53 protein-coding genes and 2 tRNA genes (1 of these 55 running past the window's edge) are annotated in these 57,671 nt (G+C 44.3%); 22 read left to right on the forward strand and 33 right to left on the reverse strand.

Annotated features, from left to right (window positions below; all coding sequences use genetic code 11):
* The 6 genes from RT034_RS06700 to proB form a co-directional block, all read right to left on the reverse strand.
* The coding region (locus RT034_RS06700; RefSeq protein ID WP_313015347.1) for a Clp protease N-terminal domain-containing protein at positions 1 to 838 on the reverse strand (838 nt) is incomplete at its 3' end.
* A 390-nt stretch (positions 839 to 1,228) separates the two neighbouring features.
* Positions 1,229 to 1,699: an ATP-dependent Clp protease adaptor ClpS gene (locus RT034_RS06705; RefSeq protein ID WP_409566336.1), complete on the reverse strand. Its 471-nt coding sequence runs from the start codon at positions 1,697 to 1,699 to the stop codon at positions 1,229 to 1,231.
* A 45-nt stretch (positions 1,700 to 1,744) separates the two neighbouring features.
* The gene (locus RT034_RS06710; protein WP_313015353.1) at positions 1,745 to 2,605 is read right to left on the reverse strand and encodes a hypothetical protein; all 861 of its coding nucleotides are present in this window, start codon (positions 2,603 to 2,605) and stop codon (positions 1,745 to 1,747) included.
* Between the two features lie 290 nt (positions 2,606 to 2,895).
* A complete protein-coding gene (argC, locus tag RT034_RS06715; RefSeq protein ID WP_313015355.1) occupies positions 2,896 to 3,963 on the reverse strand; it encodes an N-acetyl-gamma-glutamyl-phosphate reductase in 1,068 nt (355 codons plus the stop codon).
* Between the two features lie 21 nt (positions 3,964 to 3,984).
* Positions 3,985 to 5,094: a uroporphyrinogen decarboxylase gene (hemE, locus tag RT034_RS06720; protein ID WP_309593759.1), complete on the reverse strand. Its 1,110-nt coding sequence runs from the start codon at positions 5,092 to 5,094 to the stop codon at positions 3,985 to 3,987.
* Positions 5,095 to 5,180: 86 nt separating this feature from the next.
* Entirely contained in the window at positions 5,181 to 6,329 is a 1,149-nt protein-coding gene (proB, locus tag RT034_RS06725; RefSeq protein WP_313015360.1) for a glutamate 5-kinase, read from the reverse strand.
* A 314-nt stretch (positions 6,330 to 6,643) separates the two neighbouring features.
* Between proB and RT034_RS06730 the strand changes: the two genes are divergently transcribed.
* Positions 6,644 to 7,525, forward strand: a complete 882-nt coding sequence (locus RT034_RS06730; protein WP_313015364.1) for a DegV family protein — start codon at positions 6,644 to 6,646, stop codon at positions 7,523 to 7,525.
* 74 nt (positions 7,526 to 7,599) lie between these two features.
* On the opposite strand, the gene obgE is transcribed toward RT034_RS06730, so the two are convergent.
* From obgE to RT034_RS06750, 4 genes are all read right to left on the reverse strand, one after another.
* Positions 7,600 to 8,820 (reverse strand): GTPase ObgE, encoded by a 1,221-nt coding sequence (gene obgE, locus RT034_RS06735; RefSeq protein WP_313015366.1) that lies wholly within the window; start codon positions 8,818 to 8,820, stop codon positions 7,600 to 7,602.
* 152 nt (positions 8,821 to 8,972) lie between these two features.
* Positions 8,973 to 10,325: a glyceraldehyde-3-phosphate dehydrogenase gene (locus RT034_RS06740; RefSeq protein WP_313015367.1), complete on the reverse strand. Its 1,353-nt coding sequence runs from the start codon at positions 10,323 to 10,325 to the stop codon at positions 8,973 to 8,975.
* A 125-nt stretch (positions 10,326 to 10,450) separates the two neighbouring features.
* Positions 10,451 to 11,056, reverse strand: coding sequence for a lipocalin family protein (locus RT034_RS06745; RefSeq protein WP_409566330.1), 606 nt, complete (start codon positions 11,054 to 11,056; stop codon positions 10,451 to 10,453).
* A 460-nt stretch (positions 11,057 to 11,516) separates the two neighbouring features.
* The gene (locus tag RT034_RS06750) at positions 11,517 to 12,578 is read right to left on the reverse strand and encodes an NUDIX domain-containing protein (RefSeq protein WP_313015369.1); all 1,062 of its coding nucleotides are present in this window, start codon (positions 12,576 to 12,578) and stop codon (positions 11,517 to 11,519) included.
* A gap of 122 nt (positions 12,579 to 12,700) precedes the next feature.
* On the opposite strand from RT034_RS06750, the gene hemP reads away from it, so the two are divergent.
* Complete coding sequence (hemP, locus tag RT034_RS06755) at positions 12,701 to 12,865, forward strand: hemin uptake protein HemP (protein WP_007114963.1); 165 nt, start codon at positions 12,701 to 12,703, stop codon at positions 12,863 to 12,865.
* A gap of 134 nt (positions 12,866 to 12,999) precedes the next feature.
* Here hemP and RT034_RS06760 read toward each other — a convergent pair whose 3' ends face one another.
* The 3 genes from RT034_RS06760 to orn form a co-directional block, all read right to left on the reverse strand.
* Positions 13,000 to 13,764, reverse strand: coding sequence for an SDR family NAD(P)-dependent oxidoreductase (locus tag RT034_RS06760; RefSeq protein WP_313015371.1), 765 nt, complete (start codon positions 13,762 to 13,764; stop codon positions 13,000 to 13,002).
* Positions 13,765 to 13,849: 85 nt separating this feature from the next.
* On the reverse strand, positions 13,850 to 15,559 hold the full coding sequence (locus tag RT034_RS06765) for an AMP-binding protein (protein WP_313015373.1): 1,710 nt from the start codon (positions 15,557 to 15,559) through the stop codon (positions 13,850 to 13,852).
* Positions 15,560 to 15,861: 302 nt separating this feature from the next.
* Complete coding sequence (gene orn, locus RT034_RS06770; RefSeq protein WP_065252875.1) at positions 15,862 to 16,413, reverse strand: oligoribonuclease; 552 nt, start codon at positions 16,411 to 16,413, stop codon at positions 15,862 to 15,864.
* A gap of 183 nt (positions 16,414 to 16,596) precedes the next feature.
* Here orn and rsgA point away from each other — a divergent pair, with 183 nt between their 5' ends.
* From rsgA to RT034_RS06795, 5 genes are all read left to right on the forward strand, one after another.
* Positions 16,597 to 17,667, forward strand: a complete 1,071-nt coding sequence (gene rsgA, locus RT034_RS06775; RefSeq protein ID WP_313015374.1) for a ribosome small subunit-dependent GTPase A — start codon at positions 16,597 to 16,599, stop codon at positions 17,665 to 17,667.
* Between the two features lie 119 nt (positions 17,668 to 17,786).
* Positions 17,787 to 18,215, forward strand: a complete 429-nt coding sequence (locus RT034_RS06780) for a rhodanese-like domain-containing protein (protein WP_007114958.1) — start codon at positions 17,787 to 17,789, stop codon at positions 18,213 to 18,215.
* A gap of 132 nt (positions 18,216 to 18,347) precedes the next feature.
* On the forward strand, positions 18,348 to 18,608 hold the full coding sequence (gene grxC / locus RT034_RS06785; protein WP_036589920.1) for a glutaredoxin 3: 261 nt from the start codon (positions 18,348 to 18,350) through the stop codon (positions 18,606 to 18,608).
* A 130-nt stretch (positions 18,609 to 18,738) separates the two neighbouring features.
* On the forward strand, positions 18,739 to 19,170 hold the full coding sequence (gene secB, locus RT034_RS06790; RefSeq protein ID WP_007114956.1) for a protein-export chaperone SecB: 432 nt from the start codon (positions 18,739 to 18,741) through the stop codon (positions 19,168 to 19,170).
* A gap of 330 nt (positions 19,171 to 19,500) precedes the next feature.
* Positions 19,501 to 20,304, forward strand: coding sequence for a pteridine reductase (locus RT034_RS06795; protein WP_313015375.1), 804 nt, complete (start codon positions 19,501 to 19,503; stop codon positions 20,302 to 20,304).
* Positions 20,305 to 20,390: 86 nt separating this feature from the next.
* Here the strand turns inward: RT034_RS06795 and RT034_RS06800 are convergent, their stop codons facing one another.
* The 6 genes from RT034_RS06800 to folD form a co-directional block, all read right to left on the reverse strand.
* Positions 20,391 to 21,743, reverse strand: a complete 1,353-nt coding sequence (locus tag RT034_RS06800; protein WP_313015376.1) for a S1C family serine protease — start codon at positions 21,741 to 21,743, stop codon at positions 20,391 to 20,393.
* 256 nt (positions 21,744 to 21,999) lie between these two features.
* Positions 22,000 to 23,547: a lysine--tRNA ligase gene (lysS, locus tag RT034_RS06805; protein WP_313015377.1), complete on the reverse strand. Its 1,548-nt coding sequence runs from the start codon at positions 23,545 to 23,547 to the stop codon at positions 22,000 to 22,002.
* Positions 23,548 to 23,643: 96 nt separating this feature from the next.
* On the reverse strand, positions 23,644 to 24,738 hold the full coding sequence (prfA, locus tag RT034_RS06810) for a peptide chain release factor 1 (RefSeq protein WP_060994394.1): 1,095 nt from the start codon (positions 24,736 to 24,738) through the stop codon (positions 23,644 to 23,646).
* Between the two features lie 145 nt (positions 24,739 to 24,883).
* Positions 24,884 to 26,029 (reverse strand): beta-ketoacyl-ACP synthase III, encoded by a 1,146-nt coding sequence (locus RT034_RS06815; RefSeq protein WP_313015380.1) that lies wholly within the window; start codon positions 26,027 to 26,029, stop codon positions 24,884 to 24,886.
* Positions 26,030 to 26,297: 268 nt separating this feature from the next.
* A complete protein-coding gene (locus RT034_RS06820; RefSeq protein WP_313015620.1) occupies positions 26,298 to 26,978 on the reverse strand; it encodes a class I SAM-dependent methyltransferase in 681 nt (226 codons plus the stop codon).
* A gap of 172 nt (positions 26,979 to 27,150) precedes the next feature.
* Positions 27,151 to 28,020: a bifunctional methylenetetrahydrofolate dehydrogenase/methenyltetrahydrofolate cyclohydrolase FolD gene (folD, locus tag RT034_RS06825; protein WP_036589930.1), complete on the reverse strand. Its 870-nt coding sequence runs from the start codon at positions 28,018 to 28,020 to the stop codon at positions 27,151 to 27,153.
* 223 nt (positions 28,021 to 28,243) lie between these two features.
* Between folD and RT034_RS06830 the strand changes: the two genes are divergently transcribed.
* Both RT034_RS06830 and RT034_RS06835 read left to right on the forward strand, forming a co-directional pair.
* A tRNA-Cys gene (locus RT034_RS06830) sits at positions 28,244 to 28,317 on the forward strand.
* Between the two features lie 162 nt (positions 28,318 to 28,479).
* Positions 28,480 to 28,566 (forward strand) — tRNA-Leu (locus RT034_RS06835).
* 91 nt (positions 28,567 to 28,657) lie between these two features.
* Here the strand turns inward: RT034_RS06835 and tfpB are convergent.
* From tfpB to RT034_RS06850, 3 genes are all read right to left on the reverse strand, one after another.
* Positions 28,658 to 30,430, reverse strand: coding sequence for a type IV pilus assembly ATPase TfpB (gene tfpB / locus RT034_RS06840; protein WP_313015382.1), 1,773 nt, complete (start codon positions 30,428 to 30,430; stop codon positions 28,658 to 28,660).
* A gap of 173 nt (positions 30,431 to 30,603) precedes the next feature.
* Positions 30,604 to 32,073 (reverse strand): DHA2 family efflux MFS transporter permease subunit, encoded by a 1,470-nt coding sequence (locus RT034_RS06845; protein WP_313015384.1) that lies wholly within the window; start codon positions 32,071 to 32,073, stop codon positions 30,604 to 30,606.
* Between the two features lie 216 nt (positions 32,074 to 32,289).
* A complete protein-coding gene (locus RT034_RS06850; protein WP_313015386.1) occupies positions 32,290 to 33,918 on the reverse strand; it encodes an ATP-binding cassette domain-containing protein in 1,629 nt (542 codons plus the stop codon).
* 141 nt (positions 33,919 to 34,059) lie between these two features.
* On the opposite strand from RT034_RS06850, the gene RT034_RS06855 reads away from it, so the two are divergent.
* The gene (locus tag RT034_RS06855; RefSeq protein WP_040403039.1) at positions 34,060 to 34,263 is read left to right on the forward strand and encodes a type II toxin-antitoxin system VapB family antitoxin; all 204 of its coding nucleotides are present in this window, start codon (positions 34,060 to 34,062) and stop codon (positions 34,261 to 34,263) included.
* Positions 34,260 to 34,670, forward strand: coding sequence for a type II toxin-antitoxin system VapC family toxin (vapC, locus tag RT034_RS06860; RefSeq protein WP_313015389.1), 411 nt, complete (start codon positions 34,260 to 34,262; stop codon positions 34,668 to 34,670). The genes RT034_RS06855 and vapC overlap by 4 nt, the downstream gene beginning before the upstream one ends.
* 1 nt (position 34,671) lies before the next feature.
* Here the strand turns inward: vapC and RT034_RS06865 are convergent, their stop codons facing one another.
* The 8 genes from RT034_RS06865 to prmB all read right to left on the reverse strand — a co-directional run bounded on the left by RT034_RS06865 (position 34,672) and on the right by prmB (position 44,083).
* Positions 34,672 to 35,694: an ABC transporter permease gene (locus tag RT034_RS06865; RefSeq protein ID WP_313015390.1), complete on the reverse strand. Its 1,023-nt coding sequence runs from the start codon at positions 35,692 to 35,694 to the stop codon at positions 34,672 to 34,674.
* Positions 35,694 to 36,743 carry a microcin C ABC transporter permease YejB gene (gene yejB / locus RT034_RS06870; RefSeq protein ID WP_313015394.1) on the reverse strand — a complete coding sequence of 350 codons (1,050 nt, stop codon included), beginning with the start codon at positions 36,741 to 36,743 and terminating at the stop codon, positions 35,694 to 35,696. The genes RT034_RS06865 and yejB overlap by 1 nt, the downstream gene beginning before the upstream one ends.
* A 47-nt stretch (positions 36,744 to 36,790) precedes the next feature.
* Complete coding sequence (gloB, locus tag RT034_RS06875) at positions 36,791 to 37,591, reverse strand: hydroxyacylglutathione hydrolase (protein WP_313015397.1); 801 nt, start codon at positions 37,589 to 37,591, stop codon at positions 36,791 to 36,793.
* Positions 37,592 to 37,605: 14 nt separating this feature from the next.
* Positions 37,606 to 39,477, reverse strand: a complete 1,872-nt coding sequence (locus RT034_RS06880; RefSeq protein WP_313015401.1) for an extracellular solute-binding protein — start codon at positions 39,475 to 39,477, stop codon at positions 37,606 to 37,608.
* Between the two features lie 166 nt (positions 39,478 to 39,643).
* On the reverse strand, positions 39,644 to 40,747 hold the full coding sequence (gene serC, locus RT034_RS06885; protein WP_144917863.1) for a 3-phosphoserine/phosphohydroxythreonine transaminase: 1,104 nt from the start codon (positions 40,745 to 40,747) through the stop codon (positions 39,644 to 39,646).
* A 121-nt stretch (positions 40,748 to 40,868) separates the two neighbouring features.
* Positions 40,869 to 41,690 carry a hypothetical protein gene (locus tag RT034_RS06890; protein ID WP_313015405.1) on the reverse strand — a complete coding sequence of 274 codons (822 nt, stop codon included), beginning with the start codon at positions 41,688 to 41,690 and terminating at the stop codon, positions 40,869 to 40,871.
* A gap of 75 nt (positions 41,691 to 41,765) precedes the next feature.
* Positions 41,766 to 42,869 carry a chorismate synthase gene (aroC, locus tag RT034_RS06895; protein ID WP_313015408.1) on the reverse strand — a complete coding sequence of 368 codons (1,104 nt, stop codon included), beginning with the start codon at positions 42,867 to 42,869 and terminating at the stop codon, positions 41,766 to 41,768.
* A 155-nt stretch (positions 42,870 to 43,024) separates the two neighbouring features.
* Positions 43,025 to 44,083, reverse strand: coding sequence for a 50S ribosomal protein L3 N(5)-glutamine methyltransferase (gene prmB / locus RT034_RS06900; RefSeq protein ID WP_313015623.1), 1,059 nt, complete (start codon positions 44,081 to 44,083; stop codon positions 43,025 to 43,027).
* A 636-nt stretch (positions 44,084 to 44,719) separates the two neighbouring features.
* Between prmB and RT034_RS06905 the strand changes: the two genes are divergently transcribed.
* The gene (locus tag RT034_RS06905; RefSeq protein WP_313015412.1) at positions 44,720 to 46,186 is read left to right on the forward strand and encodes a L,D-transpeptidase family protein; all 1,467 of its coding nucleotides are present in this window, start codon (positions 44,720 to 44,722) and stop codon (positions 46,184 to 46,186) included.
* 202 nt (positions 46,187 to 46,388) lie between these two features.
* On the opposite strand, the gene RT034_RS06910 is transcribed toward RT034_RS06905, so the two are convergent.
* Positions 46,389 to 46,601 carry a hypothetical protein gene (locus tag RT034_RS06910; RefSeq protein ID WP_313015415.1) on the reverse strand — a complete coding sequence of 71 codons (213 nt, stop codon included), beginning with the start codon at positions 46,599 to 46,601 and terminating at the stop codon, positions 46,389 to 46,391.
* Between the two features lie 411 nt (positions 46,602 to 47,012).
* Here RT034_RS06910 and RT034_RS06915 point away from each other — a divergent pair, with 411 nt between their 5' ends.
* The 8 genes from RT034_RS06915 to yaaA all read left to right on the forward strand — a co-directional run bounded on the left by RT034_RS06915 (position 47,013) and on the right by yaaA (position 53,536).
* Positions 47,013 to 47,480 (forward strand): hypothetical protein, encoded by a 468-nt coding sequence (locus RT034_RS06915; protein ID WP_313015418.1) that lies wholly within the window; start codon positions 47,013 to 47,015, stop codon positions 47,478 to 47,480.
* Between the two features lie 145 nt (positions 47,481 to 47,625).
* Positions 47,626 to 48,054 (forward strand): 30S ribosomal protein S6, encoded by a 429-nt coding sequence (rpsF, locus tag RT034_RS06920; RefSeq protein ID WP_007114929.1) that lies wholly within the window; start codon positions 47,626 to 47,628, stop codon positions 48,052 to 48,054.
* Between the two features lie 15 nt (positions 48,055 to 48,069).
* Positions 48,070 to 48,297, forward strand: a complete 228-nt coding sequence (rpsR, locus tag RT034_RS06925; RefSeq protein WP_007114928.1) for a 30S ribosomal protein S18 — start codon at positions 48,070 to 48,072, stop codon at positions 48,295 to 48,297.
* Between the two features lie 15 nt (positions 48,298 to 48,312).
* Entirely contained in the window at positions 48,313 to 48,771 is a 459-nt protein-coding gene (gene rplI, locus RT034_RS06930; protein WP_050325051.1) for a 50S ribosomal protein L9, read from the forward strand.
* 274 nt (positions 48,772 to 49,045) lie between these two features.
* A complete protein-coding gene (gene dnaB, locus RT034_RS06935) occupies positions 49,046 to 50,467 on the forward strand; it encodes a replicative DNA helicase (protein WP_313015423.1) in 1,422 nt (473 codons plus the stop codon).
* A gap of 27 nt (positions 50,468 to 50,494) precedes the next feature.
* Positions 50,495 to 51,580, forward strand: coding sequence for an alanine racemase (gene alr / locus RT034_RS06940; RefSeq protein WP_313015425.1), 1,086 nt, complete (start codon positions 50,495 to 50,497; stop codon positions 51,578 to 51,580).
* A 126-nt stretch (positions 51,581 to 51,706) separates the two neighbouring features.
* Positions 51,707 to 52,627 (forward strand): ornithine carbamoyltransferase, encoded by a 921-nt coding sequence (argF, locus tag RT034_RS06945; RefSeq protein WP_313015429.1) that lies wholly within the window; start codon positions 51,707 to 51,709, stop codon positions 52,625 to 52,627.
* A 102-nt stretch (positions 52,628 to 52,729) separates the two neighbouring features.
* Positions 52,730 to 53,536, forward strand: a complete 807-nt coding sequence (gene yaaA, locus RT034_RS06950) for a peroxide stress protein YaaA (protein WP_313015431.1) — start codon at positions 52,730 to 52,732, stop codon at positions 53,534 to 53,536.
* 236 nt (positions 53,537 to 53,772) lie between these two features.
* Here yaaA and groL read toward each other — a convergent pair whose 3' ends face one another.
* Both groL and RT034_RS06960 read right to left on the reverse strand, forming a co-directional pair.
* Complete coding sequence (gene groL, locus RT034_RS06955) at positions 53,773 to 55,398, reverse strand: chaperonin GroEL (protein WP_313015433.1); 1,626 nt, start codon at positions 55,396 to 55,398, stop codon at positions 53,773 to 53,775.
* A gap of 171 nt (positions 55,399 to 55,569) precedes the next feature.
* The gene (locus tag RT034_RS06960; RefSeq protein ID WP_198001374.1) at positions 55,570 to 55,863 is read right to left on the reverse strand and encodes a co-chaperone GroES; all 294 of its coding nucleotides are present in this window, start codon (positions 55,861 to 55,863) and stop codon (positions 55,570 to 55,572) included.
* A gap of 402 nt (positions 55,864 to 56,265) precedes the next feature.
* On the opposite strand from RT034_RS06960, the gene RT034_RS06965 reads away from it, so the two are divergent.
* Positions 56,266 to 56,961, forward strand: a complete 696-nt coding sequence (locus RT034_RS06965) for a DUF3108 domain-containing protein (protein ID WP_313015437.1) — start codon at positions 56,266 to 56,268, stop codon at positions 56,959 to 56,961.
* Between the two features lie 272 nt (positions 56,962 to 57,233).
* A protein-coding gene (locus RT034_RS06970; RefSeq protein WP_313015441.1) for an outer membrane protein transport protein crosses the window boundary here: on the forward strand, positions 57,234 to 57,671 show its 5' end (the start). It continues 909 nt past the right edge of the window; 438 of the gene's 1,347 nt are visible here — the first part of the coding sequence; the start codon lies at positions 57,234 to 57,236; its stop codon lies off the right edge, out of view.

Raw genomic sequence — 57,671 nt, forward strand, 5'->3', positions numbered from 1 at the left:
AAATCGCATTGGGCTTAGCTTTTAAGGCATCTAATAGCGCTTTCATACGTTTTTCAAAATCGCCGCGGTATTTTGTACCGGCAATCAGCGCACCAATATCTAAACTATATACCACACAACCTGATAATGGTTTTGGTGCTTTGTCATTAACAATCAGCCATGCCAAGCCTTCAGCAATCGACGTTTTACCCACCCCTGGGTCACCCACCAGTAGCGGATTGTTTTTGCGGCGACGGCATAAAATCTGCGCGGTACGCTCGATTTCTGCTTGGCGACCAATTAATGGATCGGTGCCGCCCGTAGAGGCTTTTTGATTGAGATTAATGGTAAATTCAGTCAATGGGTCTTTATTGGATTTTTCACCCGTTTCTTCAGTTTCCACACTGGTTAATTTGTCGCGCACTTTTTTGTCTTGACCATGCGATAGGTACTGGGTCAACTCAAGTCGCGTAACGCCTTGTTTTTTAAGCAAGTATACCGCATAGGTGTCATGCTCTGAGAACATAGACACTAGCAAATCTGAGCCTTCGACCAAACGGCTGCTGGCAACCGATTGCACATGAAAAATCGCACGCTGCAAGATACGGTCAAAACTGCGCGTTGGTTGTGGCGAGTAATCTTCGTTGATATCGACCGTTGGGGTGTGTTCATCAATATACTGGGTCAAATCTTTGCCAAGCTGATCCACATTGGCTGCACAAGCCACCAAGGCTTCTACCGCATTTTCATTTTCTAGCAGTGCCAATAGCAAATGCTCGACCGTTAAATATTCATGTGCACGTTGTTTTGCGAGTGTCACTACCAACCGCAACGTGCTTTGTAATTCTAAACTTAACATAAGATGTCCTTAATACTTGTCACCGACGGTTTTTGATTTTGCCCTACTTGAAAAAAACCATGCGCTTTAATTGGTTTGATGTGGTTATTGGTGTTGAGGGTTATGTGTATTGATGTTTTCTCAAGTTTCATTTGCCGTCACCTCAGCACCAAATATCCTGTTGATATCTGGCTAATAACGCTCAGTTCGGTTAAAAGGAAGTAAAAATGAAAGATGACAAAATGGGAAAAATCAAAATCATTACGTTTAATATAATGACATTGCTAATAAATTCAAGTGATAAAACGTAGTTAATGGCGGGTTTTAAAATGGCAAAAAATTCAATGATGAATAAAAAAATAGAAAGAAGGTGCTACCCAAAATAAAACGGGGTTAAATAGCAAACTACCCCTAACCTTGCGGCTCAATTTGACTCAATAACGGATAGCCTGCCTGACGCGCTTCACGGTTGACCGTTTGGGCTTTGGTTTCTGCGATGTCTTTAGGGTATATACCGGCAATCCCTTTGCCTTGTTGATGAATGGCAAGCATGATACTGATGGCCGAATCGAGCGAATGTTTAAAATGATTTTGTAAAACATCCACCACAAATTCCATCGGCGTATAGTCATCGTTATACATGACCACCGCATACATCTGTGGTTTTTTCAGTTCAGGGTCAGCCAATAGCACATCTTCGACGGGGTCGGTATTTGGCTCGCCATCTATATCAGTCAAACGGGCTGGCAATGAATTTGGTGATTGGCTAGGTGGCTGTTTAGGGGACTGTGTTGGCAACCATGTCGGTAGATGCCAATCCATATTCGTGGTGGTTGGCTGTGACACAACTGATTGACGAGAAAAATTAAGCGTTTGAAGCATCATTAATTGAACATTTACCCAATATTAGATTAAACATTGATTATACTACTTTGCAGCAGTCGTTGCGGCAGGTTTTTGCGTATTGGCTGTGCTTGCCACTGGGGTGCTATCGGTCGAACTCACAGGTCGTTTATCCGCTTCAGGCGTTTCTTCAAGCGTATATGGCATGTTATCAATCGGTTGACCAAGTTGCCAATCATACACTTGCTCAGTTTTTTGGTTGCCGGCGGTTAATTCAAGTTTCACTTGTTTAGGTACAAAGTTTTTAGGCATCAAAAACCGCCCGCGAATTCTTGCAATCCCATGAATCGAATAACTATTGGGTTGCAATGGGACTTCGACCATATTAACTTCATCGAGCAGGGTCAATTTTGGTATCAAATTTTTTGGCTGATTTGACGGATCGACCATACCGACATCAAAGCGGTATTCATAGGCATTTTCTGGCAACGGTGCAATTTTTGCCCCGATGACTTGTAAATTCATACCGCCTTTTTTGGCAAGCGACGCGGTTAAGTATTGCTGACCTTGTTCAAGCTGTAAGTTGGTCACTTTTAAATCTTGAATATCGGTACGCAATGTTGATAGGTTCGCCAAGCTGATATCACGCTCTTGCTGCGCGGTGGTTAATTGGCTTTGCAACGTATCAGATTTTAGCTTTAATGATTTGATGTTTTCTGCTGAGATTTCAAGACCTGCGGCGGTTTTTTTCGCTTCTTCAGCCGCAAAGCTTAAGCCACGATGATAACCAATGCGTTGACCTAACGCCAGTGCAATGATGGCAACTAACAACAAGCTCACCCCAAACGCAATCAACCACCCAGATATTTTGTTGGGTTGGGTAATATAATTGCGTTGTGCTTCTGGCAAAGTTTGAGAAGAGTTATGATCTTCGGGTAAATCCATAGAAATACTCAAATTGAAAAAACGGTCAAAACATGGATAATCAAAGCGCTGATGATAGCTCAAAAAGGGTTGATGAATATGACATCCATTAAAGCGAATCCCATTATAAACAAAAATTATGATGAATTCAGCTAAATTTATCGACTGAAAAAATAATAAAGTTAGCCCATTTCATCGTAGCGTCATATTTTTTTGGCTAGAAAGAATAAGGCAATGCTTGTTGTGGCATTAATATTTCTAAATACGCTGACCATAAATAGCTTAAGAAAACCACTTATTAAAGAAATACCTTAAGGCACGACGGCAACCAACGCCAATCCTGTTTGCTCTGCAAGCCCAAACATCACGTTCATATTTTGCACGGCTTGTCCTGCCGCACCTTTGACCAAATTATCTTGTACCACCAAAATCGTCGCCATCGGGCTATGTTCTAGTGTTTGCACCGCAATTCTTAAATAGTTGCTACCCCGCACACTACGGGTATCTGGGTACATCCCTTTTGGCATGACGTCTACAAAATATTCGTTTTGATAGCTGGTTTCATATAAGGATTGTAAATCTAACGCTTGACCCGCCGCCGTCAATCGTACATGAATCGTGGTAAACATACCGCGAATCATGGGTACTAAATGGGGTACAAAGCGGATATCATGCGGCTGAAAGCGTTTGCTTTGACCCAATATTTGGTCAATCCCTTGGGTAATCTCTGGAGCGTGACGGTGACCTGCCACGCCATAGGCACTAAAACTATCCGAGGTCTCGCTAAATAATAAATTCATTTTGGCTTGGCGACCCGCACCTGAGACGCCTGATTTGGCATCAATAATAATCCAAGGTTCAATCAATGCCTGCTGCTGGCTGTTTTGGGCATCGATTAGCGGTTTTAATCCCAAAATCGCCGTGGTGGGATAACAACCTGGGTTGCCAATAACCTTGGCTTTGCCAATGGCATCCCGATTGACTTCTGGCAACCCATACACAGCGTCTTTTAAAATATCGGGGCAAGTATGTTCAAGTTTATACCAAGCTTCAAAATCTTGTAGCGACTGCAAACGAAAATCTGCCGCCAAATCAATGACTTTAGTGCCATTTTCGGTTAAAAACCTGGCATGCTTCATCGCGACGCCGTGGGGAGTAGCAAAAAATACCACATCACATGCGGCTAATTTTTTTTCATCCAAATCCGAAAACGTTAAATCGGTCACGCCCCGCAAACTTGGAAACATATCATCGACGCGTCTGCCCGCTTCTGAGCGCGATGTCAGCATCGTCACTTGTGCCTGTGGATGACGACTCAATAGTCGAATTAGCTCTACGCCAGTGTAGCCAGTGCCACCGACAATACCTACTTTGATCATGGTCGTCTCCTAATGTTGTTATTAAAGTTTGTACTCATGCACCGCATCAATAAAAGCTTTGGCATGGTCAGGATTAACCCATTGGTTAATGCCATGACCTAAGTTTGCTATATAGCCTGTTTTGTCACCGAGGCTATAGGCATCCTGTAACATCAAATGCGTCTGCTGGCGAATATGCTCAGGCGATGCAAATAATGTCGCTGGGTCAAGATTACCTTGCAGCGCGATGCCTGTATGCAGCTTTTTGTGCAATTTGGTCAATTCTTTTTGCTGTTCAAAGACAATGCTGCGGGCTCTATCCAGTGGCATCGTCCAATCAAGTCCTAGCGCATCCGCGCCACTATGGCATTGGGTATCTAACCACAATCCGCCACCTTTGGTAAACAATACCACAGGTACCTCTGGGTATGTTGCTTTAATCGCCGCGACAATTTTAGTGTTGTAATGGTGCGAGAATTCAACAAATTGGCGATGTGCCAATGCCCCGCCCCAACTATCAAAAATTTGTACTAACTGCGCCCCTGCGGCTATTTGCGCTAGCAAATAATCAATCACGGCATCGGTGATTTTAGCGAGCAGCGCATGCAAGGTGTCAGGCTCGCCATACAACATGGCTTTGGCATAGCGGTATTCTTTAGAACTACCCCCTTCAATCATATAGGTAGCCAGCGTCCACGGACTACCTGAGAAGCCAAATAATGGCGCACGACCTGCCAGCGCATGACGAATACTGGTCACCGCTTTCATCACATAGTCGAGTGCATCTGCCATCGCGACGGTTGGCAAGGCTTCGACCTCTGCCATGCTTCTGACAGTTTTGTGAAATTTTGGACCTTCCCCTGCCTCAAAATACAGACCCAAACCGAGCGCATCAGGAATGGTTAAAATATCACTAAACAAAATCGCCGCATCCAACTCAAAACGGCGAAATGGCTGAATGGTGACTTCCGTCGCCAAATCAGTATTTTTGCAAAGCGATAGAAAATCACCGGCTTGGGCGCGGGTTTTTTTATACTCAGGCAAATAGCGACCGGCTTGTCGCATCATCCACACAGGGGTCACATCCACTGATTCAAAACGCATGGCTCTTAAAATACGGTCATTTTTTAACATCGGAAAGTTATGGGTCATGTCATTGCCTTTAAAAATAATCTTGGGTAAAAATACTATTGAATCAGTCTAAAATTAGTTGAATTTCAATCAAGAATTGTAGAAAATTATACGATAATCGCCATATTATCACGATGTACCATCACGTGGCGTTCCTCATTTTTACCCAAAATCGCTTCGATGTCGCTATTGCGTTTGCGAGCGATGCGCTTGGCTTCATTTGATGAGAAATCCACCTGACCGACCGCGATGCGTACCCCTGTTTTATCAACGCACTCCACCACATCGCCCTCATCAAAATCACCTTGCACTTCAATCACCCCGACAGGCAATAAGCTTTTGTTATTTTTAATGATAGCGTCCACTGCGCCATCGTCAATCACCAAGCGACCTGCCATACGCAGATGAGCGGCTAACCATTGTTTTTTGGCAATGCGTTTATCATCGTCATTGGTGGTGAGCATTGTACCCAAGGATTCCCCTTTGACCACGCGATTAATCACATTATCGATGCTGCCGCTGACAATCACGGTGGGACACCCCCCCATTGCCGCAAGCCTTGCCGCGCGAATTTTGGTAATCATGCCGCCACGACCCAATTTGCCGCCATCTCCCGCCACGTCAAACAAATAATCTGCCATTGCCCGTTCGCTCTTAATCAGCTTGGCGTCCGGGTTAGTACGAGGGTTATCGGTGAATACGCCTTGCTGGTCGGTCAATATAATGTATAAATCAGCTTTGACCATGGCTGCCACCATCGCACCTAGACTGTCATTATCACCAAATTTGATTTCATCAACACTCACGGTGTCATTTTCGTTAATGACCGGTAGCACGCGCCATTCAAGTAGCTGATTTAACGTACTGGCGGTATTGAGATAACGATTTCGATTGGCAAGATCGTCATGTGTCAGTAGCAACTGCGCGCTTTGTACCCCATACTGAATCAACGCCGACCACCAAGTTTCAATCAAGCCCATCTGCCCAATGGCGGCGCAGGCTTGCAAGGCTTGTAATTTTTTGGGGCGTTCTTCCAAATTCATCCGCACCACCCCTTCTGCCACTGCCCCTGAGGATACTAGCAATACTTGGTAGCCTTCATTATGCAGCTTGGCGATTTGCTTCGCCCATTCATAAATTGCGGTGCGATCCAAGCCTTTACCATTATTGGTCAGTAGCGATGAACCAATTTTTACCACAATGGTGTTGGACTTAAGGGCTTTTTTAGTTGAGCTAGGTGAGGCGGTGGCAGTCATAAGTTGGCAGTCATAATCAGTCAAGTGCAATTTTTTAATCAAATTAAATGCCATAATGGCTTGGCTGAGCATTGTAACAATTTTTACTGGCTTTATAAATGCTAATTCGATGCCGGTAGCCGTTAAATATCACACGTTTTTGTCATACGCATTTTTATCCCAATCAAATAGCAACCATTAAAAAAACAAATTGGCATTGTCAACTAAAAAATATCGACTTGAAGTTTTCTCAATTTAGATGAGGATAACTTGCTATCACCTTTGCTTTTATATAAATTTGCTCATCTTCATGGGCTACTGGGTTTATCAAATTTATGAAAAGAGCTGTTGTCACCACCTCCTCATCTTGTCTTGAAGCCCTTGAATTGTCCCAAGGCATGGACATTCTGCGCTTACATGTAAACATCAATAACGTTGATTTTATCGATGGTAAAAATATCACCAGTGAACGTCTAGCAACCATCATGAAAACCAACCTCAAATCGGTGGCGAGGACATTTCCGCCATCCATCCATGAGATGCATCTATTGTTTAATGATTTGATTGCTCGCGGGGTCACTGAGATATTTGTTTGCGGCATCTCGTCCAAATTTAGCCAAACTTTGCCCATGCTAGAAGAACTCAAAGTACATTATGCCAATCGTCTGCACATCTTTGTGTATGACACCAAAACACTCAATATTGCTGAAGGGGCGCTAGCGTATGAGGCAAAAGTGTTGATTGAGCAAGGTGAGTCGTTTGAAAACGTGGCAAAAAAACTTGACGATTTGCGACGTCGCAGTGAGTTTTTATTTACCCTTAGTGACTTGGACTATATTATTCGCAACAAAAAATTGTCCGCCCCTGCCGCATTTGTTGCCAACTTATTTGATATCAAACCGATTATGCAAATTAATCAAATTGGCGAGATTATCGCGGTGGAAAAAGTGCGTAAGCTTGAAAAAACCCTGATCACCATGGGAAAAACCGTCGAAAAACTTGCCGCAAATCAACCCGCGTTTATCTACTTGACAGATACGGGACATCATGAAAGTACCGAATTTTTTAAAAAATTATTGGCGAGGCATTTTGGTTGGCATGATTTGCCTGTCATTCGCGTGTCCACCATTTCGCTTGCCAATCATGGCTTGATGGGAACAGGTATTGGGGTGTTTTATGGTGAATTACCCTACATTGTCAAAGCATTAAAAAAATGACCGGTCCTTATCTACATTCACCTAATAAAAAAGGTTAGCCTGCGCTAACCTTTTTAAAGCTATTTCAATCACCGCTAAGGTGCGTAGACCACTTCCACGCCATCATCGTCATCGTAGTCGTCGTCATCAAAATCATCTTCATCTAATGCGCGACCTTCACGCTCAGCTTTACGTTTGGCACGATACGCTTCTTTTTGCTCTTCCGTATTGGCGCGCACTTCCGCTTCCAGGCGTTCAAAACGCAACCGCTGGCTTTCGGCAAAGTCAGGATCGGTTTCTTCCATCTCGCGCTCTTGCTCGATTTCGTTCATCAAATGCCAAACCACCGCATCAACCCCTTCCCCTGTGAGCGTGGAGGTACGAAAAACCATCCCTGTCCAACCAAGCTCTGCCACGATGTGAGTGCAAAGTTGGTTTAATGACGCTTCGGGTACTTGGTCGATTTTGTTTAAAATCAAAATCTGGGGCAGTTTTGACAGCTCTGGCGAAAATTTTTCTAACTCATTAAAAATCACTTGGGCGTTTGCCACAGGGTCGCTACCATCAATGGGCTGTACATCGACAAGATGCAATAATCGACGGGTACGAGCGACGTGTTTTAAAAAGCGAATACCCAGTCCTGCCCCTTCAGATGCGCCTTCAATGAGTCCTGGGATATCTGCCATGACAAATGAGCGGTGTTTACCCACATCCACGACTCCTAGATTGGGTACCAAAGTGGTAAACGGATAATTGGCAACTTTGGGTTTGGCAGCAGAGACTTGACGAATAAAGGTAGATTTACCCGCATTTGGCAGACCAATCAGACCCACGTCAGCTACCACTTTTAGCTCAAATTTCAAGACTTTTAATTCACCTGCAAAACCTGGGGTAGCACGTCTTGGTGCTTGATTGGTGGAGGTTTTAAAATGGGTATTGCCTTGCCCGCCGTCACCGCCTTTGGCAATCCTCGCCGTTTGCCCTTTTTTGGTCAAGTCCGCTAAGACCTCACCTGTTTCGGTGTCAACCACGGTGGTACCGATGGGTACGGATAGATAGATATCATCCGCGCCACGACCTGAACAGTTTTTGGCACCGCCATTTTCGCCGCGCTTGGCATCATAGCGACGCGTAAAACGGTAATCGACGAGGGTGTTGGTGTTGTCGTCGCACACCACGTACACATCACCGCCTTTGCCACCATCCCCGCCATCGGGGCCGCCTTTGGGGACGTATTTTTCTCGGCGAAAACTGACGATACCATTGCCGCCGTCGCCTGCTTTGACTGTTACGATTGCTTCATCGATAAAACGCATTGAAGACTTTCCTTAAATTCTTGAATAACCAAATATTATAGCATGAATTTTAGCAAGAAAAATTTGAACACAATCGATGTTTGAAATTTTATCCAATAAAAAACCGCCCAAACTTGAGCGGTCTTGTAATCATCCTTAACACTTAGGAACACTTAGGCATTTTTTGCCATGGTTTCAGCGACACGTAGTACTTGGGTGCTATAGCCCATTTCGTTGTCATACCATAAGTACATCACCGCACGGTTGTCTTGAGCAAGCGTAGATTTGGCGTCCCAAATCGCCACTTTTTCGCAGCCCACAAAGTCGGTAGAAACGGCTTCATCCGAATCTGAATAAGCAATTTGCGCTTGCCATTGTTCGCTCTGACTGGCTTCTTTGATAAAGGCATTGAGTTCATCGCTTGAATTGACTGGGTTTTTGAAGTTTAAATTTAAAATCGCAAGGCTCACGTTTGGCGTTGGTACACGTACTGAGCTGCCTGACAATTTGCCTTTTAATTCTGGAATCGCTTTACTGACCGCTTTGGCAGCGCCTGTGCTAGTCATTACCATATTTAAGGTTGCAGCACGCCCACGACGCTCGGCTTTATGGTGGTTATCGACCAAGTTTTGGTCATTGGTGAAGGCATGGATGGTTTCCATGTGACCGTTTTCAATGCCGTATTTATCGTTTAACAGTTTGAGCGTAGGAGTAATTGCATTGGTGGTACAGCTTGCCGCTGATACGATGGTATCACTGCCGATGGTGTCATCATTGACATTGTAGACAATATTTTTGATATCGCCCGATGCTGGCGCAGTCAATAGCACTTTTTTGGCACCTTTTGACTGTAAATGCTTGCCAAGACCTGCTTCATCTTTCCATTTACCGGTGTTGTCGATGATTAAGGCATTGTCGATACCATAAGACGTGTAGTCGATTTCGCTTGGGTCAGCGGCATAAATGACTTTGATAAAACGACCGTTGGCGATGATACCGCTGTTTGCTTTATCCACCACCACCGAGCCATCAAACCAGCCATGTACCGAGTCACGCTCAAGCAAGCTTGCACGTTTTTCCAAATCTGCTTCACCGGCTGGACGGACGACGATGGCTTTTAATTGTAAGCCTTTGTCTGAGGCAGGACGGCTCATCAGCAACCGAGCCAAGATACGACCGATACGACCAAAACCATACAACACGACATCTGTCGCAGGCACTTCGTCACCGCTGGTAAAGCTGCCGGCTTGTTTACCTGATTTGAGCGCTTGACCCAAGTCCACCGTGGTATGGCTTAGATTTTGGTCGTTTAACGCGGTGGCAAAGGCAAGTGTATCAGCGATGTTAAGGGCGTTTTTGTCATGATGGGCGATGATATCAACAAGGTTTAGGGCAATGCGGTTGCCAAAAAACAACACATTAACGCCTTTATTGGCTAGGGTATTTAGCTCAACTAATAACTGAACCGCTTGGGCTTCTTGATTTTTGCGATTGGTGAGGTGGTCTTGGTAGAGATTGGCAGACATAGTATGACCTTTTTTTGTGAAGGAAAAATAAAATCTGTGGAAAATGCAGCAAAAATAAACGCCTAGATTGTAACGGAATTTAGGCATTTTAGCAATTTTAAAGCAGGGTGTTTCAGCTAGCGAGCTTATCGGCTGTTTTGTACGGTTTTTTGCAATTTACTGACATCGTAGCCTTGAGATTTTGCGGTAGCGACCATGGTTTGATAAGTGTCTTCATCCATCGTGGGTGTGCGTGATAAAATCCACAAGTATTTTTGATTTGGCGTACCCACCAACGCATGATTATAATTGGGGTCTAAAGCAAGCACCCAATAGTCGGCTTTACCCACAGGCAACCAACGCAATGCTTGCGGCAAGAAAGTAACTTTGAGTTTACTGCCACTGTCGCCATTTTTGGTGGCTTCACCAATGCTTTGCATGGGTTTGCCATCTTTGCCCATACACTGGTTATTGACTTCCACCTTGCCTGTCGTTTGTACGGTGTAAGTGGCGGTAACATCACTGGCACAGTTCCGCTGAAAAAACATCGGTAAACGGGCGATTTCGTACCATTTGCCCGCATAACGGTTTAAATCGACACTTTGCACCGCCTGAGCTTTGCCAACGCTTGTGGGCTTGGCAGTGGTTTTGGTTGCGGTAGTTTTGGTGGGGGTGGTGGAGCAAGCACTCATCGCAAGCAATGTACCTGCAATACCTGCCACTGCTAGCGTTTTTTTACTCATTATTTTCATTGTCTATATCCCCTTATTTTGCTCAGTCTTACTGCGCATTAAAGTACTCATTTTAGCCCAAAATAAACGCTCAAACGGTGACTATTGGGACATTTTTTGTCAGCCAGTTGTTACAGCTAATACGCTATTATCAAACAGTTATGGGCGTTTTTCATTAGGTTAAAGATTGTAAACAGCATAAACAACAAACCGACTAAGTTAAAAAGCATAACGACTAAGTATAAAAACAGCTATGCAAAAAAATGATTGTAATTTTTTGATTTCCAGCCATAAAGGCGCAAGCAGCGGTGACAGCTGCATCAACCACGCAAAATACGCCAATAGCATCCCCATCGCCATAACACGGGACGATAAAAAATGATGTTTGGCGGATTTGAACCACAGGATTGGCATATCGCTAGCACTAGCCACAAAATATGTAACAAAATTGTAACAAAAAAATCAACCTGTTGGCTAGTTTTTATACCTTGTCGACCAATAACCGAATACCTGCGATTCCCATCGCCCCATGTTCATAGGCGGTGGCTAAATCTGCCTGCCCCACCCCGCCCAGTGCAAACACCGGCACATCACAGATTTTTGCCAATTCACTCAAGGTTTGCCAGCCCATGCCCCCACTTTGAAAGGTTTCTGGGTGTGTCGGTGTGGCTTTCACCGGGGATAAAAAACAGCCCATGACAGTATGCGAGGTTGCCAAGGTATTTAATCTGCTTAGGCTATGTTGATCATGACAACTGCCAAAATAGCGATAATTTTTTGATAGGTTTAAGAAACTAAGCGTGATGAGTTGTTGGTGATTCAAATGCACCATGCCGTTTTTTAACCACGCATCTAAACGCTTAAATAAGCGCTCAGGTAAGCACTTAAATAAGCACGATAGTGTTGCATATTGAATAATCGGGGTGATATCCGCCCTTATCGTGAGTAAGCCATCAATCATAGCGGTGGCATTTTCATGGCTGGTTTGCGGGCGAAGATAACAATGGGCACTTTGGGGCAGTTTTTGGCTATAAAAATCAACCCACTTATCCACACTAACGAAGCTATCTAAAGGCTGCGTGATATAAATCGCATTGGGCAATTTTAACCACTCTAAAATGCGGGCATTGGCATCGGGCAAGGGGTACTGATTAGCAATTAAGTCTGACTGATGAACCCATGTGACGGCTTGACCCTCCTTACCTTTACCCTGTTGTAAATCATCAAACTGCGCTTGGCTCACGTCAATTTTAAAAACGTGCAATGCTACGGTTTTATCAGCATAATCATGGCGTATCACCCCCATTTTGACTGCAGTGTTTTGCGCGATATCCAAGCCAATCTCTTCATGGACTTCACGGATTAATCCTTGTGTTGGGGTTTCATCTGGTTCAATTTTTCCGCCGACAAACTCATAGCGATTGCCTTGGTGTTGACTGGCATGGCGAAATCCTAGTAAATATTGATTGTTAAAATGTATCACCGCGACTGCCACATTGACGACTTTTGACATATTTTTCTCAAACTGTTGATTGTTACCCATTATAAAGCATTAAATTTGATGAAAAAGTGAAAAAAGTCACTTGACGACCCATTAAATATAAATGATAATCATTATCAATTAAAAACACTATTCGCCCACCTTACAGAGAAAAGGAGTATCCCATGCTACACTTATTAAATCGCGCCAATCTTATCCAACAAAGTTCCTTGCCTACGCTATATTCCAATCATTTATTTGCGCTGACCAAAGAGATTCGTATTCAGCATGATGGCGAAGAATACCGTCTTCGATTAACCCGTAATAACCGCTTGATACTCACCAAATAGTGACTCACCAAATAGTCCCCGTGAAATTGCTAATAAAAAAAGCCAATCTTCCTCAGAGTGGCTTTTTTAGAGGGCTAAGTTGATAGTTTCTGTTGCCAGTTGCCTTTCCCAGTTACTGGCAACAATCAACTGAATTAACCCATGCGAATAGCCCCGTCCAAACGAATGACGTCGCCATTAAGATAGCTATTTTCGATGATGTGTACCACCAATTTAGCAAATTCTTCTGGGTTGCCCAAACGTTTTGGAAAAGGTACGGCTTGCTCAAGACTGGTACGGGCAGCTTCTGGCAGGCTTGCCATCATCGGTGTGCCGAACACCCCTGGTGCGATGGTCATGATACGTATTTGATGACGCTGCAGCTCACGCGCGAGTGGTAAGGTTAAGCCCACAACACCTGCTTTGGATGACGAGTAACTGCCCTGCCCGACCTGACCATCAAATGCGGCAATTGAAGCGGTATTGATAATCACACCTTTATCTTCATTAATGTCTGCAGTATTTTTTGCCATCGCCGCCGCCGCCAGTCGCGCCACATTAAAAGTGCCGATGAGGTTAATCTGGATACCACGCGCAAAGGTGGTTAAATCGGCTGGATTGCCTTCTTTGTCCAGTAATTTTTGCACCACCACGATACCGGCACAGTTGATTGACCCTGATAATTTACCAAATTTGGTCACACCCGCCTCAATCGCATTTTTGACATCCGCTTCGCTGGTGATGTCACATTTTGCAAAAATCACGTTGTCGCCCAATTCATCCACTAATTTCTCACCGGCTTCTTGGTTGAGATCGGCGATGATAACATTTGCGCCTTGCGCCACTAAATAACGGGTTGTCGCTTCACCTAGACCTGACGCGCCGCCTGTGACCAAAAATGTATTATTTTGTACTTGCATTGTTTTTCCGTTAACCTGTTATTTTTTGTTGATAAAAAAGCCTAGCTAACACTAGATACTCTTTTGCATAGGGATAAAATTTTTGTTAGTGCACCACGCTCATGCTACGCAGCATAAAACGCTGCACTTTACCACTTGGGGTTTTTGGCAAGGCATCGATAAACTCAACGATACGTGGATACGCATGGGCAGATAACCGTGCATGCACCAAGCTTTGGATGTCTTTGGCTAACTCGTCATTAGCGGTATAGCCGTCTTTAAGTACAACATAGGATTTGATGATGTGGCCGCGTATGTCATCTGGCACGCCAATCGCCGCCGTCTCCGCTACCGACGGGTGTTCCATTACCGTGTTCTCGACATCGGTAGGACCCACGCGATACCCTGCGGTGGTAATAATATCGTCATCACGCCCGACAAACCAAAAAGTGCCATCATCATGCTGTTCGACCATATCGCCCGTCAGATAATAGCCATTTTCAAACGGATTTTTTTCGTTCCACGTATAGCCTTGGAAAAATAAGGATGGCGAGTTGGCCACATCAACGGCTAGCTGACCTTGTACGCCTGCACTTACTTCATTAAAGTTTTCATCCAGTACCGCCAAGCGATAACCTGGCAATGGCATACCCATTGAGCCAATTGGCTGATCATGCGTTAATTTATGATGACAGCAGCACGCCATCCCCAATTCGGTTTGTCCATAATGGTCAAGAATAGATGCGCCAAGATGGTCATTAATCCACGTCACCACTTCAGTATTTAACGTCTCACCCGCTGAGCTAATACGCGTCAATAGCGGTAACTCATCAGCTTTGTTGTCAAAAACACCGCTTGATTTCATCATACGAAATGCGGTGGGCGATGAGGCTAAATTAGTGATTTTATGGTTTTTGATAAAATCTAATGTATGTTTGGCATCAAACCCTGACTCATTAAAGTGGGTAGTAGCACCGACTAGCAAAGGTCCTGTAATCGCATAATACAAGCCATAGGCCCAACCTGGGTCAGCCATATTCCAAAACTGGTCATCATCGCTTAGACCCACTGCGTGTACCATGTACAAATAAAATGCGGTTAGCGCTTTAACTGGTACTGCCACACCTTTTGACTTGCCCACGGTACCTGAAGTAAACATTTGCAAAAAAGGATCTTCCCCTGTTAGCATCACAGGTTCAAAGTCTTCCCTTTGCGCTGCCATTAGGCTATCAAAATGCCAATCCCCATATTGTTTGGCGGCTTGCTCGCTGCCCACCATCACCATGTTTGGTAGTGGGTTTATGTCATTGAATTTTTCACGGTTGTGGCTGTCGGTGAAAACCACTTTGGTAGCGGCTTTTTGAAGGCGGTATTCAATCGCTTCGACACCAAATGCAGTAAACAATGGCTGATATACTGCACCGATGCGCCATGCACCCACAATCACTGCTAACAAAATCGGTGTACGCGGCAGCATGGTTGATACCCGATCGCCTTTTTTCACTCCCAAAGCAGTGAGCAGATTTGCCATTTTACCGCTTAGTTTATCGAGCTGTGCATAAGTGATTTTATGGATATTACCTTGGGTGTCTTCATGCACTAGCGCGACTTTATTTGCCTTATCAGACTGGGCATGACGACCCACACATTCTACATAGGCGTTGATACCATTGATACGGCAACCTTGCAGGATTTGCTGTTCAAGTTCGTCGATATTGAATTGGTCAATGTAGCTTTGATACAGGTAGCTTTGATAGCGGTAGTTTTGATAATCAGGATGGGTAGATTGCGGGGTTTGGGTATCAAGATTGTCCATGATAGGCTCCTAATGTCGTCCATGAGATAGGAATGAGTGCCAGTGTCAACGGTCACCCACTGGCTTAAAATAACGCTGACTTGAAATAAAGCTGGCTTGAAATAAATTTGAGTTGATACAACCAGTTTTTTGACGATGGGCTCGCAACTATTGCTGATTTACACTCGCGCTGATTTACTTGCATCTCGATTTACTTGTACCAAGTCAAGCTAACAAATTCCTTTTGTCAGCTTATGATGCCTAAAATTTTGGATAATTTCAAGTATTATGATATAAATTGTATCGTTTTAAAAATTTTACCGTTAGCCAATAAACTTAAAAAAGTGCTCTTTATAGTGGCGCAGTTCACGAATCGAATCACGGATATCATCAAGTGCCAAATGATTTCCTTTTTTCTCAAAGCTTGACAAAATATCGGGGCGCCAGCGATAAGCCAGCTCTTTGACCGTTGACACATCTAAATTACGGTAATGAAAAAACCGCTCAAGCGTTGGCATTTGACGTGCCAAAAACCGTCTGTCTTGGCAAATCGAATTGCCACACATCGGTGAGCGTCCTGATTCGACATATTTACTCAAAAATGCAATGGTTTCGGTTTCTGCTTGAGCCATGGTCACGTTACTACGGCGAATACGGTCAATCAGTCCCGATTGCCCATGTTGGCGCGTGTTCCAATCATCCATGCTGTTGAGCACAATGTCAGGCGTGTGGATGGCAAACACAGGACCTTCAGCTAGGATATTGAGTTCACTGTCAGTCACTATCGTCGCTATCTCGATGATGGTATCATTGAGGGTATCTAGACCTGTCATCTCAAGGTCAATCCAAATCAGATGTTTTTTATCAACCGCCATACTGTTGCCTTTTCATACTCTTTAACAAATAATCCGCCATCTTAGCAGATTTTACAGGTAAAATATCGGTTTTGTTGGCGATTGCTCATGCGTGCTCATGTAGCGAGTCTAAAGATATTGCAAAATTTTATAAGGTGTTAGTATGGTAAAAAACCCCCTAGTGGCTGATGTAGTAGATAGCGTATGGCGTTAATCCGTAAACGTAAACTCACTGACCAGCAAACGCGTCGCATCCAAAAACAACAAAAATCCCAGCAAGTGCTGGACGATGCCCAGCTGATGGATGGCATTGTTGTCGCAAACTTTGGCAAGCAGCTCGAAGTCCAAGCCACTAGCCTACCGCAAACCCTGCCTGACAAACCGATTGTCGCCGCTGATGAGCCAGAACCGTTTTGGCAACCCATCATCCTGCACAGTGTTTGGCGTTGTCACACCCGTACCAACTTGCCACTGATTGCCACTGGGGATAAAGTCCGCTTTGTCGCTGACCCAAACACAGGGCTTGGGCGCATTGAAGCGATTTATGATAGACAAAGTATCATCAACCGCCCTGACCGTTACCACAAGCTCAAACCCATCGCCGCCAATGTCGATATTTTAGCAGTCGTATTTGCGCCGCTGCCGCTGCCGTCTGCCCAGCTGATTGATCGGTATTTGGTGGCTTGCCATCACTCAGACATCACGCCATTACTGATTTTAAATAAAGCCGATTTGTTGGCAGATGGTAGTCATAGCGAGGTGACAGAGCTACTGTCAGCCTATCAACAGCTTGGCTACGCCACCTTGGTGACCCAATCGAGTGGTGACTTAACCCACCTAAAAAACACCGTTGCCGGCAAGAATGTGATTTTTGCTGGTCAATCAGGGGTTGGTAAAAGCAGCTTGGTCAATCAGTTATTGCCTGCCGCGGGACAATCAGTCAATGAAATTTCAACCATTTCACAGTTGGGTCAACATACCACCACTACCAGCCGATTTTTAGCGTTTGACCCGATGGCGCTCAGCAAAGGTGCCATTATTGATACGCCCGGTATTCGCGAATATGGGCTTTGGCATTTGACCCCTGATGATATTTTACAAGGCTTTATCGAGCTTGCGCCGCTTGCCCCCTACTGCCGTTTTCGCGATTGCAAACATACCGAGTCCACGCCCAATTGTGCGATGTGGCAGGCAGTAGCAGACGGACAGGTGCTAGCAAGGCGAGTGGAGAATTTGGTACTCTTGCAACAAGAAGCGGCTTCGCAGGATTTTTAAACTTGCGGTTTTAGACTAAATAAAAGTTTCTTAAAATTGACAACTACCGTTATAATACAGTCAATTTTTTATGGGCAATCAAACGATAATTTTGACGAAATGCCCCTGTGGAGGATATCTTGGAACGTTGGTTTGAGTTTATGGGTCATCACCCATTTTTATTTGGCACCATGTTTGTGCTGATTGTGCTATTTTTTATGCTTGAGAACAAACGCGGCGGCAAAAAAATCAATCCAAATGCAGTGGGCTTGATGGTCAACAACCAAAATGCTCAGCTGATTGATATCCGCCCACGAAAAGATTTTGAAAAAGGCTATATCAAAGGCAGCCGCAATATCCCGTTTACTGAGCTAAAAGATCACGTTGACGCACTTCGCAGTGCTGACCATCCTATTATCATCGTTTGCCAAATGGGTATGACTGCAGGTACCGCAGTGGCAATGATTGGTAACGACAACGTTTATCGTCTCGATGGTGGTATTACCAATTGGCAAGCCGCAGGTTTACCTTTAGTGGTAGAAAAAACCGTGTCCGGCAAAACCAAATAAGACTGGTTGGCTGTTCACAATTTGAAATTTAAATCGCCAAACCCCATAACCATCAATAACGCTTTTATCTCATCGGTATCTGATAATAAGCTTTTAACCCATTTTAAAAAATCTAGAAATAAGGAGATTGTTATGGCTATGGTGAAAATTTATACCACACCGACTTGCCCCTACTGTATGCAAGCTAAAATGTTATTAAAAAACAAAGGCCAAGCATTTGAAGAAGTTAATATGTATGATGTGACCACAGAGGAACGTCAGGCATTGGCGCAAAAAACCAATAATTACCGCACAGTACCGCAAATTTTTATTGGCGATAATTTCATTGGTGGTTATGATCAACTTGCTGGTCTTGAGCGTCAAGGCAAACTTGATGGTCTATTAGCGGATTAACCGTTAACAGCTTAAAAAGCTTTAATACATAAATAACCCCCATTATAAATACAGTTGATAGTTTTTAGAGAAAGTTAAAGCTGTCATATTGTTATAATCCACGTAAGAACAGTTAATTGAGGACACTACCATGGCAGATGAACAAAACTTACCACAACTGGCGCTAGAACGTATCTATGTTAAAGATATGTCATTAGAAGTACCGGGTGCAGATGTATTTACCCGTGAATGGCAACCAGAGCTTGATATCAACCTATCAAGTGCCGCTGAAAAGTTGGATGATGACCATTACCAAGTGATATTAACCGTTAATGTGACTGCCAATAACGGTGGTGAAACTGCGTTTATCGCAGAAGTACATCAAGCGGGCATCTTTATGTTGCAAAATATCCCTGAAGAACAATTGGGAGCAATTTTAGGTGCGTATTGTCCAAACGTATTGTTCCCTTATGCTCGTGAAGTGGTCAGTGATATTGTGACCCGTGGTAGCTTCCCACAATTGTTACTTGCCCCTGTCAATTTTGACCAAGCCTATCAACAAACGCTTGAGCAAGGTAACTAATTTTTTTAAAGTTAACTATTTTAAAGCTAACTAATTTTTAAGTGTCAAAAATTAAGAGCAGGATAAGCCCTGCTCTTTTTTTATGTAAATTTAAGGTAAATCGTTAGGACTTGGTGCGTGATTCGGTGATGCTTTAGCTAAAGGCATGGGTGCTTTGCTGATAATCCTGCAGCGCTTGATAAAGTTGTGTCGCTCGTTTAAGGTGTGTGATAATCATGGGGTATTCCAAAAAACCCAACCCATTGGGCTCATATGGATTAAAGCATAAATGATTAAAACGACAAACCGCTTAATCAAATAAATGCTTAATCAAATAAACATAGGTAGTAAATGATGTTAAATCCAGCCGCGATGAGCGAAGTATCCCATCCGTGCCGTGTGGCGTGTGTCACAGGTGGCGCCAAACGAATTGGTCGGGCGCTTGTGCTGGCACTGCACCAAGCCAATTATAATATCATTATCCATTACCATACCAGTGAATCAGAAGCCATGGAACTTGTTGATTACTGTAATGCCATTCGTCCACAGTCAGCAAAAAGCGTGCAAGGGGATTTAGAGAACTTTGAAACGTTGCCACAGTTAGCTTGGCGAATAATCAACAGTTTTGGTCGATTGGATTGTCTGGTTCATAATGCCTCACGCTTTTACCCGACGCCCTTTGGTCGAATCTCTCAGCAAGACTGGCAAAATTTATTTTTGACCAATGCGCAAACCCCGTTATTTATCAGCCAATATTTATACCCTTATCTAAAAAAATCGCAAGGCTGCATTATCAGCATTTTGGACATTCACGCCAATGGCAAGCCATTTGGGGGCTATACAGTCTATAACATGGCAAAAGCCGCGCACCAAATGATGGTGCAGTCGCTAGCAATCGAACTAGCGCCCGATATCCGCGTCAATGGTATCGCGCCGGGTATCAACATTTTACCCATAGAGGGCTCTGAGCAAGCGCTCACCGCTGAAACGATTGACAAAATCTGCCGCGCCGTACCGTTAAAAAGAATTGGCACACCGCAAGATATCGCGCAAGTGGCGGTATTTTTGGCAGCTGCCCCGTATATCACAGGGCAGATTATTGCAGTGGATGGCGGGCGTGGTTTGACCTTAGCGGGTAATGAAAGTAGGCAATGAAAACAGGTAATAACAGCAGGCAGCCAGAGCAAGTAAAGCACCCGGCTAGTCGCAACGCATCGAACTTTTGAAGTTTTGAATAACGTTTAATGCTGTTTTTTGAGTAATTCCATTAATTCTGCTCGAATGTCATCCTCATTGCTGGTGCCATTTTGATTAGCGCTGTCATTGTTTTGGTCAAAGTTTTGTGACGTGGGTAGCTCGGTCAAAGCCTCTTGGGGTTGTCTTTCGCCTAGGGTCACATTGACGCTGCTTGGCGCTTTATTACGCATCACTTGTAGATTGACCACACTGTTGGGTGCTTTACGTGCCACCAATTGAATCAGTGTATTAGCATCATTGACAGGTTTATTATCCATTGCGGTGATGATATCCCCTTTTTGCAAGCCCGCTTTGGCGGCAGGACCATCGGGCATCACATTCATCACTTCAACGCCTTGCGTGTCATCACCTAGCTTGGTTGGGTCTTTCATCGAACTTTGTAATTCAATCCCAAGCCAGCCGCGGTGCACTTTACCATCTTTAATAATGCCATTCATCACAAGCTTAACAATCTCGGTAGGAATGGCAAAACCAATGCCCATCGAGCCGCCCGAGCGTGAAAAAATCGCGGTGTTGATACCAACAAGCTGACCATAAGCATCGACCAGCGCACCCCCTGAGTTACCGGGATTGATAGCGGCATCGGTTTGGATAAAATCTTCCACTGTGTTGATACCCAGTCCCGTGCGCCCTGTTGCCGAGATAATACCTTGGGTGACGGTTTGACCGACCCCAAACGGGTTGCCAATTGCCAACACCACATCGCCCACTTGGGTCGACTGTTCACGAAATCCTAAGGGTTTCAGCCCTGTCAAATCAACCTTAATCACCGCCAAATCACTTTCCACGTCGTTGCCGATGACTGTTGCCGTTGCCTTGCGACCATCATTGAGCATCACGATAATATTATCGGCTTTGGAAATCACATGCGAGTTGGTGACGATATAGCCATCTTGCGAAATGATAACACCCGAGCCTAAATTGGTATTATCGCTTTCGCCATTGGGGATACCGTGATATTCAAAATAGCGGCGCATCATCGGGTCATTCATATAGGGATGCTCCTCGATTTTTTGCGTGGTATAGATATTGACGACTGACTGGGCAGCGACAGCGACAGCATTGTGATAAGAGGCCACCGCAGCATTTGGATTATCACCGAGTTTTTTAGTATCGACAGGCTCAGATTTGGGCGGCTGCCAACTGGTCTGACTGGCTACCATCGCTTGATTTTTTTGCCAAGGCAGCTGTGGCTTGGTCATCATCCACAAGCCCGCCAACAGGACTAGTAGTAACAAAATCCAGGGTAGTATTAGAGTAAATTTGTTAGGTTTACGATACGTAGGCGGCAAAACAGGTGGGGTTTCCAAAGGCTTGTCTGAACGGGGGTCTGTCATAGTCAACGTTTCTCAACGATAGGTCAGAAAATAGACGGGTTTGAGCGAAAAATACAGTTTAGTCTAACACTGATTATTTGATGAGTTGAGCCGATTTTTTATTAGTTTTGTTTCAAAAGATATCTTTGATATTACTGGCTTCAATAAGGGTAAGGGTTGGCTTTGTTGAGGACTGGATTATCATGAAAAAACCGCAGTCACCATAATGACTGCGGTTTTCAAAGCTAACGCTATATTAACGCTGTATTGGTATTTTTTAGACGTCTTTACGTCGCATATGGGGGAACAAAATCACATCACGAATACTCGGTGCATTGGTAAATAACATCACCAAACGGTCAATACCGATGCCCTCGCCTGCAGTCGGTGGCAAGCCATAGGACAATGCTTCGATAAACTCTGCATCATAATGCATCGCTTCATCATCGCCTGCGTCTTTCTCAGCCACTTGTTGTTTAAACCGCTCGGCTTGGTCGATTGGGTCATTGAGCTCGCTAAAGCCGTTGGCAATCTCACGCCCGCCGATAAATAGTTCAAAACGGTCAGTAATCTCGCTATTGTCATCGTTACGGCGTGCTAGCGGTGAAGTTTCGGCAGGATATTCTGTGACGAAGGTTGGTTGACGTAGTTTGGTTTCTGCGGTTTCTTCAAAGATGATGGTTTGCAGTTTACCAATCCCAAAGATTTCCTTAACCTCTTGTTTGAGTACATTTTTGGCATAATCCGCCAGATAATCACGGTCTGCAATTTTGCTCATGTCAAAATTATCTGCGTATTTTTCAATCGCTTTGGTCATTGGCAAGCGTTCAAATGGTGCTTTAAAACTAATTGCTTCACCTTGATAATCAATCTCCGTGGTACCTAAAATATCGTGTGCCAGTTTTTCAAACATATTTTCAGTCAGTTTCATCAAATCTTCATAATCGGCATAGGCTTGATAAAACTCAATCATGGTAAATTCTGGGTTGTGACGCGCCGATACCCCTTCGTTACGAAAATTACGGTTAATCTCAAACACACGCTCAAAACCACCCACGACTAGACGTTTTAAGTACAGCTCTGGCGCAATGCGTAAAAAAAGCGGCATATCAAGCGCATTATGATGGGTGATAAATGGACGAGCCACCGCACCCCCTGGAATGACGTGCATCATCGGGGTTTCGACTTCCATGTAACGCTCATTTAGCATATACTCACGAATACCAGCAATGACTTTACTACGGATAATAAAGGCGTTACGGCTGTCTTCATTAGTCATCAAGTCAAGATGACGGCTACGATAGCGAGCCTCAGTATCGCTTAACCCATGGAATTTGTCTGGCAGTGGGCGTAATGATTTGGTCAATAACTGTACTTCGGTAGCATGCACAGATAATTCACCGGTGTTGGTACGAAATACATAACCTGTCACACCAATAATGTCACCGATATCCCACGTTTTAAAGTCATTATAAATCTCTTCACCCAAGTCATTTTTGCTGACATAGGCTTGGATACGCCCTGTCATGTCGGCAATGGTGACAAAGCTGGCTTTACCCATCACGCGTTTGAGCATGATACGACCGGCGACAGTCACCATGACTTTATCGCTGTTTGCTAATGCTTCTTTGTCTTTATCAGCAAATTGCTGCTGCAAGTCTTGGGCATATTCTTTGCGTTTGAATTGGTTTGGGTAAGGGTTTTTGCCTGCTTGTTTGATTAAATCAAGTTTGCTGTGACGTTGTTTGATAAGTTCGTTGACGTCTTGGCTGTCTTCCACATGCGCTTCGGTTGCTGCATTTTCAGTTTGGTTTTGCTGTGACATGATGTTTTCCCACAATTTTAGTTACACTATCAAAAGTTAAAATTTTTATGCCAAATGGTAAAAATAAAGTTTTATCCTATTAATCCAACATACCCGTTATTCTTCCCCACTCACCGATGCCATCAAATCGGCTTGGTGCTCGCGAAGTAGGCTATCGAGTAACTCATCTAAGTCACCCTGCATAATGGCATCGAGTTTGTACAAGGTTAAATTAATACGGTGGTCGGTCATCCGCCCTTGGGGAAAATTATAAGTGCGAATTCGCTCCGAGCGGTCACCACTACCGACCAAATTGCGACGCATATCACTTGACGCATCGATTTGTTTTTGTACTTTTTCTTGCTGAATTTTGGAGACCAGCATTTTCATGGCTTTATCGCGGTTGGCGTGTTGGCTACGCTCTTGCTGACACTCGACCACCGTGCCTGTTGGGATATGGGTAATACGCACCGCAGAGTCGGTTTTATTAATATGCTGACCACCTGCCCCACTGGCACGATAAGTATCGATACGCAAGTCGGCAGGGTTGATATCCACGGTATCATCAATCTCAACCTCGGGCATCACCGCGACCGTGCAAGCCGAAGTATGCACCCGTCCTTGGCTTTCAGTCTCTGGCACCCGTTGCACCCGGTGTGCGCCCGACTCAAATTTTAAGCGGCCATATACGCCCGTGCCTGATACGCGGCTGATGATTTCTTTATAGCCGCCATGCTCACCTTCGTTCTCGGACAATACTTCCACTGTCCAACCTTGGGTTGCCGCATAACGCTCGTACATACGGAACAAATCCCCGCTAAAAATCGCCGCTTCATCGCCGCCCGTCCCTGCTCGAATCTCTAAGAAGGCAGGCACTTTATCATTCGGGTCTTTAGGCAGCATCATCACATTGAGCACGTCTTCAAGCTCATTGATGGTATCTTTGGCGGCTTGGATTTCTTCTTGCGCCATCTCTTTCATGTCGCCATCACCCGTTGAATCTGACAGCATTTCTTCAGCGGTTGCCAAATCTTCTTCCGCTTGGCGGTATTTGCCCCAGACATCGACCAATGCGGATAAATCACTGTGCTCAACCGATAATTCACGAAATTTTTTGTTGTCATTCATGGTTTCTGGCTCAGACAGCATGGCGGTGACTTCTTCGAAACGGTCAGACATTTGGTCAAGGCGAAAACGTAAAGATTCTTTCATAATAATGGCTTAAAAGTTTTGGCTTAATTTAGGGCTTAAAAGTTTTGGCGCAATGTGCGCTTAAAAATAAAAATGGCAAAATAATCGGATATTTTGCCACATTTTAGGGGGATTTGCATGGGTTTCGTGAGAGGCAATAAAAAGCTTAGACTTTTTTGACCAACACACCCCCAATTGAGTAACCTGCGCCGAACGAGCAAATCACACCCAAATCACCTGATTGCATATTTTCTTGGTGTTTATGAAACACAATCATGGGACTGGCGGAGCTGGTATTGGCATATTCTGCTAGCACCATGGGCGCGATTGATTTATCCGCTTCTTTGCCCAATACGGTGCGTAAAATCAAATCAATCATGTTGGCATTGGCTTGGTGCAGCCACATTTTTTTGAGCTGTTGTGGCTCAATGTGGTTTTTATGGAGCAGTTCAAGGATTAAATTGGACACGGCAGGACACACTTCACGAAATACTTTGCGACCTTCTTGCAAGAACAATTTGTCGGTCACAGGTGCGTCGATATCAGGATACATCGGCGTGCCAGCGGCTAAGAATTCACTGCGATCCAAAAAGCCATATTCATTTTTAATATTGGTGGAAAACTGGGTAAACAGATGACTATCTAAAATTTCATAGCCTTTGGGTGTATCGAGCTCTTCGATAATCGTCGCCGTTGCCACATCCCCAAAGATAAAGTGGCTGTCACGGTTGCGCCAGTTAAGGTGCGCTGAGGTGATTTCGATATTGACCATAGCGACACGTTTGGCAGTGCCAGATTTAATTAGACCGACCGCTTGGGCGATACCAAAGGTTGCTGCGCTACAGGCGACGTTCATATCAAAGCCAAAACCGCCTTGCATACCAATATATTGTTGGATTTCAATGGCGATGGCAGGATACACGCGTTGGAAGTTTGAACAAGCAACAATAATACCGTCTAAGTCTTTACCTTGTAAACCTGCATTGTCCAGTGCTTGTTTGAGTGCATCTAGACCCATTTCTGCCATGATGGACATCTCTTCGCCAAGCTTGCGATAAGGAATCACAGGCGCCATGATATCTGGGTTTAAAATGCCGTCTTTTTCCATCACATAGCGAGATTTGATACCTGAGGCTTTTTCGATAAATTCAGCCGTCGAGTGCACAAGTGCTGTCTTCTCACCACGGGCGATGGCATCGGCATTTTTTGCATTATAGTTGTCAACGTATTGGTTGAAAGTAGCGACCAACTCTTCGTTACTGATGCTGTAAGGCGGGGTGTATAATCCTGTGGCAGTGATACAAATACTCATATTAGGATTCCTTTTCTAAATGTAAAACGGCAAGGTAATCATCTAGCTGTTGTCATCAATAATGATGCTGCGGTGCATGCCATCGGGGATGGTATTGAACAAACAGATGATTAAAAATAGGGGCGTGGCTTATTATGCCTTGAAAATAGCGATAATGCGATAACTATGTTACAAATTATTTCATAGGCTTAAAAATGTAGAAAACTAAGGCGAGGGTTTTTTGCGAGCATATACTACCTATACTGCTGTTCCCCTGCTACTTTCTCAGTCAATCGGTGCTGCGATAAATTACCACTTGGTTAAACTGCTTGGCTTCATCCATATCGGGCAAGGTGGTTGTATTATCCAACGTCGTTACCTTGTGGTAGCGCGGGTGAGCAAAATTTTTGACGCGGCTATCAGCCACCCAAACCTCATGCGCGTATTGTAAGAACACATCTAATAATGGCAAATTGGCTTTGTCATACAGCACATCCGCGACCAACAGCACATCGACTTTATCCATGCCAAATTGCTGTTTTAACTCAAATAAATTATCTAGCAGCTCAGCCGTTACCCCATTTAATTGCGCATTGGCTTGGCAGCTAGTCAGACTCACGCTATCAATATCACAGCAAATGACTCGTTTGGCACCCGCCATTTTTGCGGCAATACCGACAATCCCCGACCCTGCGCCAAAATCCATCACCACTTTATTGCGCACCATCTGTGGCTGCTGCAAAATATACTGCGCCAACACTTGCCCGGACGCCCATGCAAACACCCAATATGGACAATTCTTCCACAGATTTTCTATCACCGCTGGCGTCAAATCTTCATGACAAAAATCTGGATCAATGAGCCATAAATAAAAAGGTTGATTCGGCTTAGATAATAACGGCACATATGTCTTGGCAAGATTAGCGCTAGGCAACACTTGCTGCAACGCGGTAATCAGTTGGTGAAAAATGGTTGATGGGTCAGAAGCATTTGGTGGCGTTGAAGTTTTATAGGGGGAAGTTTTATAAGCGGAAGTTTTAGCATCAGTCACGTAAAGATTTCCAGTCATGGTGAAAAAATGAATACAAAAAACTGTACAAAAAAAGGAAGCTTTAAGCACTTCCTTTTTCAATTAAAACCCATTATTTTGCTGCTGCTTTTTCTGCCGCTTCTACCGTTTGACGGATGAGTGTATTGATGGTCATTGGACCTACGCCACCTGGCACTGGGGTATAGCTTGAGGCAATAGCTTCGATACCTGTCAGCTCAATATCACCCACACCACCGCTCGTGCCATCCGCATGGGTGCGCGGATGAAACCCTGCATCGACTACCACGGCCCCCGATTTAATCCAATCTTTTTTAATAAGTTCTGGTTTACCCACAGCACCCACCACGATATCCGCTTGTTTGACCAATTCTGCCAAATTCTGGGTACGTGAGTGGCAAATGGTCACGGTACAGTTGGCATTTAATAGCATCATCGCCATCGGTTTACCCAAAATCGCGCTACGACCCACGACCACCGCATGCTTACCAGCAAGCTCAACGCCGTTTTTTTCTAATAAATACATAATGCCTTGCGGGGTGCAAGAACCATACGCAGGCTCACCCATTGCCATATTGCCAAAGCCTAAACAAGTCACGCCATCCACATCTTTTGCCAGTGCAATGGCATCAAAACAGGCACGCTCATCAATTTGGCTGGGCACAGGGTGTTGTAGCAAAATCCCATGTACGTCAGGATTGTTGTTAAGCTCGGCAATTTTTGCCAATAGTTGCTCGGTGGTGGTGGCTTGTGGCATGGCAACTTTTAAGGAATCCATACCGACACGTTGACAGGCATTGCCTTTCATTTTGACATAAGTTGCGGAGGCAGGGTCATCGCCCACTAAAATCGTTGCCAAAATCGGCGTACGTCCAGAGTCTTGTTTTAACTTGGCAACCCGCTCGGCAAGTTCAGCTTCCATTTGTTTGGCATACGCTTTGCCATCTAACACTGTCGCAGTCATGGTGGTTCCTCAATCAATAACGAATCGGTCAACAAAAAGTCGGTTAGCAAAAAATTTGCGTTATTTTAACCGATTTTGCGGTGTGATAACATCCATTGAAAATGTTTAACCGCTAAATTAGCGCTCAAATACCCTTCACAATCCTTCATTACATTGCTCAAATGGCTAAAAAAGTCCTTGCACTTTTAAAAATTTTTGCTATCATAGCAAACCTAAATGAAATGGCTGGGTAGCACAGTGGCCATGCATCGGATTGCAAATCCGCGGACGCCGGTTCGATTCCGGCCTCAGCCTCCATTTTCATTTTGCGGTACTATTGTTTTGTTATTATTGGTGAGCGATAAACGCGAAAAAATATCGTAAAAAAATTGCTTGCAAAGTTAACAAAACTGATTATAATAGCACCCACTTCTGACACAGACACCACACGACGCCAAGCGTCAGTGCTGTGACTACCCTGCCCGGGTGGTGAAATTGGTAGACACAAGGGATTTAAAATCCCTCGCTCTTACGAGCGTGCCGGTTCAAGTCCGGCCCCGGGCACCATTGATTAAGCCTAAACTTTTACGTTTAGGCTTTTTTGTTGCCGGTTATTTTTTAACTTTTACTTTTTGTCTTTCAAATAATGGGTAGCCGCCTAAGTTAACGGCACCACTCTCATCACTTCTTCAAACGTGGTAATACCTTCGGCAATCTTTTTTGCACCTGCCAGTCTTAACGGCTGCAACCCATCTTGGTAGGCTTTTTGCGCGATTTGCGACAAGTCAGCGCCTTCGCTAATCAATTTTTTAACATCATTACTGAGCACCATGATTTCATACAACCCTACTCGCCCAAGATACCCGGTATTACGGCAGTGTTCACAGCCAACGGCATGATTGATAGTATCTGGGGCTAGGGCTTTCCAAGGACTGACTAACGCCTGCCAAGTCTGCTGCTCAATGCCATTCATGGGCTTATTGGATTTGCAATGTGGGCAAAGGGTACGCACCAAACGTTGTGCCATGATGCCCAAGATGGTCGCTGAGGTTAAAAACGGCGCCACGCCCAAATCATGCAGCCTTGTTAACGAACTGGGTGCATCATTAGTATGTAAGGTCGATAACACCAAGTGCCCAGTCAGCGAGGCTTGTACCGCCATTTCTGCAGTTTCGGTATCGCGAATCTCGCCAATCATGATGATATCGGGGTCTTGACGCATCAATGAGCGAATACCATCAGCAAAGGTCAAATCAATATTGTTTTGAATTTGCATTTGGTTAAACGACGGCTCCACCATCTCAATGGGGTCTTCGATGGTACAGACATTGACTTCTTCTGTCGCCAGTTTTTTGAGGGTACTGTACAGCGTCGTGGTTTTACCTGAGCCTGTCGGACCTGTGACCAAAATAATACCATTGGCTTTACGCGTCATGTCATCCCATTTTTGCAAATCTCGTCCTGTCAGCCCCAACTGTTCAAAAGAGCGCACCAGTACTTCTGGGTCAAATACCCGCATCACCAACTTTTCGCCAAACGCAGTCGGGAGCGTCGATAACCGTAGCTCGGTTTCTTGACCTTTAGGGGTACGGGTTTTGAGCCGTCCGTCTTGCGGTTTACGTTTTTCAGCGACATTGAGTCTTGCTAAAATTTTTATTCGAGCCACTACCGCGGTCATAATCCCAGTCGGCATTTGATAAACCGTATGCAAAATACCATCGATACGAAAACGCACGTTGCTTTTATCTCGGCGCGGCTCTAAGTGAATATCACTGGCACGCTGGTCAAAAGCGTACTGTAATAACCAATCGACAATTTTGACGATGTGTTGGTCATTGGCATCGGGGTTTTCAATATTGGCGGCATTGCCCAGTTGTAATAACGCTTCGACATTGGTGATATCGGCATCCGCGCGTTTTTGCTGATAGTTTGCCCCCGCAATGGCTTTGGTGACTTGATAAAATTCTTGGCGATAGCGGTTGATTTGCTCAGGACTGATTAATACGGTTTTGATTTTTTTGGGCGACACGATGTGCTGAATATTGAGCTGCCAATCTTGATAAAAAGGCTGGTCAGTGCCGATTTCCACCGTATCTTGGGTGACGGCGACTGGCAAAATGTGCTGCGAGCGCGCATATTCAAATGACATAATCGATGTCACTGAGGGCACATCGGTTTTCAGCGGGTCGATACGTACATAATCAACACCGGCTTTTTGTGCCAACCAGCGATTGAGCTGGTCCAGACTGAGTGCCATTTGCGTGGTTTTATCGACCAGATGAAAGCCTGCAATCACTTGCAAGGGATGCAAGGTTTTGCGGTTATGGGTCATCACCAAATTATAATCACGTTGGTCAATGATGCCATCTTTTAGCAGTTCATCAAGACACCAACGGGTATCAATTATCATTGAAAAAGCATTGGAGAGCATAGGGTTTCCAAAACGATTGCGCCCATAGCAATTAGGGGCAATCGGGTTAAAAGATTAAAATTATCATAAAATTAAGTGAAATAAATTACCACGCTACCCATCGGTATGGCTGGGCATTCTATATCGATAATGACAATATAGTATCAACAATATAGGCAAGAATATAAGGGCGACTACTGGTATAACCCCTTGCCATCAGATCGGTGCAACCGCAAAAAATACAGCCCAGATAAAATCGTCATGATACCCAATATGATAAAACTGTATGAAAATGCGGTTTGCGTCTGTGCCAGCGAGGCGCGAGCGGGCGTCAGTAAATGTAACAGCATCGCCCCAAAGCCAATCCCAAAACTAATCGCCAATTGCTGGTTAACGGACAATAAACTATTGCCACTGCTGGTTTGACTTGTGCGAAGCCGTGCAATACTGATGGTGTTCATCGTGCTAAATTGTAGCGAATTACACGCCCCCATAAAAGTCAAAAATGGCACACTTAGCCAAATCGGCGTGGTTTGATTAAGTTGTGATAGCAACATGATATTGACGCCAATCAACAAGGTATTGCCCGCCAATGTTTTACGATAGCCAAATTGCTTCACAATACGCGTGACCAGCGGCTTGGTCAACAGCGCGCCCACCGCAATCGGTGCCAACATCCAACCCGCTTGTGACGGCGAATAGCCCTGCACCACTTGCAGCAGTAGCGGCAGTAGAAAAGGAATCGCACTCATCCCCAAACGGGTCAGCAAATTGCCAACAATGCCCACGCGAAAGGTACGCACTTGAAACAAATCCAAGCCAAATAGCGGTTTTTGCCCATTACGCGATTCTGAGTATTTGGCGTGATAATAATAGCCAATGAGCAGCATAATCGCCAATAAAGCAACCATCATGGGAAAAACCGCTGAAGCCAGATTATCGGCATGAATGTTATTGGCAAACTCGAGCGCAAAGGTAAAGCTTGCCATCGCGCCACCAAACAGCAAAAACCCAAGCAAATCCATGCTGGGATTGCGCTGTAGATAGTTGGGCATCAGTTTCCACCCTGCCCACATCCCCAATGCGCCCATGGGAATATTAATCAAAAAAATCCAATGCCAGCTTGCAAGCTCCACCAAATATCCCCCGACCAAAGGCCCAATCACTGGCGCAATCATCGCAGGCATCACCGCATAATTCATCACCGACAGCATACGTTCTCGCGGATAGCTTTTAATCAGCGTTAACTTGCCCACAGGCATGAGCATCGCACCGCCCAATCCTTGCACCACGCGAGAAAAAATTAGGCTATTGAGCGTTGGTGACACCGCACACATCATCGAGCCTGCGGTAAACACGCCAATCGCCACCATAAAGGTGGTCTTAGTGCCATACTTATCGGCAATAAAACCACTAATCGGAGTAAAAATTGCCAAAGTAAGCGCATAGCTAATCACCGTCCACTGCATTGATAACGCAGGCTGACTCAAATCATGCGCCATCGCAGGCAAAGCGGTATTGAGCACCGTTGAGTCTAAAATTTGCATAAACAAAGCGATTGCCACCACGATTGGCAAATATTTGGTTTGCGCGGGGGTCAAGGGCGCTATAGCAAATACGTCATGCTGTGGCTTTTTGTCTTCGGTAATGATGGAATTTGGCATGGTTAACTTTTAACAATTGCTAAAGGGGCTGTAATTAAGTGCATGTAATCAAGTCGCTGTAATAAAGAGCATGTAATAAAGTGCCTGTATTAAAGTGTTTATGGCAAAATGACTTGGTTTAAATGACTATGGCAAATTGGCTATAACCGAGCAAACTTACGTAACAACGTGGTTCACGATAATTGTTAACTTTCTAATGTTTTGACAGCAAACCGTCTAGTTTTCACTGCTGTGCGCAATTAGGGCAGTCACATAGTGATTTTGTGGTTGGCTGAAGATATTGTCTGTCGTATCATACGCTTGTGTTTCGCCATTTTTCAATACCAGTATCGTTTGACACAATGCCTTAACCACCTGCAAATCATGGCTGATAAAAATATAGCTTAAGGCAAATTTTGCTTGAATATCCCGCAATAACTTCACCATTGCCACTTGGGTGCTGCTATCAAGCGCCGATGTGGGCTCATCGAGTAACAAAATTTTGGGTTTCATCACCAACGCTCGCGCGAGTGCCACCCGCTGACGCTGACCGCCTGAAAGCTCATGCGGATAACGACTGATAAAATCTCGTGGCAACCGCACCGTGTCTAAGGCTGCTAACACGGCTTTTTCACGCTCCGTTTTTGCCATACCTTGAATGGTTAGCCCTTCTTCAATTATCTCAAACACACTAAACCGTGGATTGATACTGGCATACGGGTCTTGAAATACCATTTGAATATCTGACCGATACGGCAAAAAGGCTTTATTCGACAACGCTAAAACGTCCGTCATGTGAGCATTGGCTGACAGCAAAATCTGACCTTGCACCTTGGCAGCATTCGCCAATAATTTGATCAGTGCCAAAGCCGTGGTGGTTTTGCCCGAACCCGACTCGCCAACTATACCCAAGGATTGACCTTGTGCAAGGGTTAAGTTTAACCCTTTAATCGCCTCAAACCATTGGGTGGTTTGACCCAATATATTGTTTTTTTGGGGGAAAGCGATGGTTAACGCTTTAACTTCCAAAACGCTGGGTAAATTGTCAATGATGGGCAAACTTTGTCCAAAATCTTGATAAATCAATGAGCGAGTATAATCCTGCTGCGGCTGGTTGAATATCGCTTGAGTCTCCCCCTGCTCCATGACCTTGCCTTGTTGCATAACGATGAGGTTGTCGCTGTAGCGTTTGACAAGGTTTAAATCATGGCTAATCAAAATCATCGCCATGCCACGTTCATTTTTTAGGCGGTTGAGCAAGCCCAAAATCTCATGGCGTAAAGTCACATCTAGGGCGGTGGTTGGCTCGTCTGCGATAATAATATCAGGGTCTTGCGCCAGTGCCATCGCTATCATGATACGCTGGCGTTGTCCACCCGAGAGCTCGTGCGGATAGCGCGCAAGTTTACTTTCAGGGTTGGCAATGTTGACTTGGGAAAGCAGCTCTAGGGTACGCTGTCGCCAGTGTTTTTTTGCCACGCCAGCCAGACTTAACGATTCGGCGATTTGTTTGCTCACCGTGTGCAAGGGGTTTAAGGCGGTCATCGGCTCTTGAAAAATCATGCCGATGCGTTTGCCACGGATTTGGCGAAAGACGTTTTGATTATCTTTGCTTAGGCTATTTTTTTCAATCGGTAATCTGATTGCTTGGTCGGTTTGGCTGTCGGTTAAATACGCTTGTCCTGTGATACTTAGGCTATTTGGCAGCAGTCCGAGTAAGGCTAGGCTTGAGATGGATTTGCCCGAGCCAGACTCGCCAACAATGGCGAGGGTTTCGCCTGTGTGCAGGGTGTAAGATAGGTTATCAACCAGCGTTTGGGTGGCGGATTTGATGGTTAGGTTTTTGACTTTGAGTAACTCGCTCATTTATCATTTCCTTGAATGGTCGAACTTTTATCCATATGCACGAGCGTCCCCGCCACAAAACCTGAACTCATATTTTTATCCTTTTAACTATTTATTAAAATGTGTATAATATCAAAGAATCATACACAAAGGCGAAATGATATGCGAACCAACATCATAATAGATGACAATCTAATGCAACAGACCCTACAAGCCACAGGCATTAAAACTAAAAAAGAAGCCGTCGAACAAGGGCTAAAGCTACTCTTGCAAAAAAGCCAACAACAAAAAATCCGTGACTTACGGGGCAAACTGCATTGGGAAGGCGACTTAGCCGAAATGCGTAAAACAGGTGTTGAAGCGTGAACTTGCCTATCATCGCTGATACTAGTGTTTGGATAGACTATTTTAACGGTCATTCAACACCTCACACCGATTTTTTGGACACGCAACTTGAGGCAAGTAATGTGGCGATTTTTGATGTGATTTTGATGGAAATCTTGCAAGGTTTTCGCCTTGATACAGACTACAATCAAGCCAAAAATTCCCTTGATAGTTTATTATGTTACGATATTTTAAACCAACAAAATGCGATTAAGTACGCTGATTATTACCGCCAATTACGCAAACAAGGCATTACCATTCGTAAAGCCAATGATGTGATGATTGCTAGTTTTTGCGTTGAACATCAATTACCCCTGTTATTTTGCGATAGGGATTTTATTCCGTTTACTCAGCATTTTGGGTTGATTGCTGCATTGAATTTTAGTTAATTCAAGACTGCCGTGGATCAAACGCATCTCGCAGCGCTTCCCCAATAAAAATCAGCAGCGACAACACAATCGTCAAACTAAAAAACCCTGCCAAAGCCAGCCACGGAGAATCCAAATTATCTTTTCCCTGTGAGATTAGCTCCCCCAAAGACGGCGACCCTGCCGGCAAGCCATAGCCCAAATAATCGAGCGTGGTGAGTGCCGTGATATTCGCCGTCAAAATAAACGGCAACTGCGACAGACTCGACGACATCGCATTGGGCAAAATATGGCGAAACATAATCTTGGCATCTGACACCCCCATCGCTTTTGCCGACCGCACATAATCAAAATTTCTTGCTCGCAAAAACTCAGCACGCACCAGACCAACGAGCCCCATCCAGCCAAAGAGCAGCATTAAGCCAAACAACACAAACACGCTTGGGCTAAACAGACTGACCAAAATAATAATCATAAACAGCTGTGGCAGACCGCCCCATACTTCCATTAACCGCTGACCCACCAAATCTGTCCAGCCGCCAAAATACCCTTGCACCGCCCCCACCGTAATGCCAATGATTGACCCTGCCACCGTCAACGCCAACCCAAATAATAGCGATACACGCAAGCCATACAATACCCTTGCCAGTACATCTCGACCTTGGTCGTCCGTGCCGAGCCAGTTCTCGCTATTTGGCGGCGCAGGAAACGGCTCATCACGACTCACACTTGGTGTTTGGTCAGCAAACGGTATCATAGGCTCAATCATGTAGCCATGTTGGTTGATTAGGTCTTTGACCACAGGGTCTTGGTAATTGGTTTCGGTTTCGAACACACCGCCAAAGGTGGTTTCGGGGTAAGACTTGACGATGGGAAAATACCAGTGATTTTGGTAATTAACCAGTATCGGCTTGTCATTGGCGATAAGGTTTGCCCCCATGCAGGCAAGGAAAATCAAGCTAAACATGATGAGCGAAAAAAATCCCAACCGATTACGCCGAAAGCGGTGAATGCGCGCTTGCCAAACAGGATGTTTTATCAGCATTAGCGACCCTCAAAATCAATACGGGGATCAATGAGATGATAAGTCACATCACTTATCAACTGCAAAATCAGCCCCATCAAGGTAAAAATAAACAACGTGCCAAAAATCACCGGATAATCGCGTTGCCCAATCGCTTCAAACCCCAGTCGTCCCAAACCATCCAAATTAAAAATCACTTCAATCAAAAAATTGCCGGTAAAAAATATTCCCACAATCGCCGATGGCAAGCCTGCAATAATAATCATCATCGCATTGCGAAATACATGACCGTATAGCACTTTTTTTTCACTTAACCCTTTACTGCGAGCAGTCAGCACGTATTGTTTGTTCAACTCTTCCATAAAACTAAACTTGGTCAAATACGCGAGTCCCGCAAACCCGCTAATCGTGCTTGCCGTGATGGGCAATGCCAAATGCCAAAAATAATCTTTGATTTTGCCAAACGTGGACAGTTTATCAAAATTCTCACTCACCAAGCCTTGTAGCGGAAAAATTTGCCAATAACTCCCCCCTGCCAACATCACCAGTAACACCACCGCCAACACAAACACAGGCACGGCATAACTCACCGCAAGCAGCAATGCGGTGGTTTTATCCATCAGTGAATTATGGCGTCTGGCTTTGGCAATCCCTAGCGGCACAGCGATTAAATAAATCAGTAGCGTACTCCAAAGCCCTAGCGAAATCGACACGGGCATTTTATCCAAAATCAGCTGTGACACAGGTTTGCCTTTAAAAAACGAGGTACCAAAATCGCCCTTGGCATAGCTTGTCAGCATGAGCCAAAATCGCTCGGGCGCGGATTTATCAAAGCCGTATTGTTTTTTGATAGCCTCGACCATGTCTGGCGATAGACCGCGACTGCCTTGATAAGTGGTCGTCGACAGTTGGGTTTGGGTGGCGCCCTGTTTTTGTTCTGCTTCAATTTGGGATATTTTTTGCTCGACAGGCCCTCCGGGAGCGGCTTGTACAATGATAAAATTGGTGAGTAGAATCAAAAACAAGGTGGGGATGATTAATAACAGCCGTTTAAGAATATATTTGCTCATAGTTATCCCTCATTATTAGCCTTAATGGTTACCTTTAATTGTTGCCATTAAAAGTTATTTTTTAGTTGACGTAAGGCTTTAAATATCTCAAACGGGCTGTCATCCTCAATTCCTGTCTGCGTTTGTACGGTGTTTATCATTTCATTACTGGGTGCAATCACTGCACGCATAAACGGATTGATGGCTTTTTCATCGGCAAGCGTGGTTGGCAAAGTCGGCTTATTCTGACTGCGTAACTGGTTGTCGTGTTCAATCGCTTTCTGTATGGCAGGATTGTTTGGCTCAATAAACTGAGCAAAGTTAAGATTTGATAAGGTATACTCATGGGCAGGATAAAATAGCGTTTCATCGTCATGTAACTGCGCGAAACGGTCAAAGCTTTCAAACAACGTCTCAATCGTGCCTGTGAAAACACGGCCACAACCTGCGCGAAATAGCGTATCTCCACAAAAAATATGCAGACGGTTATCAAGTGTCAATAAATACGCTAAATGATTTTCGGTATGCCCTGCCACCTGCCACACCTGCACAGGACTGCCCCAAGCGGTTAATTCGCGCCCTTCAGCCACAGCGATTAGATTGTTGGCATTGATTAATGGGTGAATATTGACGTGTGCAAAAATCTGTGCGTTTGGAAACGTATTTGCCAATGCTGTTACGCCGCCGATGTGGTCGCTGTGATGATGGGTTACCCATATTTGGGTGATGGTTAGATTTTCACGGTTGACAAACTCTAAAACAGGCTCAGCATCGCCAGCATCAACAATAATCACTTCTTGTGTTTCATCGTTGATAATCGCCCAAATATAGTTGTCAGTGAAGGCTGAGATTGGGTGGATTTTTAGCATTGTTTTATTCCTTATTATTTTCCTAAATATTGCATGACTTGTGCTTGTTTGTCTTTGTTCGCCCACCAATAATCGATGCCGATGGCATTGCTTGGCAGTGGCCCATGCTCATAAAATTTCCAATACGCCACATTGTCAATATGCTTGCCATAAGTCGGCACGACATAATAGCCCGCCCGTAGCAGACGGTCTAACACTTTGCTATACAGCACAATATCGTCACGATTCTTTGACACTATGAGTTTGGCAATCACCGCATCAATGGCTTTGTTTTTGATACCCGCCGAGTTTTGGTTGCCTTTTTCGTCTGCGGCTTGTGAGCCCCACATATAGGTTTGCTCGGCGCCAGGTGACAAACTTTGGGCAAACATATCGATAATCATGTCGTAGTCGTATCTGCGAGTGCGCTCTAGGTACTGGGGGACATCGGCTTGGCGAAAGCTGGCATCAAACCCTAGCCGCTGCAGGTTACGTAAAAAAGGTAGCACAATGCGTGCATTCTTGTCATCGGCGGATAAAAATTCCAGTTTGGCGGGCTGACCATCTGGCTGATATAGCTTCATATTTTGGTATTTGAAACCCGCTTGTAGCAGCAATTCACGCGCTTTTAATAAATTGTCTCGATTAAATCCATCGCCAGTTGATTTGGGGGCTTGCCAATCGCTTAAAACAGCCTGTCTTTGAATGGGCTCAAGGTCAGGTAATAGCGGATTGATAACCGCCAGTTCTTGAGGCGTTGGTGTGCCGGTGGCGGCAAGTTCTGAGCCATGAAAAAAACTTTGCAAGCGCTCATACTGCCCATAAAACATGGTTTTATTGAGCCATTCAAAATCATACGCCAGTGTGATGGCTTGGCGCACCCGAATATCTTGAAAAATCGGTCGGCGCAAATTCATCACAATCGCTTGCATCGGTACGGGATTGTTATTGGCGATTTGCGCTTTGGTGATCATGCCTGCTTTGACGGCAGGAAAGTTATAACCCGTCGACCATGTCCGCGCTTTGTTTTCGGCACGGAAAAAATATTCGCCGGATTTAAAGCCTTCAAATGCCACTTCGGGGTTTTGATAATACACATACTTAATTTGGTCAAAATTATAACGACCGACATTCACCACCACGCCTGCTTCAGGTTTGGCGCCCCAATAATTGGGGTCGCGCACATAGGTAATGGCGCGTCCTGCATCGATTGTGCCGATTTTATACGCGCCACTGCCCATCAGTGGCGTCAATCCGACTTTATCAAAATAGCCATCAATCGATTTTTTTGACCAAATCGGCATTTGCGCGACGGTCAGTTTGATTTCTTGGTTGTCTTTGGATTTAAAAATAAATTTGACGGTTTGTCGATCTATCACTTGGGTTTCTTTGACATCGGATAGATAGCTACGCATACTCATCACGCCTTTTGTGAGCAGTGCATCCATACTGGCTTTGACGTCTTGCGCCGTCACAGGCGTACCATCCCAAAAATAGGCTTTGGGGTTGATGTGATAGATAACCCAGCTTGGGTCATCTGGGTCATAAGTGACTTTATCCGCCAGTAGTGGGTACTGCACAAACGCTTCAGACAGCGAGCCTGTCATCAAACTTTCAAACAAATAATCGGTGCCGGTCACAGGTGTACCGACATCAATCCATTTATTAATGCTGTCAAAGGTGCCGATGGCAGATAGGCTTAACACACCGCCTTTGGGGGCGTTGGGATTGGCATAGGGTAAATGAGAGACATGGGCAAATTGCGCAGTACTGTTGTGAGCGATAGACGTGCCAGTGATGATGGCAGTATTGGCAGCAGACGCGACCACTAATAAGCCCAGCACCCAGCATTTTTTGCCAAATGTCAGGCGAGTGACTGCCCTCATCCAGTGGGCTGGTTTTATCATCCTGTCTTTTTTCACTTGTATCCCCCTGACCCCTTCGCCTATTTTTCAAAAAACATTGGTATTGCTAACTGTTATCCCTCATATGTCCCACACCCGCTAACTATAAAAAAGACTTAACAAGCATTTTAGCTGTTAAGTCTTAATGTAGCATGATTGTTAAATCTTTTTATACGCTAGTTTGTTCAAACTGCTGCATAAATTTGATTAACTTTTCAATGGTCGCCAAATCAATCGCGTTATAAATACTGGCGCGCATGCCGCCCACTGTACGGTGTCCTTTAAGATTCAAAAATCCTGCTTCGTCGGCTTTAGCTAAGAAGGTTTTATCAAGTTGACTATCTGCCAAGGTGAAGGGTACATTCATGATTGAGCGGTTGTCTTTGTTGACAGGGTTTTGGTAAAAATCGCTTTGGTCGATAAATTCATACAGCTTTTGCGCTTTTAACAAATTTTGTTGATAGATTGCCTCGACACCCCCTTGCTCAAGCAACCATTCAAACACCAAACCTGCCAAATACCAAGAAAAAGTTGCGGGGGTATTGACCATCGAATCATTGTCGGCTTGGTTTTTATAGTCCAAGATACTTGGGCAAACTAAGTTGGCATGACCGATCAAATCATCACGGACAATCACAAGTGTCAAACCCGCAGGACCGATATTTTTTTGCGCACCTGCATAAATCAGTCCAAATTTTGATACATCTATTGGGCTAGATAGGATGCAAGATGACATATCCGCCACGATGGGTACATTCACCGCTGGCACATCAAACATCGCCAAACCATTAATGGTCTCGTTGGGGCAATAATGGAAATAATCGGCGTTGTCATTAAGTTGCCAGCTATCACGTGGGGGTACAGTGGTATAGTTGCTGTCTTTGGCAGAAGCGACGACATTGATTTTGCCTAGCCCTGCTTGCTCATAGCGTTTGGCTTCGCTAATGGCTTTTTTAGACCAAATGCCGGTGTCTAAATAATCAGCTTCCCCTTTGAGTAAATTCAAAGGAATGGCTGAAAACTGCAGGCTTGCGCCACCTTGCAAAAATAGCACTTTATAATTGTCAGGAATGTTCATGAGCTTGCGCAAATCCTGCTCGGCTTTTGAGGCAATACCCACAAATTCACTGCTACGGTGGCTCATCTCCATCACCGACATGCCTGAGCCATGCCAATTTAACAATTCGGCTTGCGCTTTTTGAAGCACCGCAGTCGGCATAGACGCTGGTCCTGCACAAAAGTTAGCAACACGTTGATCAAAGCTGACACTCATAGCACGTTCCTTTTTATCGTGTGAAATGTTATCGTGTGAAATGAAATAAAAAAATACTTTACCACAATATGGCTAGTCGATGAATCATAAAGATGAGCCCTCAATCGGAGGCTTATTGCACTCAACTTGATAGCAACTGCCAAAGTTGGCGTTTTAGGCGATAATCATCGAGCATATCTACCAGATAAGGCAGACGCTGTATCGGTTGTTCATCTAGACAGTCAGGCAATGGCGTTAATGCGCCCACCTTGGGATTGCCTTGATTGATACGGTATAAAAATCCTGAAAACCCTGCGACTGCCATCGGGTAGCTGCTCATTAATTGCACCGTGGCTTTGGGTAAATGCTGGCTATCGGTGAGCAAAGGAAAGTTAAAAAAATGCACTAACGCTTTTAACCCACTGATGATTTGTTGCCATAACTGGTGTTGGCGGCTGTCTGTCTGCAAAAAATGACTGTCAACCACCAGTGTCCACTCACCCACCACTATCGCCTGCACATCAAAACTGGCAGTGAGCAATTCATCATTGAGCTGTTCATTATTTGGCGCAGGGTCGCTTTTTAAAGGTGAATGATGGGGTAAAGATGAATCGTTGGGTAAAGCTGCATCATGGAGGTGAAAATCTGCCAGACTCGCTGGGGGTAATTCTGCTACGCTCCCAACGGCATCATCCGTAATAACAGGATGATTGAAGTCTGGCGTTGTATCAATGGGCGCAAGTTCGCTAGTTAACCCAGTTTGAGCGGGATGTAACTGCTGTGGCATGGCAGCAAGGGTCTCAACCGCTTGATAGGAAGAAACAACCTCAAAATCTTCTACATTAGCAAACGTTTTGACAGGGCAATCTTGGCGCACCCAACGCGTAACACCCATCTGCGCCAGTATTTCGCTTTGCCAGGCATCGTACTGCTGCTCATCAAAGGTAAGGTCAGGTACAGTCATACCAATGTTAACTCAAGTTGAATGGGGCAATGCATTGTAGCAACCTTATGGCAACCAAATACCCCTATTAAAAAATTATACAATCGGGGTGAGCGGCACAGTGACATCTGCATTTTGCCCACGATGACGCAGATAATGGTCTAACAGCACAATAGCAAGCATGGCTTCTGCTATCGGCGTAGCACGCACACCGACACAAGGATCATGCCGCCCTTTGGTTAACATCTCTACTGCATTGCCGTGAATATCAATACTTTGACCCGGGGTGGTGATACTGGCAGTAGGTTTTAGCGCAATACTCACTACAATCGTCTGACCCGATGAAATTCCCCCTAAAATTCCCCCGGCATGGTTGGCCTTAAAGCCGTCCAAGGTTAACTCGTCGCGAGACTCATGCCCAAACTGTCCCGCCACTGCCATGCCATCGCCAATTTCAACGCCTTTGACGGCATTGATGCTCATCATCGCATGGGCGATATCCGCATCAAGCCTGTCAAACACAGGCTCACCCAATCCCACAGGCACACCCGATGCCAATATGGTAAGCTTTGCGCCACAGCTTGTCCCTTGCTCACGGCATTGGGTAATCAGCTGCTCAAACTTTGGCAAGGCGTCTATATCTGCACAAAAAAATGGGTTACTGTTGACAAATTCCCAATCAATCGTATCTTCAGGTATCTGTTTGGCAATCACATCACCAATCTGGGTCACATAACCGCGGACTTCTACCCCCAGCCGTTGTTTCAAATATTTCTTGGCAATCGCGCCCGCTGCCACTCGCATTGCCGTTTCGCGCGCTGATGAGCGACCACCGCCACGATAATCGCGAAACCCATATTTCATGCTATAAGTATAATCGGCATGGTTGGGACGAAAGGTGTCTTTAATATCGCTATAATCTTTGGATTTTTGGTTGGTATTGCGAATTAAAAGCCCGATAGAAGTACCTGTCGTTTTACCCTCAAACACGCCAGAGATAATTTCAACTGCATCGTCTTCACGGCGCTGGGTCGCAAATTTTGAGGTACCGGGCTTACGACGATCCAAGTCAATTTGCAGATCTGCTTCGGTTAAAGGCAACCCTGGTGGCACGCCGTCAACGATTGCCATAAGTCCTGCGCCATGTGATTCGCCACAGGTGGTGACGGTAAAAACTTGCCCGATGGTATTGCCTGCCATTTATGCTCCGCTTAATTTATCATCAATACTTACAAATCAAATAATAGGTTTGTTGCACCCTGTTCATATATTGTTTTTTTTAGCCATTATCTAACTCGTTAAATCAACAAGCCCAATCAGCAAGTTAAAGATAGTAACCCCAAACAAGCGCTTACTTAAGAAGCGCTCACATACTGCTCAAAATATGCCCGATTTTCCATCAATTCATCATAATCCATGGCAAAAATCCCATGCCCGCCATGTGCAAAGGTTAACCAATCAAACTGAATTTCAGGATAGGCTTGGCGCAGTGCCCATTCACTATCCCCCACCTCGCACACCAGCAAGCCGTCACGAGTCAGATAATCTGGGGCGTTATATAAAATATGATGCACCAAATCCAAGCCATCTTGTCCCGCTGCCAACGCGTGGTCTGGCTCATGCAAGAACTCGGGTGGCAAATCTGCCATCGTTGCCGCATCGACATACGGCGGGTTGGTCACAATCAAATCATATTGATTTTCTGCAGGTACTTTTTCAAATAAGTTTGACTCAATCAAATTGACTTGATGGTTCATATGATGATGTTCCACATTGACCGCTGCCACTTCCAGCGCGTTTTTATCGATATCACTGGCATCGACCATTGCATCAGGGAAACGGCTTGCCAAGGCAATGGCAATACAGCCTGAACCTGTACACAAATCAAGCATACGCTCTGGTTGTGCTAACTGTTTATCATACAATCCGTGGTCATGAAATTTTTTGTCATTAGTAGTGCCACTGATTTTTTCAACCAAATCATTCGGTTCAAAATACGGATAAAACTGCTGGCGAATCAGCTCAGCAATTGGCGAGCGTGGAATCAATACCCGTTCATCCACATAAAATGGCAAATCGCAAAAATAAGATAAATTAATTAAATAACTTAAAGGCTTACGTTCAACGATACGGCGCTGCAACAATGTCAATACTTCTGATTTTTCGCTATTGGTCAGGCGGCAATCTAAAATTTGCTCATCGGCAGACCAATCAAGCGACAAGGTTTGTAGCACAATGGCAGAAGCTTCAGCAAACTCATCTGTGGTACCTTGCGCCACTACCACATCATACTCGCGTAATTTACTGACCCCAAAACGGATAAAATCGCGAATCGTTTTTAGGGTTTGGTGTGCTTCAGCAAACTCTTGTTGCATGGTGTCAAAAATGTCATCTGATTCGCTTTCTTCATCCATATCAAGTGCTTGCAAATCGATTTGCAAATCGTCAAGGTTTTGTAAATCTTGATTTTGGTCAAAAGATGGCGTGTGAGAAACATTGACTGATGCAAATGGCGATGATGACATAGTGGTTAACCTAAAAAATTTTGAATTAAAATTATAATATACTTTGATTTTTTTACAAATTATTTAACAAGCTAAAGTCATTTAACAAATTAAAGGGTCGCAGATTTGTACAATTCAATTTTTCATCATAAAGCTGTTCAATAAACATTGTAAAAATAAATGTTGCTCGCAGGGTTAAATATTTTAAACACTTTTTTGCCTTAATTTTGCTATAAGAATACAGCTTGGTTAAAAAATTTTACCATTATCTATCGCGCGATTTGTTAATGTTAAACTTAGGATAGGTAAATTTATCTATGGAACAATTTGACTATAGAAATTCAACTAAAGAGCAGTTTAACTAGGGCGCAAGGTTGTTAAACGCTTTGCCAAAATCTACTTAAACTACCATGCTATCAACCCATAAGTCATTGCCCAAAAGGTCGGTTTTTATAGTAAAGTTGGTTTTTATAGTATAATTACTTCCAATTTTTGCTTTTACTATTCATTATTTTTATTTGTTATTGCCCATTATTGAGTCAATCCATGAAAAAATTTGTACTGTCTACCCTAGCTTGTCTAATTGCCAATCAAGCATTTGCAGCCACCAACACGGTCTCAGAAACCACTACCGCCAAAACGGCACCCGCCACCAAAGCTGTGACCAAAAAAACGACCACGACTAAAACTGCCACCACGAAAGCGGCTAGCGCCTCTACCGCAGCCGCGACTGCTAAAAAAACCACCAGCGATAGCAAAACGGCTACAAAATCGCAAAGCAAAACCGCTACTGCTAAAAAACCGCAAACAGCCAAGCCTACAGCTAGCGTCACGCAATCTACTACTATCCCCAAAGGCGCATCGGCTGCTGCGGCAACTGCGGTAAAACCAACGGCAACTTCAACCGATATTCCCTTGACGCCAGTCCCAGCTACTACCACGGCATTAGGCATTAAAGATGATGCCAACCAAACCGGTATTGATAATGACTATACCTCGGGTGCAGGTGTTGCAGGCGCGAGCTCTGAAGAGATTGACACTGCCACGACGGCTGCGCCAACCTTTGACCCGACAACGGTGGGCAGTAATAAAACAGCAACGACCCCTGCCAGTTTCTCCAATCTCAATTTGTCTGAATATGCACAATTAGTCAATAGTGCCGACTGGAAACCCGGTCAAAATGTTAATTCAGCAACGACCTTAAAACTTCAAGCCTTGTTAGATTGGAATCATGCTTCACCGGGTCCGATTGATGGCGGCTGGGGTATGAATGCCAAAAAAGCGCTCAAAAATTTCCAAGCCATGCACGGACTACCCCAAGATGGCCGTATGAACGCCGAGGTTTGGAAACTGTTAAATGAAAAAATCCCTGCCAATCAGCCTGTGTTGGTCGGTTATACCTTGACGCAAGAAGATATCAAAGGTCCGTATCAGCCAACACCAAGTGGTAGTGAAGCCAAATCTAAAATGAAAGGTCTATACTATCAAGACGTCCAAGAAATGTTGGCTGAACGTTTCCACATGGATATTCGCTATCTTAAAAAGCTCAATGCCGATAAAAAATTCACTGAGGGTGAAACCATCACCGTGTTTAACCCAGGCGCGCCACTCAATGAGAAAATCACCCATTTGGTTGCCAAAAAAGCGGACAATATCTTATACGCTTATAACGGTGATAGGCTCATTGCCACTTATCCTACCACGGTCGGTAGTAGCGACACCCCCTCACCCACAGGCAGTTTGACGATTGTCAATCGCGTCAAAAACCCTTGGTACCGCGCCAGTAGCGGCGAAGGCAAAGATAAAAAAGTGTTTATGTTGCCGCCCGGACCCAACGGTCCAGTCGGTGTGGTGTGGATGGGACTGAGTAAACCATCATATGGTATCCATGGTTCGCCCGTTCCGGAAGGCATTAGCCGTCAAGCCTCGCACGGCTGTGTTCGCTTAACCAACTGGGATGTGCTTGAAGTGTATGCCAATGTTGATACAGGCGCCAAGGTAGATTTACAGTAGCTATTGAGCCATAGCGTTTAGCCTCATAATGTGACGTGAATGCTATACGCTTTTAACCCTATGAGCCATAAAAAAACCGCTTAGCTTTTGTTAGTTAAGCGGTTTTTGCTATGTATTAGTTATCTAGTCAGTTGCTGCATTATCAAAGCGCCGTTTATGGTGTGACAGTTAGGAGGTGACAGTTAGGGTTAGGAGGTGACAGTTAGGGTGTGACAGGGGGTTTATTCATACCTAAGCTCTGTAGTTTTTTTACCACAATCCAAGCAATCGGAATTGACAGCATCAGCCCTATAATGGCTGCCGTCACAATGTGTTGAGCCTCATCAAAACCGGTCACCAACGCAATGGTCATTAAAACACCGATAGTCACACCAGAAGCGATTGTAAAAATTGCGCTAAATAATTGCCAGTTCATAACAACTCCTTATCATTGCGTTTACGGATGTATTTGTTAGGTATAGTTATAATCCAATCCCACACTCAAAACAAGGAAAAAAAAGATTAAACAAATGCACAACCTAAAACAATTGGTTATCAATTCCACATTTTTAGTAAGGTTTAATTTGAATCAAATCTATTGAGAAATCTAAGAAACTCGCGTTTTTTTCCGATTAATATCATCGATATCGAGGAATTTAATTGGCTTTATAAGCATTAATGAAAAAAAATTCCACCCAGTTTTTTAAGTTTGATGGCACATTATTTAGTAACTATGAACCAATAACATGACTTGGATAAAAAATTTGGGTAAAAAAATTTTCTGTAATCTGCTATGTTAGCGGTGTTTATCAATTGTTTAACACAGTAAAGGACAGGAGTATTTAACATGCATCAACAATTTTCTTTTTTCACCGCTATTAAGCTAGCTACTAAACGCTTAGCTAATAAACGCCAAGCTACTAAACGCATAGGAAGTGCCGCTGCAGTGATTGGCTCAGCCATCGCCTTGGTCGGTTGCGCCTCTACCACAGGTACTGGTGTGATGGATGCTAATAACACCATCGGCACTGCCAACAATGTCGGCATGGCGATATTTAAAGCCGCGGTGAATCAACAATGCCAAACTCAATTACAAAATAACCAATACTGGCGCTTGGGCAGTGTATTGATGACTTCCGACAAGCAAGCAGAGGTAGCGAGCAATGTCTGTGGCTGCGTCAGCGAAAAAGCCCCGCAGTCCGTCACCATTGTCGATTTGACCACAGCAGCAGTTGACCCGACCGCGCGCAATGTCATTGTGGCGCGTGCGGTATCGAATACCTTGCAGCAATGCGTGGGCGAATTTGTTAAGTAAATATTAACTTGCTACCGAGTGCGCGCTACTATATAATAGCGCACCTTGTTTATACCAATATAGTTGGATGATTCTAACTTAGGTGCATTCAATCTCCTTGCTGTTGACACGGGGTCAACGGCTGTTTAATCCGTGAGGAGTCTTTATGAGACATTATGAACTGGTATTATTGGTTCACCCAGACCAAAGCGACCAAGTGGTTGGCATGGTTGAGCGCTATATCAACTTAGTAAAAGAACAAGGTGGTGCTATCCATCGCCTAGAAGATTGGGGTCGTCGTCAATTAGCTTACCCAATCAACAAAGTTCACAAAGCGCACTATGTGCTATTAAACATCGAAGCGGGTCAACAAACCCTTGATGAGCTTGAAGAATTATTCCGTTATAACGATGCTATCATTCGTAGCTTAGTTATCCGTCGTGACGAAGCGATTACTGAAGAATCACCATTAGCAAAAAGTGCTGAAGAAAAACGTGCTCGTAAAGCTTCACGCCGTAACGATACAGCTCAAGATGACTATCAATCAAATGATGATGAGTCAGAAGTTGATGCTGAAGACAACAACGACGAATAATTAAGGAGACTAATCATGGCACGTTTTTATCGCCGCCGTAAATTTTGCCGTTTTACTGCTGAAGGCATTACCCATATCGATTATAAAGATATCGAAATCCTAAAACAGTATGTCACTGAAAGTGGCAAAATCGTACCAAGCCGTATCACTGGTACTTCAAACAAATATCAACGCCAATTGGCTGTAGCAATCAAACAAGCACGTTATCTTGCGTTGATTCCTTACACTGACAGCCAAAAATAAACCGAGGAGTGATATATGCAAGTTATTTTATTACAACGTATCGCTAACCTAGGTAAACTAGGCGATACTGTTAATGTAAAAGCAGGTTACGGTCGTAACTTCCTTGTACCACAAGGTAAAGCATTACCAGCCACTGCTTCTAACATCGAAAAATTTGAAGCACGCCGTGCAGAACTTGAAAAAGTAGAAGCTGATGAATTAGCGGCTGCTAATGCCCGTGCTGAAGCGCTACAGGACGTTAATGTTATCATCCGTGCAAAATCAGGTGATGAAGGCAAGCTATTTGGTTCTATCGGTACTCGCGATATCGCCGATGCCTTAACCAAATCTGGTTTACCTGTTGACCGTTCAGAAGTTAAATTGCCTGAAGGTGCATTACGTCAAATTGGCGAATATAATGTTGATATCCAATTACATCACGATGTAATGACCAACATTCAAGTCACTATCTTGGCAGAAGATTCAGCTGTTTAATTGATTGTTGACTTATCAAAAAGAGATGGCTTTGCTGTCTCTTTTTTTATTGTTTGCGGCGTAAAAAATTAACAAAAAAGCCTAAAACTCAAGCTGATTTCATTCAAAAAAATTGCTGTTTTTTTATATTTTTCTCATTAGAATTTGGATGGTTTTTTCGGTATATTGACTGTTCTGTTTCGATGCGTGTATTAGACTCACAATTTGCAAGCGATAACTTTTAGCAAAATTTTGCCCTTTCAAACCATTTAAAATAACTTTATCACAGGTCATCATGGCAGACGATAAAACCAAAGAGAACGATCTTAAGACTACTTCGCTGACGCAGCACCAACCGCACAGTATGGACTTAGAAAAGTCCGTCCTGGCGTCGCTGATGAGCCTTGAAGAGTCGTTTGATCGCATCTCGGATATTATTACCAAATATGATTTTTATGCACAGCGCCATCAATATATTTTTGATGCCATCTCTCATCTTGCCAATGCCAATGAGCCGTATGATGCCACCATGGTAATGGACTGGCTCGATATGCAAAAACTGCTTGAGCCCGCGGGCGGCAGCGATTATCTAGGCGATATCCTATCGCAAAGCCCAGCGACACTGTTTAACCTGACTGCTTATGCGCAGCGGGTAAAAGAATTTTCGACCTTACGCCAAATCATCAAAGCCGGTAGCCATATGCTGGAGCTTGCCTTTGACCCAAAAAATCAAAGTGTCAGTGATATTTTAGACACCGTTGAAAGCGAAATTTTTGCCATCAATGAAACCCATAGTCGCCAGTCAAAACACAAGGGCCCTACCCAACTAAGCGATGTTATTACCAATGTCGTCGATAATATCCGAGAACTTAAAGACCATCCTGAAGGTATGATTGGGCTTAAGACGCCGTTTGAAGAACTCAATAATAAAACCCAAGGACTGCAAGCAGGCGATCTCATTATCGTGGCAGCACGTCCTTCGATGGGTAAAACCACGTTTGCGATGAATTTAGCAGAGAGCATTTTACACAATACCGATTTGCCGGTGGTGGTGTTTTCGATGGAAATGCCTGCCGAGTCAATTGTGATGCGTCTATTGTCCTCTTGGGGGGCCATCAACCAAACCCATTTGCGCTCAGGTCAAATGAACGAAGATGAATGGGGTAAACTCTCCAACGCCATCGCCCATCTGCATGATAAAAAATTGTATATCGATGACAGTACGGCGCTACCGCCATCTGAGGTTCGTTCGCGCTGTCGCCGTATTGCCAAAGACAATGATGGCAAACTTGGCATGGTAATGGTCGATTATCTACAATTGATGAAAGTCCCAGGCTTAGGCGACAACCGCGTGGGTGAGATTTCGGAGATTTCACGAAGCTTAAAAGCGCTTGCTCGTGAGATGAATTGCCCGGTGGTGGCTTTATCACAGCTGAATCGGAGCTTGGAGAATCGCCCCAACAAACGCCCGATTATGTCGGACTTACGGGAGTCGGGTGCCATTGAGCAGGATGCCGATTTGATTATGTTCATTTATCGTGATGAGGTTTATAATGAAAACAGCGATGCTAAAGGCACAGCTGAGATCATTATTGGTAAACAGCGTAATGGGCCCATTGGTACGGTGCGCCTGTCCTTTGAAGGGCAATTTACCCGTTTTGGTAACTTAACTCCTGATTTTTACCAAACCGCTTCCTTTAGCGAACCTGATGAATAAAAATTTTACTGCAACAAGGTCAAGATTGTGCGTCAAACCAGCATCACCATTGATTTATCAGCCCTCACCCATAACTTACAACGCGTCAAAGATTATGCCCCGACCGCCAAGGTATTAGCCATGGTCAAAGCCAATGCCTACGGGCATGGCGCCGTCAACTGTTTACCCGCCGTAGCACAAGCCGATGCCTTAGGTGTTGCTTGTTTGCAAGAAGCGATAGAACTACAACAGGCGGGCTGGCAAAAATTAATGGTAGTGATCGAAGGCGCGTTTTCATTAGCAGAATGGCAATATTGTATAGCGCATCAAATCGAATGCGTGGTGCACCACCAACGCCAATTAGACTGGGCGTTGCAGCAGCCTGCAAAAACCGGCGCAACCGTCTGGCTAAAACTAAACACTGGCATGAACCGCCTTGGCTTTACATCGGATGAAGTCAGGGAAATTGCCCAGCAATTAACTGAGGCAGGTTACGAAATTGTTTTGACCACCCATTTTGCCAACGCTGATGTCATCGATCATCCCAATAACCAACAACAATTTGAATTATTTGATTCAACCCTACAAATGCTACGTGAGCAAATCAACCCAGCGATTAAAGGCTCTTTGTGTAATTCAGCTGGAATTGTGAACTGGTCAGACCGCCATTACGATTGGGTACGCCCAGGCATTATCTTGTATGGGGCAACGCCTGTAAATCATGCCACTGCCAAACAGCTAAACCTGCAACCCGTCATGCATTTTAATGCCAGTATCATGGCAATTCATACGCTAAAAGCGGGCGATAGCGTGGGTTATGGTAGTCGCTGGACTGCCCAAGCCCCAGCGCGTATCGGCATTGTCAGCGTGGGTTATGCCGATGGTTATCCAAGGGTGATTAGCGATGATGCCTATGTCGTCGTCGCAGGTCAACAAGCGCCTATCATCGGTCGCGTGGCGATGGATATGTTGATGGTTGATTTGGCCCATACTACTGAGGTAAACCTTGACTGCCCTGTTCAGCTTTGGGGTAACGCACCAACCATTGATGAAGTGGGTAGCTGGAATGACAGCATTAGCTATGAGCTGTTAAGCGTGGTCACCCGACGTCCTACGTGGATTTATCGGTCATAACTGTTAATTACTCTACTGAGGTTAAAGTCACACAAATGCGTCAATTTGCTAGACAGTTTGGATAAATCCGCTATACTGATAGTTTACTGTAATGTTTATTGACAAAATTGGGATGTAGGACAGGCAATGAGTACCCGCCATTTTTTGACGTTATTGGATTTTAGCAAAGAAGAATTAATGCAAGTGATTAAACGCGGTAGCGAACTGCGTTTGATGCAGCATGCAGGGGTTATTTATCAGCCTTTTGTCGGTCGTACCTTGGGTATGATTTTTGAAAAATCGAGTACCCGTACCCGTATTTCGTTTGAAACAGGGATGGGACAATTTGGCGGTCATGCCATATTTTTATCACCTCGCGATACCCAGCTTGGTCGTGGCGAACCGATTGAAGATTCAGCACGGGTCATCTCACGCATGGTCGATATTGTCATGATTCGCACCTTTGAACACAGTATTGTTGAAAAATTTGCCCAGTATTCGCAAGTGCCTGTTATCAATGCACTCACCGATGAACAGCATCCTTGTCAGCTACTAGCCGATATCCAAACCTTTATAGAGCACCGTGGCAGCATCGAAGGCAAAACAGTGACTTGGATTGGGGATGGCAATAATATGTGCGCTTCTTTTATCCATGCCGCGCATCAATTTGGTTTTGAGCTTCGCGTATCCGCGCCTTATGGGTTTGAACCCAATGCCGACCTCATCAAACAGTATTCGCACTGTGTCGAGCTGGTCGAAGATGTTAATGAAGCGGTCAAAGGCTCGCATTTGGTTGCCACCGATGTATGGGCAAGTATGGGGCAAGAGAGCGAGCAAAATACTCGTGCGCGGCGATTTGCCCAATATATGGTAACCCGCTCATTACTGGATAAAGCCGATCCAGACGTATTATTTATGCATTGTCTGCCTGCCCACCGTGGCGAAGAAATCTCCTATGATTTGCTAGAGGATCCGCGTGCTGTAGTATGGGATGAAGCCGAAAATCGTCTGCATGCCCAAAAAGCATTGATGGAATTTTTGTTAACCGATAAAATCAAACTCGCCTAGTCTATGTGGCTTGGGCGTTATTTTTGCGCCCTGCGCTGCCATTATCATTATCTTAACCGTTCGAATTCTTAACCAATAAAATAAAGCAAACGGAACATAGCCATGTACTTTGTGCTCTCGCCTGCCAAAAATTTGAATGAAAAAAATGATTTACCTTTTGATTTTAGTCAGCATTATACCCAGCCTGCTTTGATGGCGCACGCTTGCGAATTGATGGGTGAATTAAAAACATTAGCACCAACTGATTTGTCGGCGTTGATGAGTATCTCAGGTAAACTTGGGCAATTAAATGCCGTGCGCAACCAAAATTGGCGATGGGATACTACCCACCCATTTAGCACTGATCATGCTGACATACCTGCTAAAGCGGCGCTGTATTTATTTGATGGCGATGTCTATACAGGTTTGGCAGCGCAGCAAATGACTGAACAACAAGTCCATTATGTCAATGAGCGATTAGGTATTTTATCTGGGTTGTACGGCCTGTTAAAACCGCTTGATTTGATGCTACCTTATCGCCTGGAAATGGGCACAAAGCTAAAAAATCCCAGAGGCGATAATTTGTATCAATTTTGGGGCGATACGATTACCGACCTCATCAATCAACGCATGGCAGAAAATAAACACAAAGTTTTGGTAAACTTGGCTTCCAACGAATACTTCAAGTCGGTCAATCCCAAAAAAATCAGCGCAGAAATTATCACGCCCCGTTTTGAAGATGGAAAAGATGGCGTATATAAGGTGGTAAGCTTCTATGCCAAAAAGGCACGCGGATTGATGGTGCGTTTTGCCGCTGAAAATCAGCTGACAACCGCACAACAGTTAAAAGACTTTAACTTGGAAGGCTATCAGTTCATTGAAAATGCTTCAAGCTCAACTGAGTATGTTTTTAGACGGGATAATGATTAACTGCACCGCCATTTAACGCAAAATATCCGCCCATAAAATCCACTGACCCTATCTTTTAGCACAGTTCCATTGAATATACAGAATAAACCGATGATTTTGGCTTGTGGTAGCAGATTGCCCAGTAATTCCATCGTTATGGTTGTAATAATTTCTCCTAATTAAAAAACCCCATTAAACTGAAGTTTAATAGGGTTTTGATTTTAGCTAAATGGCTTGAGTGGGATATAATCTTTCGATTACATCATGCCACCCATACCACCCATGGCAGCAGCGGCGCCAGCGTCGTCTTTTGGCAGGTCAGTAATCATTGCTTCTGTGGTGAGCATCAAGCCTGCGACAGACGCCGCGTTTTCAAGCGCTGAGCGAGTGACTTTGGCTGGGTCTAAGATACCCATTTCTAGCATATCGCCGTATTCACCAGTCGCTGCGTTGTAACCGTAGTTACCTTGACCGCCTTTGACTTGGTTTACCACCACAGATGCTTCATCACCTGCGTTGGTCACGATTTGACGAAGTGGTGCTTCCATCGCACGGCGTAGAATGTTGATACCCGCGGCTTGATCGTCATTGTCACCGTTGACATTGTCAAGCGCAGAGATAGCACGAACCAGTGCCACACCACCACCTGCTACAACGCCTTCTTCGACGGCAGCACGAGTTGCATGCAAGGCATCATCCACACGGTCTTTTTTCTCTTTCATTTCAGTTTCAGTCGCCGCACCGACTTTGATAACTGCCACACCGCCTGCGAGTTTGGCAATACGCTCTTGTAGCTTTTCTTTGTCGTAATCAGAGGTTGATTCTTCCACTTGGCGACGGATAGAGGCAACACGGTCATCGATTTCAGTTTTTTGACCGGCACCGTCTACAATCACGGTGTTTTCTTTACCAACCGTCACTTTTTTGGCAGTACCTAATACTGATAAGTCTGCAGTTTCTAAGCTCATGCCCATTTCTTCTGATACAACTGTACCACCTGTTAAGATAGCGATATCTTGAAGCATCGCTTTACGACGGTCACCAAAACCAGGGGCTTTGACAGCGCAGACTTTTAAACCGCCGCGCATGTTATTTACAACTAAAGTTGCCAAGGCTTCGTTTTCAACATCTTCAGCAATGATCAGTAAGGCTTTACCAGATTTCATCACGTTTTCAAGCAGTGGAATCAACTCACGGATGTTGCTGATTTTTTTGTCGACTAACAAGATTAATGGGTTTTCCAGTTCAGCGGTCAACGTATCTGCTTTATTAGAGAAGTATGGGCTGATGTAGCCACGGTCAAACTGCATACCTTCAACGACTTCAAGGGTATCTTCAAAGCCTGAACCTTCTTCAACCGTGATCACGCCTTCTTTACCCACTTTTTCCATCGCTTGAGCGATTAAGTCACCGATAGTTTGGTCAGAGTTAGCTGAGATAGAGCCGACTTGTGCGATGGCTTTGGTGTCATTGGCTGGAGTTGAAAACGCATGGATTTTTTCAACAACGGCACGTACACCTTTATCGATACCACGTTTTAAGTCCATTGGGTTCATGCCAGCGGCAACTGATTTCATGCCTTCTTGTAAAATCGCTTGGGCTAAAACAGTCGCTGTGGTGGTGCCGTCACCTGCAACATCATTAGTTTTGCTTGCAACTTCACGCACCAACTGTGCGCCCATGTTCTCGAATTTGTCATCAAGTTCAATTTCTTTAGCCACTGATACGCCATCTTTAGTGATGGTGGGTGCGCCAAAAGATTTATCGATAACCACGTTACGACCTTTAGGACCCAATGTTACTTTAACCGCATTTGCCAATACGTTGACACCGTCAATCATTTTTGCACGGGCATCAATACCAAATTTTACATCTTTAGCCATGTTAAATTCTCCAAATTATAAATTTTTATTTGTATAAGGTAGTCCAAATTGCTACCACGGTTGCTATCAATTATTTTACCAAGTACTTAACCAGTTAGATTAAGACTAGGTAAATTAAGACTAGATAAATTAGCATTTAGATAAAAAACGATTGTTTAGAGCAATGACTGATTAACCTTCAATCACACCTAATACATCACTTTCTTTCATAATCAATAATTCTTCACCATCTACTTTAACCGTTGAGCCGGCGTATTGACCAAAGAGTACTTTATCGCCGACTTTGACATCAAGCGCACGTACATCGCCGTTTTCACGGATTTGACCATTACCTACTGCAATCACTTCACCTTGAGAAGGTTTTTCTTGGGCACTGCCTGCTAGTAATAAACCGCCAGCCGTTTTTTGTTCTTCTTCGCTGCGACGCACGACGATACGATCATGTAAAGGACGAATTGCCATAATCTACTCCATAAATTAACTGTTAAATTATTGTTTGAAAGCCGTAGTTAGCTTTGAAAGCTGTGATCAGCCCAAAGGTTAGCTCAAAAGACCACCGCTATTTTGCCGACCACAAAAAGATGATAACTATCTGTTTGCATAAATAATCATATGCTTATCACATGTTATCAATTCACTGTCTAACAGTGGGGATGTATGCCAGTTTGTTCAAGCAGAAAATTACGAAATTTTGCAATTTGTTGTCATTTTTTTAACCCCTTCACCCAAATACCTCATAAAGACTGCCGTTTATTGCACAATCACAATCTTTTGTTAACTGGCTTGTATTTGCTTGCCGTCAATACTACTGTATGCATACCAAGCAGATTTAACCTTATCTTATGAACGTTATTTGATGGATGAAACATGAAAAATTCTTTAGTAAAAAAACTGGTAGTAAGTACTTCACTCGTGTCAGCGATGGCTATCACCTCTATGGCGAATGCGGCAGTTGCCCCTTTTAATGCAACCTATAATTTTAATATTGAAGGCAAATACAATGGTACCGCAAGCCGTGTATTGACCCAAACTGGCAATCAGTATTTTTACAATGTCAATGCAAGTGTCGGTAAATTAGCCAGTGCCAAGCAAACCGCCAATTTTGTCAATGCCAATGGCGCTATCTTACCGGTGAGCGCATTAACCCAATACAAAATCTTAGGAACGGGTCGTACTACCACCTTAAACTTTAATAACGCAAAAAAACAACTGGTTACCAATTATAAAGGTCAAAACAAAGTCATTGCTCTGCCACAGCCTGCCTATGATGATTTAAGTTTGGAAATTCAAATTCGCGAGGATTTAAAAGCAGGCAAGTTCCGTGGTAACTATTACATGGCAGATCGCAATACAGTTGAAGCGGTGCCTTTCAAAAAATCTGCCATGACTCGCATTACCGTGCCAGCCGGTACTTTTGATGTGGTGCGTATCGATCGCGTGCATGATGACAAAGACCGTCAAACCAGTTTTTGGTTAGCCCCAAAACTTGATTATCTACCTGTTAAAGTGGTTCAAAACAATGATGGTAAAAAAATGGAAATGAATCTGGCTAAAGTAAATTAATACTTTGTCATGTTTTGACTCAAACACCGATTATATTAATCGGTGTTTTTTTATGTTTATGTCACTGTAAATACTCTATTAATGACTTATAAGGTCAGAAATTGGCGCTATTTTTGTAAGCCATAAGTTGTCAAGGCGTAAGTTTTTATCTATTCTTTGTAGGTCCATTGGAAGGCCTCACTATCCTGTCTAAGTTTTTCATACCTTTTAGCAACCTTTAGCAAGCTCTCCAATTCGCACTTTATCAATATCCATGTAAAAGGGAGTATTTCATGTCATTAAGATTGCAATCCTTAACGCTCGCTATTGCCAGCATTTCATTTGCTAGCGCTGCCCAAGCCGCGGGGCTCGACCGCTCAACTCAGCCAAGCTGGGGGTTTACGCAAGATGGCACCTTTGCCTACATCGAACGAATCACCATCGACCCATCGATTAGTGGCAAAGACAATGCGGCCACCACCCCTTCGCCAACCACGTACGAAGAAGGTCGCGATACCAACAACATGGCGCTAAACTATGATTTTATCAATTATGGGGCAAAAGCAGACATCAATGATAAAGTCAGTGTAGGTGTGTTTTTTGACCAGCCGTGGGGCGCGGATGTCGAATTTAAAGGTAATAATAATTTTGTTAATAATCCTCAAGTTAATTTGGCTATCGCAACTAAAGCCAAAGAAAATCTAGATAAAATTTCTTTAACTGATCCTAAT

This window comes from Moraxella sp. CTOTU48841, from assembly GCF_032061225.1.
Taxonomy (GTDB): Bacteria; Pseudomonadota; Gammaproteobacteria; order Pseudomonadales; family Moraxellaceae; genus Faucicola; species Faucicola cinerea.

Coding starts and splice junctions, on each gene's coding strand:
- RT034_RS06705 (WP_409566336.1), bottom strand. CDS start 1,699: ATGCTTCAAACGCTTAATTTTTCTCGTCAATCAGTTGTGTCACAGCCA.
- RT034_RS06710 (WP_313015353.1), bottom strand. CDS start 2,605: ATGGATTTACCCGAAGATCATAACTCTTCTCAAACTTTGCCAGAAGCA.
- argC (WP_313015355.1), bottom strand. CDS start 3,963: ATGATCAAAGTAGGTATTGTCGGTGGCACTGGCTACACTGGCGTAGAG.
- hemE (WP_309593759.1), bottom strand. CDS start 5,094: ATGACCCATAACTTTCCGATGTTAAAAAATGACCGTATTTTAAGAGCC.
- proB (WP_313015360.1), bottom strand. CDS start 6,329: ATGACTGCCACCGCCTCACCTAGCTCAACTAAAAAAGCCCTTAAGTCC.
- RT034_RS06730 (WP_313015364.1), top strand. CDS start 6,644: ATGAAAAGAGCTGTTGTCACCACCTCCTCATCTTGTCTTGAAGCCCTT.
- obgE (WP_313015366.1), bottom strand. CDS start 8,820: ATGCGTTTTATCGATGAAGCAATCGTAACAGTCAAAGCAGGCGACGGC.
- RT034_RS06740 (WP_313015367.1), bottom strand. CDS start 10,325: ATGTCTGCCAATCTCTACCAAGACCACCTCACCAATCGCAAAAATCAA.
- RT034_RS06745 (WP_409566330.1), bottom strand. CDS start 11,056: ATGAAAATAATGAGTAAAAAAACGCTAGCAGTGGCAGGTATTGCAGGT.
- RT034_RS06750 (WP_313015369.1), bottom strand. CDS start 12,578: ATGGGTAACAATCAACAGTTTGAGAAAAATATGTCAAAAGTCGTCAAT.
- hemP (WP_007114963.1), top strand. CDS start 12,701: ATGCTACACTTATTAAATCGCGCCAATCTTATCCAACAAAGTTCCTTG.
- RT034_RS06760 (WP_313015371.1), bottom strand. CDS start 13,764: ATGCAAGTACAAAATAATACATTTTTGGTCACAGGCGGCGCGTCAGGT.
- RT034_RS06765 (WP_313015373.1), bottom strand. CDS start 15,559: ATGGACAATCTTGATACCCAAACCCCGCAATCTACCCATCCTGATTAT.
- orn (WP_065252875.1), bottom strand. CDS start 16,413: ATGGCGGTTGATAAAAAACATCTGATTTGGATTGACCTTGAGATGACA.
- rsgA (WP_313015374.1), top strand. CDS start 16,597: ATGGCGTTAATCCGTAAACGTAAACTCACTGACCAGCAAACGCGTCGC.
- grxC (WP_036589920.1), top strand. CDS start 18,348: ATGGCTATGGTGAAAATTTATACCACACCGACTTGCCCCTACTGTATG.
- secB (WP_007114956.1), top strand. CDS start 18,739: ATGGCAGATGAACAAAACTTACCACAACTGGCGCTAGAACGTATCTAT.
- RT034_RS06795 (WP_313015375.1), top strand. CDS start 19,501: ATGATGTTAAATCCAGCCGCGATGAGCGAAGTATCCCATCCGTGCCGT.
- RT034_RS06800 (WP_313015376.1), bottom strand. CDS start 21,743: ATGACAGACCCCCGTTCAGACAAGCCTTTGGAAACCCCACCTGTTTTG.
- lysS (WP_313015377.1), bottom strand. CDS start 23,547: ATGTCACAGCAAAACCAAACTGAAAATGCAGCAACCGAAGCGCATGTG.
- prfA (WP_060994394.1), bottom strand. CDS start 24,738: ATGAAAGAATCTTTACGTTTTCGCCTTGACCAAATGTCTGACCGTTTC.
- RT034_RS06815 (WP_313015380.1), bottom strand. CDS start 26,029: ATGAGTATTTGTATCACTGCCACAGGATTATACACCCCGCCTTACAGC.
- folD (WP_036589930.1), bottom strand. CDS start 28,020: ATGACTGCGACAGTGTTAGATGGCAAAGCGTATGCCAAACAAATGGAA.
- tfpB (WP_313015382.1), bottom strand. CDS start 30,430: ATGCTCTCCAATGCTTTTTCAATGATAATTGATACCCGTTGGTGTCTT.
- RT034_RS06845 (WP_313015384.1), bottom strand. CDS start 32,073: ATGCCAAATTCCATCATTACCGAAGACAAAAAGCCACAGCATGACGTA.
- RT034_RS06850 (WP_313015386.1), bottom strand. CDS start 33,918: ATGAGCGAGTTACTCAAAGTCAAAAACCTAACCATCAAATCCGCCACC.
- RT034_RS06855 (WP_040403039.1), top strand. CDS start 34,060: ATGCGAACCAACATCATAATAGATGACAATCTAATGCAACAGACCCTA.
- RT034_RS06865 (WP_313015390.1), bottom strand. CDS start 35,694: ATGCTGATAAAACATCCTGTTTGGCAAGCGCGCATTCACCGCTTTCGG.
- yejB (WP_313015394.1), bottom strand. CDS start 36,743: ATGAGCAAATATATTCTTAAACGGCTGTTATTAATCATCCCCACCTTG.
- gloB (WP_313015397.1), bottom strand. CDS start 37,591: ATGCTAAAAATCCACCCAATCTCAGCCTTCACTGACAACTATATTTGG.
- RT034_RS06880 (WP_313015401.1), bottom strand. CDS start 39,477: ATGATAAAACCAGCCCACTGGATGAGGGCAGTCACTCGCCTGACATTT.
- serC (WP_144917863.1), bottom strand. CDS start 40,747: ATGAGTGTCAGCTTTGATCAACGTGTTGCTAACTTTTGTGCAGGACCA.
- RT034_RS06890 (WP_313015405.1), bottom strand. CDS start 41,690: ATGACTGTACCTGACCTTACCTTTGATGAGCAGCAGTACGATGCCTGG.
- aroC (WP_313015408.1), bottom strand. CDS start 42,869: ATGGCAGGCAATACCATCGGGCAAGTTTTTACCGTCACCACCTGTGGC.
- prmB (WP_313015623.1), bottom strand. CDS start 44,083: ATGGATGAAGAAAGCGAATCAGATGACATTTTTGACACCATGCAACAA.
- RT034_RS06905 (WP_313015412.1), top strand. CDS start 44,720: ATGAAAAAATTTGTACTGTCTACCCTAGCTTGTCTAATTGCCAATCAA.
- RT034_RS06910 (WP_313015415.1), bottom strand. CDS start 46,601: ATGAACTGGCAATTATTTAGCGCAATTTTTACAATCGCTTCTGGTGTG.
- RT034_RS06915 (WP_313015418.1), top strand. CDS start 47,013: ATGCATCAACAATTTTCTTTTTTCACCGCTATTAAGCTAGCTACTAAA.
- rpsF (WP_007114929.1), top strand. CDS start 47,626: ATGAGACATTATGAACTGGTATTATTGGTTCACCCAGACCAAAGCGAC.
- rpsR (WP_007114928.1), top strand. CDS start 48,070: ATGGCACGTTTTTATCGCCGCCGTAAATTTTGCCGTTTTACTGCTGAA.
- rplI (WP_050325051.1), top strand. CDS start 48,313: ATGCAAGTTATTTTATTACAACGTATCGCTAACCTAGGTAAACTAGGC.
- dnaB (WP_313015423.1), top strand. CDS start 49,046: ATGGCAGACGATAAAACCAAAGAGAACGATCTTAAGACTACTTCGCTG.
- argF (WP_313015429.1), top strand. CDS start 51,707: ATGAGTACCCGCCATTTTTTGACGTTATTGGATTTTAGCAAAGAAGAA.
- yaaA (WP_313015431.1), top strand. CDS start 52,730: ATGTACTTTGTGCTCTCGCCTGCCAAAAATTTGAATGAAAAAAATGAT.
- groL (WP_313015433.1), bottom strand. CDS start 55,398: ATGGCTAAAGATGTAAAATTTGGTATTGATGCCCGTGCAAAAATGATT.
- RT034_RS06965 (WP_313015437.1), top strand. CDS start 56,266: ATGAAAAATTCTTTAGTAAAAAAACTGGTAGTAAGTACTTCACTCGTG.